The sequence below is a fragment of the Amphibacillus indicireducens genome (genome assembly GCF_039539605.1).
Lineage (GTDB): Bacteria > Bacillota > Bacilli > Bacillales > Amphibacillaceae > Amphibacillus > Amphibacillus indicireducens.
Window position 1 is genome coordinate 1 of the sequence record NZ_BAABDL010000050.1, and the last position, 53,716, is coordinate 53,716.

Annotated in this window: 68 protein-coding genes and 2 other annotated features; all 68 genes read left to right on the forward strand. The window is 38.4% G+C overall.

The window, feature by feature from the left end; genetic code table 11:
* The first annotated feature begins 213 nt into the window (after positions 1-213).
* The 68 genes from ABD814_RS04505 (at position 214) to ABD814_RS04840 (ending at position 53,459) form a co-directional block, all read left to right on the forward strand.
* Positions 214-1,056, forward strand: a complete 843-nt coding sequence (locus tag ABD814_RS04505) for a DegV family protein (RefSeq protein ID WP_344910767.1) — start codon at positions 214-216, stop codon at positions 1,054-1,056.
* 144 nt (positions 1,057-1,200) lie between these two features.
* Entirely contained in the window at positions 1,201-1,857 is a 657-nt protein-coding gene (locus ABD814_RS04510) for an MgtC/SapB family protein (protein ID WP_344910911.1), read from the forward strand.
* 79 nt (positions 1,858-1,936) lie between these two features.
* Positions 1,937-2,398, forward strand: a complete 462-nt coding sequence (locus ABD814_RS04515) for a CtsR family transcriptional regulator (RefSeq protein WP_344910769.1) — start codon at positions 1,937-1,939, stop codon at positions 2,396-2,398.
* Positions 2,399-2,426: 28 nt separating this feature from the next.
* Positions 2,427-2,975, forward strand: coding sequence for a protein-arginine kinase activator protein McsA (mcsA, locus tag ABD814_RS04520; RefSeq protein WP_344910771.1), 549 nt, complete (start codon positions 2,427-2,429; stop codon positions 2,973-2,975).
* Positions 2,975-4,042, forward strand: coding sequence for a protein-arginine kinase McsB (mcsB, locus tag ABD814_RS04525; RefSeq protein WP_344910773.1), 1,068 nt, complete (start codon positions 2,975-2,977; stop codon positions 4,040-4,042). Before mcsA ends, mcsB begins: the two co-directional genes overlap by 1 nt.
* 17 nt (positions 4,043-4,059) lie before the next feature.
* Entirely contained in the window at positions 4,060-6,495 is a 2,436-nt protein-coding gene (locus ABD814_RS04530; RefSeq protein WP_344910776.1) for an ATP-dependent Clp protease ATP-binding subunit, read from the forward strand.
* Between the two features lie 272 nt (positions 6,496-6,767).
* A complete protein-coding gene (gene radA / locus ABD814_RS04535; RefSeq protein WP_344910778.1) occupies positions 6,768-8,135 on the forward strand; it encodes a DNA repair protein RadA in 1,368 nt (455 codons plus the stop codon).
* A 75-nt stretch (positions 8,136-8,210) separates the two neighbouring features.
* Entirely contained in the window at positions 8,211-9,320 is a 1,110-nt protein-coding gene (locus ABD814_RS04540) for a PIN/TRAM domain-containing protein (protein WP_344910780.1), read from the forward strand.
* Between the two features lie 122 nt (positions 9,321-9,442).
* Complete coding sequence (gene gltX / locus ABD814_RS04545) at positions 9,443-10,906, forward strand: glutamate--tRNA ligase (RefSeq protein WP_344910783.1); 1,464 nt, start codon at positions 9,443-9,445, stop codon at positions 10,904-10,906.
* 32 nt (positions 10,907-10,938) lie between these two features.
* Positions 10,939-11,164: a binding site (T-box leader), on the forward strand.
* Positions 11,165-11,221: 57 nt separating this feature from the next.
* Positions 11,222-11,881 (forward strand): serine O-acetyltransferase, encoded by a 660-nt coding sequence (gene cysE, locus ABD814_RS04550; protein ID WP_344910786.1) that lies wholly within the window; start codon positions 11,222-11,224, stop codon positions 11,879-11,881.
* Positions 11,871-13,262 (forward strand): cysteine--tRNA ligase, encoded by a 1,392-nt coding sequence (gene cysS, locus ABD814_RS04555; protein ID WP_344910788.1) that lies wholly within the window; start codon positions 11,871-11,873, stop codon positions 13,260-13,262. The genes cysE and cysS overlap by 11 nt, the downstream gene beginning before the upstream one ends.
* A 2-nt stretch (positions 13,263-13,264) precedes the next feature.
* On the forward strand, positions 13,265-13,663 hold the full coding sequence (locus ABD814_RS04560) for a Mini-ribonuclease 3 (RefSeq protein ID WP_344910791.1): 399 nt from the start codon (positions 13,265-13,267) through the stop codon (positions 13,661-13,663).
* A gap of 4 nt (positions 13,664-13,667) precedes the next feature.
* Positions 13,668-14,411: a 23S rRNA (guanosine(2251)-2'-O)-methyltransferase RlmB gene (gene rlmB / locus ABD814_RS04565; protein ID WP_344910793.1), complete on the forward strand. Its 744-nt coding sequence runs from the start codon at positions 13,668-13,670 to the stop codon at positions 14,409-14,411.
* Between the two features lie 4 nt (positions 14,412-14,415).
* On the forward strand, positions 14,416-14,925 hold the full coding sequence (locus ABD814_RS04570) for an NYN domain-containing protein (protein WP_344910795.1): 510 nt from the start codon (positions 14,416-14,418) through the stop codon (positions 14,923-14,925).
* A 71-nt stretch (positions 14,926-14,996) separates the two neighbouring features.
* Positions 14,997-15,656, forward strand: coding sequence for an RNA polymerase sporulation sigma factor SigH (gene sigH / locus ABD814_RS04575; RefSeq protein WP_344910798.1), 660 nt, complete (start codon positions 14,997-14,999; stop codon positions 15,654-15,656).
* An 81-nt stretch (positions 15,657-15,737) separates the two neighbouring features.
* Positions 15,738-15,884, forward strand: coding sequence for a 50S ribosomal protein L33 (gene rpmG / locus ABD814_RS04580; protein WP_344910801.1), 147 nt, complete (start codon positions 15,738-15,740; stop codon positions 15,882-15,884).
* Between the two features lie 62 nt (positions 15,885-15,946).
* Positions 15,947-16,126, forward strand: a complete 180-nt coding sequence (gene secE, locus ABD814_RS04585; protein ID WP_344910803.1) for a preprotein translocase subunit SecE — start codon at positions 15,947-15,949, stop codon at positions 16,124-16,126.
* A gap of 163 nt (positions 16,127-16,289) precedes the next feature.
* Positions 16,290-16,823: a transcription termination/antitermination protein NusG gene (gene nusG, locus ABD814_RS04590; RefSeq protein ID WP_344910805.1), complete on the forward strand. Its 534-nt coding sequence runs from the start codon at positions 16,290-16,292 to the stop codon at positions 16,821-16,823.
* 211 nt (positions 16,824-17,034) lie between these two features.
* Positions 17,035-17,460 carry a 50S ribosomal protein L11 gene (gene rplK, locus ABD814_RS04595; protein WP_344910807.1) on the forward strand — a complete coding sequence of 142 codons (426 nt, stop codon included), beginning with the start codon at positions 17,035-17,037 and terminating at the stop codon, positions 17,458-17,460.
* 172 nt (positions 17,461-17,632) lie between these two features.
* Positions 17,633-18,331, forward strand: a complete 699-nt coding sequence (rplA, locus tag ABD814_RS04600; protein WP_344910809.1) for a 50S ribosomal protein L1 — start codon at positions 17,633-17,635, stop codon at positions 18,329-18,331.
* A 39-nt stretch (positions 18,332-18,370) separates the two neighbouring features.
* Positions 18,371-18,533: a sequence feature (ribosomal protein L10 leader region), on the forward strand.
* A 43-nt stretch (positions 18,534-18,576) separates the two neighbouring features.
* Positions 18,577-19,077 carry a 50S ribosomal protein L10 gene (gene rplJ / locus ABD814_RS04605; RefSeq protein ID WP_344910810.1) on the forward strand — a complete coding sequence of 167 codons (501 nt, stop codon included), beginning with the start codon at positions 18,577-18,579 and terminating at the stop codon, positions 19,075-19,077.
* A 51-nt stretch (positions 19,078-19,128) separates the two neighbouring features.
* Positions 19,129-19,494, forward strand: coding sequence for a 50S ribosomal protein L7/L12 (gene rplL, locus ABD814_RS04610; RefSeq protein WP_344910813.1), 366 nt, complete (start codon positions 19,129-19,131; stop codon positions 19,492-19,494).
* Between the two features lie 144 nt (positions 19,495-19,638).
* Positions 19,639-20,238, forward strand: a complete 600-nt coding sequence (locus tag ABD814_RS04615) for a class I SAM-dependent methyltransferase (protein ID WP_344910816.1) — start codon at positions 19,639-19,641, stop codon at positions 20,236-20,238.
* A 688-nt stretch (positions 20,239-20,926) separates the two neighbouring features.
* Complete coding sequence (rpoB, locus tag ABD814_RS04620; RefSeq protein WP_344910818.1) at positions 20,927-24,460, forward strand: DNA-directed RNA polymerase subunit beta; 3,534 nt, start codon at positions 20,927-20,929, stop codon at positions 24,458-24,460.
* Positions 24,461-24,554: 94 nt separating this feature from the next.
* Positions 24,555-28,196, forward strand: a complete 3,642-nt coding sequence (gene rpoC, locus ABD814_RS04625) for a DNA-directed RNA polymerase subunit beta' (protein WP_344910821.1) — start codon at positions 24,555-24,557, stop codon at positions 28,194-28,196.
* Between the two features lie 155 nt (positions 28,197-28,351).
* A complete protein-coding gene (locus ABD814_RS04630; RefSeq protein WP_344910824.1) occupies positions 28,352-28,603 on the forward strand; it encodes a ribosomal L7Ae/L30e/S12e/Gadd45 family protein in 252 nt (83 codons plus the stop codon).
* 105 nt (positions 28,604-28,708) lie between these two features.
* Entirely contained in the window at positions 28,709-29,122 is a 414-nt protein-coding gene (gene rpsL, locus ABD814_RS04635) for a 30S ribosomal protein S12 (RefSeq protein WP_344910826.1), read from the forward strand.
* Between the two features lie 37 nt (positions 29,123-29,159).
* Positions 29,160-29,630, forward strand: a complete 471-nt coding sequence (rpsG, locus tag ABD814_RS04640; RefSeq protein WP_344910829.1) for a 30S ribosomal protein S7 — start codon at positions 29,160-29,162, stop codon at positions 29,628-29,630.
* A gap of 97 nt (positions 29,631-29,727) precedes the next feature.
* Positions 29,728-31,806 carry an elongation factor G gene (gene fusA / locus ABD814_RS04645; protein WP_344910832.1) on the forward strand — a complete coding sequence of 693 codons (2,079 nt, stop codon included), beginning with the start codon at positions 29,728-29,730 and terminating at the stop codon, positions 31,804-31,806.
* A gap of 129 nt (positions 31,807-31,935) precedes the next feature.
* On the forward strand, positions 31,936-33,126 hold the full coding sequence (gene tuf, locus ABD814_RS04650; protein ID WP_344910835.1) for an elongation factor Tu: 1,191 nt from the start codon (positions 31,936-31,938) through the stop codon (positions 33,124-33,126).
* A gap of 357 nt (positions 33,127-33,483) precedes the next feature.
* Positions 33,484-33,792, forward strand: coding sequence for a 30S ribosomal protein S10 (gene rpsJ, locus ABD814_RS04655; protein ID WP_015008861.1), 309 nt, complete (start codon positions 33,484-33,486; stop codon positions 33,790-33,792).
* Between the two features lie 26 nt (positions 33,793-33,818).
* Positions 33,819-34,451 carry a 50S ribosomal protein L3 gene (gene rplC / locus ABD814_RS04660; protein ID WP_344910840.1) on the forward strand — a complete coding sequence of 211 codons (633 nt, stop codon included), beginning with the start codon at positions 33,819-33,821 and terminating at the stop codon, positions 34,449-34,451.
* A 25-nt stretch (positions 34,452-34,476) separates the two neighbouring features.
* A complete protein-coding gene (rplD, locus tag ABD814_RS04665; RefSeq protein WP_344910842.1) occupies positions 34,477-35,100 on the forward strand; it encodes a 50S ribosomal protein L4 in 624 nt (207 codons plus the stop codon).
* Positions 35,100-35,393, forward strand: coding sequence for a 50S ribosomal protein L23 (gene rplW / locus ABD814_RS04670; RefSeq protein WP_344910844.1), 294 nt, complete (start codon positions 35,100-35,102; stop codon positions 35,391-35,393). The genes rplD and rplW overlap by 1 nt, the downstream gene beginning before the upstream one ends.
* Before the next feature lie 22 nt (positions 35,394-35,415).
* Entirely contained in the window at positions 35,416-36,246 is an 831-nt protein-coding gene (gene rplB, locus ABD814_RS04675; protein WP_344910846.1) for a 50S ribosomal protein L2, read from the forward strand.
* A 57-nt stretch (positions 36,247-36,303) separates the two neighbouring features.
* On the forward strand, positions 36,304-36,582 hold the full coding sequence (rpsS, locus tag ABD814_RS04680; protein ID WP_344910848.1) for a 30S ribosomal protein S19: 279 nt from the start codon (positions 36,304-36,306) through the stop codon (positions 36,580-36,582).
* A gap of 20 nt (positions 36,583-36,602) precedes the next feature.
* Positions 36,603-36,944 (forward strand): 50S ribosomal protein L22, encoded by a 342-nt coding sequence (gene rplV, locus ABD814_RS04685; protein WP_344910850.1) that lies wholly within the window; start codon positions 36,603-36,605, stop codon positions 36,942-36,944.
* A gap of 3 nt (positions 36,945-36,947) precedes the next feature.
* Positions 36,948-37,589, forward strand: coding sequence for a 30S ribosomal protein S3 (rpsC, locus tag ABD814_RS04690; protein ID WP_344910852.1), 642 nt, complete (start codon positions 36,948-36,950; stop codon positions 37,587-37,589).
* 18 nt (positions 37,590-37,607) lie between these two features.
* Positions 37,608-38,042, forward strand: coding sequence for a 50S ribosomal protein L16 (gene rplP / locus ABD814_RS04695; protein WP_344910854.1), 435 nt, complete (start codon positions 37,608-37,610; stop codon positions 38,040-38,042).
* The gene (rpmC, locus tag ABD814_RS04700) at positions 38,032-38,232 is read left to right on the forward strand and encodes a 50S ribosomal protein L29 (protein WP_344910856.1); all 201 of its coding nucleotides are present in this window, start codon (positions 38,032-38,034) and stop codon (positions 38,230-38,232) included. The genes rplP and rpmC overlap by 11 nt, the downstream gene beginning before the upstream one ends.
* A gap of 25 nt (positions 38,233-38,257) precedes the next feature.
* Positions 38,258-38,521: a 30S ribosomal protein S17 gene (gene rpsQ, locus ABD814_RS04705; protein WP_344910858.1), complete on the forward strand. Its 264-nt coding sequence runs from the start codon at positions 38,258-38,260 to the stop codon at positions 38,519-38,521.
* A gap of 54 nt (positions 38,522-38,575) precedes the next feature.
* Positions 38,576-38,944, forward strand: a complete 369-nt coding sequence (rplN, locus tag ABD814_RS04710) for a 50S ribosomal protein L14 (RefSeq protein WP_344910861.1) — start codon at positions 38,576-38,578, stop codon at positions 38,942-38,944.
* 67 nt (positions 38,945-39,011) lie between these two features.
* A complete protein-coding gene (rplX, locus tag ABD814_RS04715) occupies positions 39,012-39,320 on the forward strand; it encodes a 50S ribosomal protein L24 (protein ID WP_344910863.1) in 309 nt (102 codons plus the stop codon).
* Positions 39,321-39,348: 28 nt separating this feature from the next.
* Positions 39,349-39,888 (forward strand): 50S ribosomal protein L5, encoded by a 540-nt coding sequence (gene rplE / locus ABD814_RS04720; RefSeq protein ID WP_344910865.1) that lies wholly within the window; start codon positions 39,349-39,351, stop codon positions 39,886-39,888.
* Between the two features lie 30 nt (positions 39,889-39,918).
* Positions 39,919-40,104 carry a type Z 30S ribosomal protein S14 gene (locus ABD814_RS04725; protein ID WP_344910867.1) on the forward strand — a complete coding sequence of 62 codons (186 nt, stop codon included), beginning with the start codon at positions 39,919-39,921 and terminating at the stop codon, positions 40,102-40,104.
* A 31-nt stretch (positions 40,105-40,135) separates the two neighbouring features.
* Complete coding sequence (gene rpsH, locus ABD814_RS04730) at positions 40,136-40,534, forward strand: 30S ribosomal protein S8 (RefSeq protein ID WP_344910869.1); 399 nt, start codon at positions 40,136-40,138, stop codon at positions 40,532-40,534.
* A 33-nt stretch (positions 40,535-40,567) separates the two neighbouring features.
* Positions 40,568-41,104: a 50S ribosomal protein L6 gene (rplF, locus tag ABD814_RS04735; protein WP_344910872.1), complete on the forward strand. Its 537-nt coding sequence runs from the start codon at positions 40,568-40,570 to the stop codon at positions 41,102-41,104.
* Positions 41,105-41,162: 58 nt separating this feature from the next.
* Positions 41,163-41,525 carry a 50S ribosomal protein L18 gene (rplR, locus tag ABD814_RS04740; RefSeq protein WP_344910873.1) on the forward strand — a complete coding sequence of 121 codons (363 nt, stop codon included), beginning with the start codon at positions 41,163-41,165 and terminating at the stop codon, positions 41,523-41,525.
* A gap of 21 nt (positions 41,526-41,546) precedes the next feature.
* On the forward strand, positions 41,547-42,050 hold the full coding sequence (gene rpsE / locus ABD814_RS04745) for a 30S ribosomal protein S5 (protein WP_425549053.1): 504 nt from the start codon (positions 41,547-41,549) through the stop codon (positions 42,048-42,050).
* Positions 42,051-42,063: 13 nt separating this feature from the next.
* Entirely contained in the window at positions 42,064-42,246 is a 183-nt protein-coding gene (gene rpmD / locus ABD814_RS04750; protein WP_344910875.1) for a 50S ribosomal protein L30, read from the forward strand.
* Between the two features lie 29 nt (positions 42,247-42,275).
* The gene (gene rplO / locus ABD814_RS04755) at positions 42,276-42,713 is read left to right on the forward strand and encodes a 50S ribosomal protein L15 (protein WP_344910876.1); all 438 of its coding nucleotides are present in this window, start codon (positions 42,276-42,278) and stop codon (positions 42,711-42,713) included.
* Complete coding sequence (gene secY / locus ABD814_RS04760) at positions 42,713-44,005, forward strand: preprotein translocase subunit SecY (protein ID WP_344910878.1); 1,293 nt, start codon at positions 42,713-42,715, stop codon at positions 44,003-44,005. The genes rplO and secY overlap by 1 nt, the downstream gene beginning before the upstream one ends.
* 51 nt (positions 44,006-44,056) lie before the next feature.
* On the forward strand, positions 44,057-44,707 hold the full coding sequence (locus tag ABD814_RS04765) for an adenylate kinase (protein ID WP_344910879.1): 651 nt from the start codon (positions 44,057-44,059) through the stop codon (positions 44,705-44,707).
* Between the two features lie 211 nt (positions 44,708-44,918).
* Complete coding sequence (locus ABD814_RS04770) at positions 44,919-45,188, forward strand: KOW domain-containing RNA-binding protein (RefSeq protein WP_425549054.1); 270 nt, start codon at positions 44,919-44,921, stop codon at positions 45,186-45,188.
* Positions 45,189-45,224: 36 nt separating this feature from the next.
* Positions 45,225-45,443, forward strand: a complete 219-nt coding sequence (gene infA / locus ABD814_RS04775; protein ID WP_015008885.1) for a translation initiation factor IF-1 — start codon at positions 45,225-45,227, stop codon at positions 45,441-45,443.
* A gap of 33 nt (positions 45,444-45,476) precedes the next feature.
* A complete protein-coding gene (gene rpmJ, locus ABD814_RS04780; RefSeq protein ID WP_003156543.1) occupies positions 45,477-45,590 on the forward strand; it encodes a 50S ribosomal protein L36 in 114 nt (37 codons plus the stop codon).
* 24 nt (positions 45,591-45,614) lie between these two features.
* Positions 45,615-45,977 (forward strand): 30S ribosomal protein S13, encoded by a 363-nt coding sequence (gene rpsM, locus ABD814_RS04785; RefSeq protein WP_344910882.1) that lies wholly within the window; start codon positions 45,615-45,617, stop codon positions 45,975-45,977.
* Between the two features lie 25 nt (positions 45,978-46,002).
* The gene (gene rpsK / locus ABD814_RS04790; RefSeq protein WP_344910884.1) at positions 46,003-46,392 is read left to right on the forward strand and encodes a 30S ribosomal protein S11; all 390 of its coding nucleotides are present in this window, start codon (positions 46,003-46,005) and stop codon (positions 46,390-46,392) included.
* A gap of 226 nt (positions 46,393-46,618) precedes the next feature.
* Positions 46,619-47,563 (forward strand): DNA-directed RNA polymerase subunit alpha, encoded by a 945-nt coding sequence (locus ABD814_RS04795; protein WP_344910887.1) that lies wholly within the window; start codon positions 46,619-46,621, stop codon positions 47,561-47,563.
* A gap of 42 nt (positions 47,564-47,605) precedes the next feature.
* Positions 47,606-47,959, forward strand: a complete 354-nt coding sequence (rplQ, locus tag ABD814_RS04800) for a 50S ribosomal protein L17 (protein ID WP_344910889.1) — start codon at positions 47,606-47,608, stop codon at positions 47,957-47,959.
* Positions 47,960-48,424: 465 nt separating this feature from the next.
* Positions 48,425-49,264 (forward strand): energy-coupling factor ABC transporter ATP-binding protein, encoded by an 840-nt coding sequence (locus ABD814_RS04805; RefSeq protein WP_344910891.1) that lies wholly within the window; start codon positions 48,425-48,427, stop codon positions 49,262-49,264.
* On the forward strand, positions 49,240-50,112 hold the full coding sequence (locus tag ABD814_RS04810; protein WP_344910893.1) for an energy-coupling factor ABC transporter ATP-binding protein: 873 nt from the start codon (positions 49,240-49,242) through the stop codon (positions 50,110-50,112). The genes ABD814_RS04805 and ABD814_RS04810 overlap by 25 nt, the downstream gene beginning before the upstream one ends.
* Positions 50,105-50,902 carry an energy-coupling factor transporter transmembrane component T family protein gene (locus ABD814_RS04815; protein ID WP_344910895.1) on the forward strand — a complete coding sequence of 266 codons (798 nt, stop codon included), beginning with the start codon at positions 50,105-50,107 and terminating at the stop codon, positions 50,900-50,902. Before ABD814_RS04810 ends, ABD814_RS04815 begins: the two co-directional genes overlap by 8 nt.
* A 12-nt stretch (positions 50,903-50,914) precedes the next feature.
* Entirely contained in the window at positions 50,915-51,664 is a 750-nt protein-coding gene (gene truA / locus ABD814_RS04820; RefSeq protein ID WP_344910898.1) for a tRNA pseudouridine(38-40) synthase TruA, read from the forward strand.
* Between the two features lie 192 nt (positions 51,665-51,856).
* Positions 51,857-52,294, forward strand: coding sequence for a 50S ribosomal protein L13 (gene rplM, locus ABD814_RS04825; protein ID WP_344910901.1), 438 nt, complete (start codon positions 51,857-51,859; stop codon positions 52,292-52,294).
* Positions 52,295-52,314: 20 nt separating this feature from the next.
* Positions 52,315-52,707, forward strand: a complete 393-nt coding sequence (gene rpsI / locus ABD814_RS04830) for a 30S ribosomal protein S9 (RefSeq protein WP_344910903.1) — start codon at positions 52,315-52,317, stop codon at positions 52,705-52,707.
* Between the two features lie 126 nt (positions 52,708-52,833).
* On the forward strand, positions 52,834-53,082 hold the full coding sequence (locus ABD814_RS04835; protein WP_344910906.1) for a hypothetical protein: 249 nt from the start codon (positions 52,834-52,836) through the stop codon (positions 53,080-53,082).
* Complete coding sequence (locus ABD814_RS04840; RefSeq protein ID WP_344910909.1) at positions 53,079-53,459, forward strand: retropepsin-like aspartic protease; 381 nt, start codon at positions 53,079-53,081, stop codon at positions 53,457-53,459. The genes ABD814_RS04835 and ABD814_RS04840 overlap by 4 nt, the downstream gene beginning before the upstream one ends.
* The last annotated feature ends 257 nt before the right edge of the window (positions 53,460-53,716 follow it).

Sequence of the window (53,716 nt, forward strand, 5' to 3'; positions counted from 1 at the left end):
GCCGTATACGAGAACCGTATGTACGGTGGTGTGAGAGGGACGGAGGTTAGTCACCTCCCCCTATCTCAATTTATTAAAGAGAGATAGTTGCAAGTCACAGATCATCTAACATATACTGATTATAGTGGAAACTTTAAAGTACAGCACACTAGAAATATGTGAAAGTAATTTAATGAATTTCCAATTAAATTGATGAAAAAGAGAGGCTTTATTATGAAAAAAATTGCTTGGATTACGGATAGTACGTGTGGTTTATCACAGGACTTTATTGATCAGCATAATATATTTGTCCTACCAATGATTGTGATTATTAATAATATATCTTATCGTGAGGATATTGATATTACCAAAGATGAAGTATATCAGCTACTTCAACAACATGGTGAGGGTGCAAAGACAAGTCAACCACCATTTGGCGAATTTGTTGAGTTATATAAAAGGCTAAAAGATGAATACGAAATTGGTATTGCTCTTCATGCATCAAGCCAATTAACAGGTACGTATCAAAGTTCAATGAGTGCGGCAAAGATGGAAGACTTTCAAGTAGAAGTTATTGATTCTAAAATCGGTTCTTATGCACTTGGTAAGATGATTAAAAAGGGAATTCAAATGGAGCAAGAGGGTAAGTCTTATGATGAAATCGTTCGTGTCCTAAAAACGTATCCAGATCAAACTGAAATGTATTTATTACCGAGAAGTTTGGAACAGTTGAAGCGTAGTGGTCGTGTGAGCACAACTCAAGCAGTTTTTGCAAATTTATTAAAAATTAATTTAATCCTCCAATTTGATAATGGTAAAGTGATTGTTGAAGAGAAAATAAGAAGTCAGAAAAAAGCAGTGAAACATTTGTTTCAAAAGATTGAAGAAGTCTACCGAAGTGGTCGAGTAGATGAAATTGGAATAATGCATGCTGGAGCTAAAGAATTAGCTGAACAATGGAAAGATGAACTGAAACATTTATATGAAAATTTAAAAATTAGAGTAGAACCATTAGTGCCTGTGGCTGGAATCCATACAGGACATGGTACAATGGCAATATCTTGGTTGAAGATTTAAGCTGTAATAATAAATAGATTTCCGTACTGGAGTCTATTTATTTTTCTTTCAATTGTATAGTAAAAATCGGTGCTAAAATTTAATTATAAAGGAAATGTGAGCAACATGAATGAAATTTTTAACTCTGACTTTTTTATTATGAGCATGAGACTCTTGTTAGTAATAGTATTATCCGGTTTAATTGGATTTGAAAGAGAAATCAATAAGCATTCAGCTGGCTTTAGAACACACATCCTTGTAGGGGTAAGTTCATGTCTAATGATGCTTTTGTCATTGTACGGTTTTGAAGAATATAGCGATTCATTTCCAGAGTTCATTAGATTTGATCCTGCGAGAATCCCATCATACGTAATTAGTGGGATTGGTTTTTTAGGTGCAGGAACGATTATTGTCACTGGTGTCAATGTAAAAGGATTAACGACCGCTGCATCAATTTGGGCTGTTGCTGGTTTAGGCTTAGTCGTTGGAGTAGGCATGATTGAAATTGCAATATTAACAACAGTAATTATTATTTTTAGTTTGTTTTTTCTTAACAATGTTGAAAAATTGATTAATAAAAAAGACAATCGAAATTATTTACTAATAACGGTTACAAATATTAAAGTCATCGATCGTATTTTTTCGCAATTTAATGATCATAATGTTGAAGTAAGCAATATAAATTTTGAAAAAACTAATCAAGAAGATACTGTGATTACGCTGGATTTATTGCCTGGTAAAACAACAGTTATTGATCAGCTCTACCATGATTTATTAGCTATTGAACACGTTAAACAAGTTCGAGATACAAAAACAGTATAATATTTGCATCTGAACTAGAAGCAGTATAAAATATAACTATGGTCAAATATAGTCAAAGTCAAGCAGGAGGAGAAATAAGATGCGTAATATTTCAGATGTAATAGAGGCGCATTTGAAACAAATTATTGAACGAAATAAACATAAAACTGTTGAAATCAAACGAAGTGAGATTGCTGATCAATTTGCATGTGTTCCTTCTCAAATTAATTATGTCATCAACACTAGGTTCACACCGGAAAAGGGTTATCATGTTGAGAGTAAGCGTGGTGGTGGTGGCTATATTCGGATTCAACGTATGGCGGTGAATAGTAAGAATAACTTAATTGATGAATTGATTGATTTGGTTAGACCAAGTGTAGATCAACGTGTGGCTGTTGCTGTAATTGAAAGATTGTATGAACAAGAGTATATTTCAATTAGAGAAGCCAAGCTAATGATAAATGCAATCGATCGAGAAGTTTTGGCATTTAAGTTGCCAGTTCGTGATGAGTTACGTTCCCGAGTTTTAGTTGCGATGTTGAGAGCATTAAAACATAACTAAATTTTACACTCGTAAGGAGGGTTATCATTTGAAATGTGAAGTTTGTCAACAACGAGAAGTATCCGTTCATTTAACTAATTATCTTAATGGTCAAAAAACAGAAATTCATCTCTGCCAACAGTGTGCTATAGAAAAAGGGTATCTAGATGCAGATGAAGAGTCATATACGATTCACGATTTACTTAGTGGATTCTTCAATGTTCAAGCGAATCCAACTACAAAAGCAGAACCAGATCACCGTGCGGAACATCAATTGACATGTCCGCAATGCCAAATGACTTATCAACAGTTTAATAAAATTGGTAAATTCGGTTGTTCAAAGTGTTATCAAACATTTTCATCATTTTTAAATCCTATTTTTAGAAGGGTTCATAGTGGAAATACGGGTCATACTGGGAGAATACCTAAGCGACAACATGTTCACTTGCAGCATCAGCGATTAATTCAAAATTATCGTGATCAACTACAAGAGCTTGTTAAAGAGGAGAAATTTGAAGAGGCCGCAGAACTACGTGATAAAATTAAAGATTTAGAACAAGAAGGGAAATCTTCTGCCAAAAAAGGAGATGAGCTTTAATGTCATTACAGTCTTTTATTGATCAGGCGATAAGTCCTTGGATGCAAGAGCAAGGTCCAGACCATGACATCGTATTAAGCACACGAATTCGCTTAGCAAGAAATTTTACAGATGTGCCTTTCCCATTAAAGGCAGATGATACTAAGCTTCAGATCGTTTCCAATTGGTTAAAAGAACATTTTAATCATCAGTCTTTTTTAGAATATAAAAACTTAGAATATTTTGATATGGCAAGTTTACAGCAACTAGAAAAGCAAATTTTAGTGGAAAAACATCTAATTAGCCCATTATTAGCCGAGAGGGATAAAGTAAGTGGTGTCTTACTCTCAAAAAATGAGCAAGTATCAATTATGGTTAATGAAGAGGATCATATTCGATTACAACTTTATCTCCCGGGTTTACAACTTGAACGTGGTCTGACAGAGGCATTTAAAATTGATGATTGGTTAGAAGCAAAAATTGATTATGCATTTGATCAAGAGCGGGGATATTTAACAAGTTGTCCAACAAATGTAGGTACGGGACTTCGAGCTTCGGTTATGATGCATTTACCTGCACTGACATTAACGGGTAAAGTGAGAAAGATGCTTCCAGCAATTCATCAACTCGGTTTAGTTGTAAGAGGGATTTATGGTGAGGGTAGTAAAGCCCACGGAAATGTTTATCAAATTTCTAATCAAGTCACTTTAGGTCGATCAGAGCAAGATATCATTCACGACCTCCATAGTGTTGTTAAACAATTGATTAATTATGAGCGTAAAGCAAGACAATCACTCATTGAACAGTCAGGTATTCGGTTGGAGGATCGGATTTTTAGATCATACGGTACGTTAAAATATAGTCGGGTGATTGAATCGCAAGAAGCTGCCAAATGTTTATCAGATTTACGGCTAGCGATAGACCTTGGTTATATTCAAGATTTATCAACGACAGCTATCAATGAATTAATGATTTTAACACAGCCCGGTTTTTTACAACAATATACTCAAGAGATTCTGACACCTGAAAAGCGTGATGTTAAACGGGCAAGTATTATTCGAGAACGTTTAAGTATTGAAGATAAGTAAAGGAGGAAGATGCATCAATGATGTTTGGTAGATTTACAGAGAGAGCGCAGAAGGTTTTGGCGCTTTCACAAGAAGAAGCGATACGATTAGGACATAACAATATTGGAACTGAACACATATTACTAGGATTAATTCGAGAAGGTGAAGGGATCGCTGCTAAAGCACTTCACGCATTAGATTTAGAAAAAAATAAAATTCAAGAAGAAGTAGAGGCTTTAATAGGTGTTGGACAAAAGGGACCAAAAACAGTTCACTATACACCGAGAGCTAAGAAAGTGATTGAGTTATCAATGGATGAAGCGAGAAAACTTGGTCACACTTATGTTGGAACAGAGCATATATTACTAGGTTTAATTCGAGAAGGTGAAGGGATTGCAGCTCGAGTGTTAAATAATCTAGATGTTAGTCTCAACCGAGCGAGACAGCAGGTTTTACAACTGTTGGGCAGCAATGAGCCTGTCCGTAAAGGCCAAGCAAGACATACACAAAGTAACAACCCCGCTAGTACACCGACGCTGGACTCGTTGGCACGTGATTTAACACAGATCGCTAAAGAAGGTAATGTTGATCCAGTGATTGGTCGGGAGAAGGAAATTGAACGCGTCATTCAAGTGTTGAGTCGTCGTACGAAGAACAACCCAGTTTTAATTGGTGAACCTGGTGTTGGAAAAACTGCAGTGGCAGAAGGATTAGCCCAACAAATTATTAATAATGACGTCCCTGAAACATTACGAGATAAACGTGTGATGACGCTAGATATGGGAACGGTTGTTGCCGGTACGAAATATCGAGGAGAATTTGAAGACCGATTAAAGAAAGTAATGGAAGAAATTCGTCAAGCCGGTAATGTGATTTTATTTATTGATGAACTGCACACGTTAATTGGCGCTGGTGGGGCAGAAGGCGCAATAGATGCTTCAAATATATTAAAGCCATCATTAGCTAGAGGTGAATTACAGTGTATCGGTGCAACAACAATTGATGAATATCGAAAATATATTGAAAAAGATGCAGCACTAGAGCGACGGTTCCAACCAATCAAGGTGGACGAACCAACAACAGAAGAGTCAATTGAGATCTTAAGAGGACTTCGTGATCGTTACGAAGCACATCATCGTGTCACAATTACTGATGAGGCAATTGAGGCTGCTGTTCAGTTATCAAGCCGTTATATTACCGATCGTTTCTTACCAGATAAAGCGATTGACTTAATTGATGAAGCGGGGTCAAAAGTGCGTTTGCGTTCATATACCGCACCATCAAATTTAAAAGAATTAGAGCAAAAATTATCTGAAGTTAGAAAAGAAAAAGATGCGGCTGTTCAAAGTCAAGAATTTGAAAAGGCGGCCTCATTACGTGATCAAGAACAAAAACTACGAAAAGAATTAGAAAAAACTACAGAAAAATGGGCGGAAAAACAAGGTAAAGAAGACTCTCGCGTTGTCGTTGAAGACATTGCCTCAGTTGTATCAAATTGGACGGGAGTACCTGTCGATTCGTTAACTAAAGATGAAACAGAACGGTTATTGAATCTGGAAAACATTTTGCACAATCGACTAATTGGTCAAGCTGAAGCCGTGACTGCAGTATCTAAAGCGATCAGACGCGCACGTGCTGGACTAAAAGATCCAAAGCGTCCAATTGGTTCATTTATTTTCTTAGGCCCTACGGGTGTCGGAAAAACGGAATTAGCCCGTGCATTAGCAGAGGCGATGTTCGGTGATGAGGATGCGATGATCCGGATTGATATGTCTGAGTATATGGAAAAGCATACGACATCACGTCTAGTTGGTTCACCTCCAGGGTATGTTGGACATGAAGAAGGTGGTCAATTAACTGAGAAAGTCCGGAGCAAGCCGTACTCTGTTGTTTTACTCGATGAGATTGAAAAAGCACATCCAGAAGTGTTTAATATTTTGCTGCAAGTTTTAGAAGATGGTCGTTTAACAGACTCAAAAGGAAGACTAGTCGACTTTAGAAATACGGTTTTAATTATGACATCGAACGTTGGAGCAAGTGAGCTTCAAGCGAATAAATTTGTTGGCTTCAATATTGGTGATCAACAAGCGGATCATAAGCAGATGAAAGCAAAAGTAACAGATGCATTGAAAAAAGCATTCCGTCCGGAGTTCTTAAATCGAATCGATGAAACGATTGTCTTCCATGCGCTTGAACGGAAGCATATGAAAGACATCGTCACATTAATGATTAAGCAATTACAGAGTCGATTGGCTGAACAAGGTCTAAACTTTACATTATCAGCTAAAGGGATTGAAAAGATTGCTGAAGAAGGATTTGATCCGGAATATGGGGCACGACCGCTACGTCGTTCGATTCAAAAGAATATCGAGGATCTCCTGTCTGAAGCCCTGTTAAGAGGAGAAATTAGTAAAGACGAGCAGGTCCGGATTGGACTAAGCAGCAATGGCAAGTTTATCATATTAAATAAGTGAGAAATTGATCATTATGAATGCATGATAAGGTGTGTCAGGCAAATATCTTCTCTCTATTAGTTAGAAAAGCGAAAGGTAATCTTTACCTTTTGCTTTCTTTTACATATAATAGATGAAACGACTAAAGTAACCGCTCAGGTCAAATATTGTCTCAATCCGAGTTAATCTCGTTACAAATTTGCAATGATTACACTATTTTTACACAGATAATTAACCTGTATGTAATATTTGTAAGTTCAATATAGCGTATAATGAATGAAAGGGGAATGTGCATGGCAAAAAAAAGAACGAGCTTCGTTTGTCGTGATTGTGGCTATGAAACACCAAAATGGATGGGGAAATGCCCCAGTTGTAATCAGTGGAATACATTAGAAGAAGAACTAGTCGTGAAAACCACTTCAAAGCATCGTGGTTTAGGACAAGACAGTAAACAAAGACCTGAAAAAATAACTGCGATAGAAACAAAAGAAGAAGCTAGAATGAAAACAAAGATGCCAGAACTTAATCGAGTTCTTGGTGGTGGTGTAGTTCCGGGTTCACTCGTTCTAATTGGTGGAGACCCAGGTATCGGTAAATCAACATTATTACTCCAAATTTCAGATCAGTTAGCTAATCAAGACCATTCAGTCCTTTATATTTCTGGAGAGGAATCTGTACGTCAAACGAAATTACGTGCAGACCGACTTGGTGTTACGTCTGATCAATTGTATGTCCTGTCTGAAACGAATATGAGCTTGATTTCTGCGCAGATTGAACAGCTAGAGCCGACACTTGTTGTGATTGACTCAATTCAAACGATATTTAAAGATGAGGTGACAAGTGCTCCAGGAAGTGTCTCTCAAGTACGTGAATGTACAGGAGATTTGATGCGAATTGCCAAAACAAAGCATATCCCTATCTTTATCGTTGGTCATGTGACAAAAGAAGGTGCAATTGCTGGTCCAAGAATGCTTGAGCATATGGTAGATACTGTTCTTTACTTTGAGGGTGAACGACATCATACATACCGCATTTTGCGGGGTGTCAAAAACCGTTTTGGTAGCACGAATGAAATGGGTATTTTTGAGATGAAGGAATCCGGGCTTAAAGAAGTATTAAATCCGTCAGAAATATTTTTAGAAGAACGATCACAAGGAGTGGCAGGATCAACTGTCGTAGCTTCGATGGAAGGCACACGTCCCGTCCTTGTTGAGATCCAATCTTTAATCTCACCAACAAGTTTTGGTCAGGCTCGGCGAATGGCAACAGGGATTGATCATAATCGAGTGCCATTGCTGATGGCCGTTCTAGAAAAGCGAGTCGGTTTATTAATGCAAAATCAAGATGCATATGTGAAAGTTGCTGGTGGAATCAAATTGGATGAACCAGCGATAGACTTAGCAGTCGCGATCAGTATTGCTTCTAGTTTTAAAGGAAAAGCTTGCTCTCCCTACGATGTTTTAATTGGAGAAGTCGGCTTGACTGGGGAAATCCGTCGTGTCTCTAGAATTGAACAACGGATACAGGAGGCTAATAAGCTTGGGTTTAAGCGAGCAATTATTCCGGCACGTAATTTAGATGGACTGCAAACACCCGATTCAATTGAAATTATCGGTGTTGATTCAATTCAAGAAGCATTGAAAGTGACTTTACAAGAGTAAATCTAGTATTTTTTGAAAAAAGAAGGTTAAATTTATCTAATATTGGGGATTATAATAACTAGGAGGTGAAAAAATGTGCTAAGAAGAATTGTTCAGTTATTTATTATTATTGCTGGAGGGACAATCGGCTTTCTCTACTTACCATTTTTGTTCCAAATCATTGGCTTTACGAAAGGAACGTGGATTGATCAGCCATTTGTTGCTCCATATATCGGTTTAATTCTTGGTGCAATTATTTTATATTTATTATCTTTTTGGCTTGTCGATTATATCGTTTCATTTGTTCAATATTTAGAAAAAGCTTTACTAGGTGCGCCGTTAATTAATTTGCTATTTGGTGGTATCGGTCTAACGATTGGTTTACTGATTGCATACTTAATTTATCAACCGATTTATGAACTCCAGATCTTAGTTGTTTCTCAAACGGTACCACTCTTTACGATGGGTTTATTTGGTTATCTAGGTTTCCAAGTCGGTTTTAAACGTCGTGATGAAATTTTAAATATTATGACTTTAGCAAAAAAAGATAAGGATCAAAAATTAACAACAGATGAAGAACGGCATCATCAGCATGGACCAAAACCAAAAATTCTTGATACAAGTGTGATAATCGATGGTCGCATTGCAGATATTTGTCAAACGCATTTTATTGAAGGAACAATTATTATTCCTCAATTTGTATTACAAGAGCTCCAACACATTGCGGATTCATCTGATGCATTAAAACGAAATCGTGGTCGTCGAGGTTTAGATATATTAAATCGACTACAAAAAGATGCAACGAAGAATATTGAGATGTACGAAGGTGATTTTGAAGATACTCAAGAAGTAGATAGCAAGCTGGTCAAGTTGGCAAAGCTTGTTGATGGCATTGTTGTGACAAATGACTTTAATTTAAACAAGGTTTGTGAGTTTCAAAATGTCCAAGTTCTAAATATCAATGATTTAGCAAATGCTGTTAAGCCAGTTGTTTTACCGGGTGAATTACTCAAAGTCCAAGTGATTAAGGATGGAAAAGAGCATGATCAAGGTGTTGCTTATTTAGATGATGGGACAATGATCGTTGTTGAGGAAGGTAGAAACTTTATTGGTGAAGCGATTGACGTCATTATTACGAGTGTATTACAGACATCAGCAGGAAGAATGATTTTCGCAAAACCGAAAGCACTTGAAAAAGCGCTCTAAAAAGGGTATAAATAATAGAGGAGAGAAAGTGATAACAAGCGTTATCACTTTTTCTGATGATCAGTGAAAATCGAGATAAAGAAATTCAAATAGTAATCGTGATTGAAAGGGGAAGTTAGCTCATGACAAAAAAAGTACGAGTACGGTATGCACCGAGCCCTACAGGTGACTTGCATATTGGAAATGCTAGAACTGCACTATTTAATTATCTATTTGCTAAGCACTTCGGCGGAGAATTTATTATTCGAACGGAAGATACAGATGAGAAGAGAAATGTTGAGGGTGGAGAAGAAAGTCAACTTAATTATTTAAAGTGGCTTGGTTTGGAGTGGGATGAAGCTGCTGATATCGGTGGTGACTATGGCCCATATCGACAAACTGAACGGTTAGATATCTATCAAAAATATGTTGACCAATTACTTGAACGTGACTTAGCTTATAAATGCTATATGACAGAAGAAGAGTTAGACAAAGAACGAGAAGAGCAGCGTGCAAATGGTCAAGTGCCAAAGTATTCAGGTGCACATGCGAATTTAACAGCAGAGCAAATTGCCCAATTTGAAGCAGAAGGTCGCGAGGCGAGTATTCGTTTTAGAGTGCCGAAGGATGTAACCTATACATTTAACGATATTGTTAGAGGTGACATTACCTTTGAATCAAGTGACTTTGGTGACTGGGTCATTGTGAAGAAGAATGGGATCCCAACTTATAACTTTGCTGTTGCAATTGATGATCACTTAATGGAGATTAGCCACGTATTACGTGGTGAAGAACACATTTCCAATACACCAAAACAAATGATGGTCTTTGACGCATTTAATTGGGAGATTCCTAAATATGGTCACATGACATTGATTTTAAATAAAGCACGGAAGAAGTTAAGTAAACGCGATCAAGATGTTGTCCAGTTTATTGAACAATATCATAACTTAGGCTACTTACCAGAAGCGATGTTTAACTTCATTACTTTATTAGGCTGGTCGCCAGTCGGTGAAGAAGAGATTTTCACTAAGGAAGAAATTATTAAAATATTTGATCCAAGTAGATTGTCAACATCAGCGGCAATTTTTGATTCGAAAAAATTGCAGTGGATGAATAATCAATACATTAAAACATTAACTGCTGATCAAGTGAATGAACTAACACTGCCTCATTTAATTGAAGCGGGAAGAATCTCAGCTGATGCGGACGAAGAAACGAAGGCTTGGGCGATTAACTTAATCGCTCTATACAAAGATCAACTGAGTTACGGTGCTGAGATTGTTGAATTAACCGAGCTTTTCTTCCAAACGAAGATCAGTTATAATGAAGATGCACAAGCTGTTTTAGCTGAAGAACAAGTTGCTGAAGTATTAAATGTCTTTAAAAATAAATTAACAGAGTTAGAAAATTGGGAGCCCCAAGCAATAAAAACTGCTGTTAAGGCAACTCAAAAAGAAACACAACAAAAAGGTAAAAAATTATTCATGCCGATTCGTGTTGCAACAACAGGTCAATTACATGGTCCAGAGTTACCAAATGCCATTTATCTATTAGGCAAAGAAACGGTCCTGACACGATTAGATGACGTGTTAGTTAGCTTTTAATCACGAATCAATCTGACACGCATATAAATAATCATAAAATGTAGAAGAGGATAGAAATTGGTTCAATGCTTATTTAGAGAAAATCACCTCGGCTGAAAGTGATTTTAAGCAGACTAATTTTATGCACCTCGGAGTCTTTTACTGAACAGATCAGTAAGTAAAAGCGGCAACTCACCGTTAGCTGAGTGTAAGTTGAGATTAGGCTACACATGCTTAATCTAAACAGAGTGGAACCGCGTTTACCAAGGCGTCTCTGTGTATTGAATACACAAAGACGCCTTTTTGTCGTTTTTAATTAGTTTGGAGGTGTTAGAAATGGCCTTTTTTAAACGAATAAAAGAAGATATTCAAGTTGTTTTCGATCAAGATCCAGCTGCACGTTCATATTTAGAAGTTATTTTTACCTATTCGGGTGTACATGCGCTTTGGCTTCATCGAATTGCACATTTCTTTTATCGAAAGAAGTTCTTCTTTTTTGCTCGGATCATTTCACAATTTGCTCGATTCTTTACAGGCATAGAGATCCATCCAGGTGCTCAGATTGGTCGTCGTTTTTTCATTGACCACGGGATGGGGGTTGTGATTGGAGAAACGTGTGAAATTGGTGATAACGTTACGATCTATCAAGGTGTCACATTAGGTGGGACTGGAAAGGAAAGGGGCAAACGCCACCCAACGATTAAAGATCATGCCCTTATTGCTACAGGAGCTAAAGTGTTAGGGTCAATCACGATTGGTGCGTATTCTAAAGTTGGAGCAGGCTCTGTCGTGCTTAAAGATGTTCCAGACTATTCGACAGTAGTAGGGATTCCTGGTCATGTTGTTGTCCAAAATGGCAAGCGTGTTGATCAAAAACTTGACCATAACAAACTACCAGATCCGATTGATGATTATATTGTTGAATTACAAGCAGAAGTTAAGAAGATTAAGCAAGAGTTAGATGTAATTAAGGGAGAGAAGCAAGATGACGATTAAGATGTATAATACATTGACACGAAAAAAAGAGATCTTTCAACCGATCGATCCAAAGCAGGTAAAAATGTATGTCTGTGGTCCAACGGTTTATAATTATATTCATATCGGTAACGCACGACCGGCGATTGTGTTTGATACGATTCGACGTTATTTGGAGTACCGCGGCTATGACGTAAAATACTTGTTAAATTTTACAGACATTGATGACAAGATTATCAATGAAGCAAAACAATTAAATGAAGATGTTGAAACACTAACGAATCGATTTATCACTGCGTATAAAGAGGATGTTGGTGCATTAGGTGTTCGCCCGGCTACCCATCATCCGAGAGTGACGGAAACGATCGATGAAATCATCCAGTTTATCGCTGATTTAATTGAAAAAGGTTTTGCCTATCAAGTAAATGGTGATGTTTATTATAAGACACGTGAATTTAAAAACTACGGCAAGCTATCTGCCCAGCCGCTTGATGATTTACGAGCGGGTGCACGAATCCAAGTCGACGAGCATAAAAAAGATCCACTCGATTTTGCATTGTGGAAAGCTGCTAAACAGGGAGAAATTGCCTGGTCATCACCATGGGGAGAAGGTCGTCCGGGTTGGCATATTGAATGTTCAGTGATGGCAAAAAAACACTTAGGTGCAACGATTGATATTCATGCTGGTGGTCAAGATTTGACCTTCCCACATCATGAAAATGAAATTGCACAATCAGAAGCACGTAACGGCAAAAAATTCGCTAACTACTGGCTTCATAATGGCTATATTACGATTGATGACGAAAAGATGTCGAAATCACTAGGGAATTTTGTTTTAGCTCGTGATCTGATTAAACAATATCGCCCAGAATTGATTCGCTTCTTTATGCTCAGTGTCCATTACCGTCAACCAATTAATTTTAACGACGCATTAATTAATCAATCAAAGCAAGGTTTTGACCGAATTGTAAATAGTTATCAAAACGTTCATTACCGAATGGGCAGTGCAAGTGAAGGTGACGAGCAATATCAAGCAAAACTATTACAAATTAAAGATGAGTTTATTAATGAAATGAATGATGACTTCAATACGGCAAATGCGATTAGTGTGCTCTATGAACTAGTAAAAGAGGCAAACTTAGCAATCGAAAACCCAGAAGTAACGAAAGCAAGCTTAGCCAGTTTTCTTACTCTGTTTGATCAGTTTTTCTCTATATTAGGGCTCAATCTAACGTTACAAGATGAGCTAATTGATGAAGAGATTGATCAATTATTAGTCGAGCGCGATGAGGCACGTGCAGCTAAAAACTTTGCCAGAGCAGATGAAATTCGTGAGTTGCTAAAAGAACAGTCGATTATTTTGGAAGATACCGCTCAAGGAACTCGTTGGAAAAGAGGATAAGCATGAAGGTCAATGAAGTGAAACAAATGAAAAGCTTAGCGCTCGCTTATATGGGTGACGCAATCTATGAGGTTTACGTGCGTGATTATTTAATTCGTAATCACCATGCGAAAGTAAATGACTTGCACCAAAATGCGATTAAATATGTAGCGGCAAAAGCTCAAGCTAAAGTTTTGCGCTACTGGCTTGAAACAAAAGCGTTGGATGAAGAAGAAGAAGGTGTCGTTAGGCGTGGTCGGAATGCGAAGGCAGGATCAGTTCCTAAAAACACAGATATTATGACCTACCGTTATAGTACAGCTTTTGAAGCGCTACTAGGCTTTCATTATTATACAGATAATCAAACAAGATTAAATGAATTAATCGAACAAGCAATCACTTTTGTTGAGAGAGGAAGATAAACAGATGAATGAAGAATGGCTAATCGGCAAAAATCCAATTACAGAAGCATTTAGGTCTGGCCGGGCGATTAATAAATTATTCATTGGAGACTACGTAAATCCAAATTCAATTGACGAGATTCAAAAGCTCGCTAGAAAGCAAGGCGTCCAGATTAAGCGAGTCCCAAAACAAAAGCTCGATCAATTAGCAAGTGGTAAACATCAAGGTTTAGTAGCCGCTGTAGCAGCATATGATTATGCGACAATCGATGATTTATTTGCTAGAGCAGAGGAAAAGGGAGAGCTACCTTTCTTTATGCTATTGGATGGCATTGAAGACCCACATAATTTAGGTTCTATTTTACGAACGGCTGATGCAACAGGTGTACATGGTGTAATTATTCCAAAAAATCGAGCAGTTGGTTTAACGAGTGTTGTCGCAAAGACATCGGCTGGTGCAATCGAATATGTTCCAGTTGCTCGAGTCACAAACATGGCACAAACAATCGAAGAATTAAAATCTCGACATGTCTGGGTGATCGGGACAGATATGGATGCAGATAAAGACTATCGCGAACTAGAAGGCGATCTTGCCTTAGCCTTAGTCATTGGTAATGAAGGAAAAGGAATCAGCCGTCTTGTTCGGGATAAATGTGACTGGACTGTGAACTTAGCGATGAAAGGTCAAGTCTCATCACTAAATGCATCTGTCGCATCTGGTGTCTTGATGTATGAAGTTTTCCGAAAGCGTAGCCCTTTGGGGGATTAAGCAGATGGATGTCTTATTAGTCGATGGCTATAATATTATCGGTGATTGGGACGAGCTCAAAGAATTACGCGATGTTGACCTTGATCAAGCGCGTCAATTGTTAATCGAAAAAATGGCTGATTATCAGGCGTATCAAGGAATTCGAGTAATAATTGTTTTTGATGCGTATGAAGTTAAAGGTCTAGAGACAAAGGATTCAAAATATAATATTGAGATTATTTATACGAAAGAAAAAGAAACGGCAGATCAGTGTATTGAGCGACTAGTCAAACAAATTATCAATGTTCAAACAAAAGTATATGTTGCTACGAGCGACTTTACTGAACAGCGGACAATCTTTCAACAAGGTGCCTACCGTAAGTCAGCGCGTGAATTAGCAATAGAAGTGAATCAAATAAAAAAAGAAATTTCTAATGACCTTAGAAGCTTTGAAACGCAAAAAAAAGGGCGATCTCTCCCGATAAATCAGGATATTCTGGACCAATTTGAGAAAATGAGACGTGGGAGGCATTAAAACCACTAGTTGACGGAAGTTAAGCGCTTACTGTATAATATTTCTATTAGATAGTTCAGGGGGAGTTTGGGTTGGAGAAACAGCTTCACGGTGTGAACAATCAATTCATATCTTTTGATCAGCTTGATGATAGTGAAATTATCACGCTTATTCGCCAAGGAAATAGCCAAGCTGTTGATTTCTTAATTCAAAAATATCGACCTTTCGTCAGGATAAAAGCAAGTGCATATTTTTTGATTGGGGCAGACCATGAGGATATCGTTCAAGAAGGAATGATCGGACTCTATAAAGCTGTTCGTGATTATAAAGATAAACATCAAACCTCGTTTCGTGCCTTTGCAGATCTTTGTATTAAGAGGCAGATTATCACGGCGATTAAAGCTGCTACAAGGCAAAAGCACATTCCACTTAACTCCTATGTTTCATTAGATAAGCCAATCTACGATGAAGAATCTGAGCGAACGTTATTAGATGTTTTAACAAATGTCGAGAAAATAGATGATCCTGAAGAGCTAATCATTAATCAAGAAAACCGTTGTTTAGTTGAAGGGAAGATTATTAAACTACTCAGTCGCTTTGAGTGTGATGTGCTTTATTTGTACTTAGATGGTCGAACATACCAAGAGATATCAGTTGAGTTAAATCGACATACTAAAGCAATTGACAATGCCCTTACACGTGTTAAGAAAAAACTCGAACGCTATTTAGATGTAGCGGGAGCGGAGTTATAATTGAATTGAAAGCGAACGTTGACACGGTTTAACAAGCGTGCTACATTAGAAGATGTGCTAGATTAATAATAAGGTGATTATATGAAAAAGAAGCTAGCTCTTGCATGTGAAGTATGTGGGAGTCGAAATTACCATTCTGACAAAAGTTCGGCAAGCCCTGAACGATTAGAACTGAAGAAATTTTGTAAGAGATGTAATCAACATACATTACATCGTGAGACTAAATAAGTTGAATGCATTAATAAATCATTATTTTATAGATAAAAATTTTATGTTTGGAGGAACTCCTTGTGAAAGCTGTATCATTTTTAAAAAATGTTTCGCGAGAAATGAAAAAAGTCTCTTGGCCAGGTAAGCAAGAATTATACCGCTATACTGTGACCGTCGTTGTAACAGTTGTTTTAATCGCTCTATTTTTCACGGTTGTCGATTTTGGTATCAGTCAAATTTTGAATCTCTTTTTTGATTAACAGAGTGGATTTTGTGTTATAATGAAAGAAGTATAAATCGAGTGACTTACAACCCGTGTTAACGGGTTTTTTTAAATTGAAAACTAATCACAAATTATGATTATCGTTAAGCTCATCTGTATGGATGAGAGTCATTTTGATTAACGGACAAGGAGGTTTGAAGATGGAGAAACAATGGTATGTCGTTCATACGTATTCAGGTTATGAAAACAAAGTAAAAACGAACTTAGAAAAAAGACTTGCATCGATGGGTATGGAAGATAAAATTTTCCGTATTTTAGTCCCTGAGGAAGAAGAAACAGAGATGAAGCAAGGTAAGCGTAAAGTCTCAATGAAAAAGGTTTTCCCTGGCTATGTTTTAGCTGAGATGATTATGACGGACGATTCTTGGTATGTCGTTCGAAATACTCCGGGAGTAACGGGCTTTGTTGGTTCAGCTGGATCAGGTTCAAAGCCAACCCCACTATTGCCTGAAGAAGCAGAAATGATTCTTAAGCGCATGGGTATGAAGGAAACGGAAATTGAGGTTGACTTTGAAGTTGGTGAGTCAGTTACAGTTGCAGATGGTCCGTTTAGTAATTTTACTGGTGTCATTGAGCAGATCGATACTGACCGTCAAAAGGTCAAAGTACTTGTTAACATGTTCGGTCGTGAAACACCAGTCGAACTTGATTTTACACAAGTTGAAAAGCTTTAATCTAGTTCAGGATAGAAGGAAGTTTCCTGATTTGATGGAAGATGAACAATTTTATTTATAATAAGTGAGTTCAGCTCTTGCAATATTAAGTTGAACATGCTAAAATCTTAATGTTCTTTATGCCTCGAGTTTCAAGACAATAATAGAGATGAACATGAGTGGGAGGGTTAACACCCTGTGACCACATCACGGACTTAAGGAGGTGTGTCTCGTGGCTAAAAAAGTAATTAAAGTTGTAAAACTACAAATTCCAGCAGGTAAAGCAAACCCAGCTCCACCAGTAGGACCGGCACTAGGTCAGGCAGGTATTAACATCATGGGTTTCTGTAAAGAATTTAACGCTCAAACACAGGAGCAAGCTGGACTAATTATTCCGGTAGAAATTTCGGTTTTTGAAGACCGTTCATTTACGTTTATTACCAAAACTCCACCGGCAGCTGTATTGCTTAAAAAAGCGGCGGGTATCGATAAGGCATCAGGTGAACCAAATCGTAACAAGGTAGCTACAGTTAAGCGTGCTAAAGTACAAGAAATCGCAGAATTGAAGATGCCAGATTTAAACGCAGCTGATGTAGAAGCGGCTATGCAGATGGTCGAAGGTACTGCACGCAGTATGGGAATTACGATCGAAGATTAATTTTGTTTTATGTTGGAGATGAGGGTTGCGTAGGTGGTTGAGTTGCCATTGCGCAACCTTTTTGCAGGTAAAGAACTGAGGCATAGTTAAACTCACCCGCTTAGCGATAAGTGGGCTCGCTTTATTAAGTGGGAGGTATAACCGTTAATACCACATCTTAGGAGGAAAAATAATGGCTAAAAAATCAAAAAAGCAACAAGAAGCTTTGAAGTCAGTTGACCGTACAAAAGCGTACGACGTTAAAGAAGCTCTTGAATTAGTAAAAGAAAATGCAACAGCAAAATTTGATGAAACAGTTGAGGTTGCTTTCCGTTTAGGAATAGATCCTAAAAAAGCAGATCAACAACTTCGTGGCGCAATGGTATTGCCACACGGTACAGGAAAAACTCAAACAGTTCTAGTCTTTGCTAAAGGTGATAAAGCTAAGGAAGCTGAAGCTGCAGGCGCGGACTTTGTTGGAGATGAAGATCTGATTAACAAAATCAATCAAGGTTGGTTAGGTTTTGATGTGATTGTTGCTACACCTGATATGATGGCTGAAGTAGGTAAGTTAGGCCGCGTTTTAGGACCTAAAGGCTTAATGCCAAACCCTAAAACAGGAACAGTAACATTTGAAGTTGAAAAAGCTGTTCAAGAAATTAAAGCTGGTAAAGTAGAATACCGTGTTGATAAACAATCAAACGTGCATGTGCCGATTGGTAAAGCATCATTTGAACTTGATCAACTAGAAGATAACCTTAAGGCAATTGCTGATGTTATTGTTAAAGCAAAGCCGCAATCTTCTAAAGGGATTTACTTACGCAACATTGCTGTAACATCAACGATGGGTCCTGGCGTTAAAATTGACCCAGCTGAATTTACTTCAAAATAAACCTTGACTTTATGATAACATACAGCTATAATAGCTTAGGTTAAAATAATAGTTATACCGTAGACAGTAGGGGCCGAAAGAAGCTTAATAACCTACCGAGGTGTTGGATAAAGGCGATGATTATCTCTGGATGACATTTGCCCAATCGTTCACACATTCTCCCTTGCGTCTACTATCGATGCAAGGGTTTTTAATTTTTAAATTCATTTTACGGTATGGTTGAACATTAAATGGGAGGTGGAATCATGTCAAAGGTTATGGATAAAAAGAAACAAGTTGTTTCTGAAATTGCGACTAAATTCCGCGAGAGTCAATCAACAGTTTTAGTTGATTATCGTGGTTTAGATGTGGCGGAAGTTACTGAATTACGTAAGCAACTTCGTGAAGCTGGTGTTGAGTATAAGGTTTACAAAAACTCAATGTCACGCCGTGCAGCAGCAGAAGTTGAACTTTCAGAGTTAGATGAAATTTTAGTTGGACCAACTGCAATCGCATTTAGTCAAGACGATGTTGTTGCTCCTGCAAAAATTATTAATAACTTTGCTAAAGATCATAAAGATCTAGAAATTAAAGGTGGCGTTATTGAAGGAAACATTGTAACACTTGATCAAATCAAGGAACTTGCAGACCTTCCAAACTACGAAGGTTTACTATCTATGTTACTCAGTGTTCTTCAAGCACCAGTTCGAAACTTTGCTTATGCAGCTAAAGCAATCGCAGAGCAAAAAGAAGAGCAAGAAGCTTAATCTGATTTGAAATATCTAAAAAACTTACACAATTATTAGGAGGAAAAAAGAATGTCTAAAGATCAAATTATTGAAGCGATTAAAGAAATGTCAGTTCTTGAATTAAATGATTTAGTTAAAGCAATTGAAGAAGAGTTTGGCGTAACAGCAGCAGCTCCTGTTGCAGTAGCAGGTGGAGCAGCAGGTGGAGCGGCAGAAGAAGAGAAAACTGAATTTGACGTTGTTCTTGCGGATGTAGGTTCAGCGAAGATTAAAGTTGTTAAAGCAGTACGTGAAATCACTGGTCTTGGCTTGAAAGATGCAAAAGACCTTGTTGATAAAGCACCAGGTGCAATTAAAGAAGGCGTAGCTAAAGAAGAAGCTGAAGAAATGAAAGCTAAACTTGAAGAAGCAGGCGCTTCAGTAGAATTAAAGTAAGCTTTAATTAAATAACAAAGGCTCGTCTAATATAGGCGAGCCTTTGTTTACTACTTTTAAGTGAATGAGTTGTGATCAAGATAGGATAACAATTGTCAGCCAGCAGAAGTGAAAACCACAAACAAAAAAGTAGGTGCTAATACTATGTCTGAGCAATACTTTACGCAACATCCCCAAACAAAAAGTAATCCAAAAACATGGACGTACAAACTTCGAGACCGAATGTTAACATTTAAAAGTGATGCTGGTGTTTTTTCTAAAAATACGGTTGATTTTGGTTCGAGAACTTTGATCGAGGCGTTCATACTTCCGGAAGTTGAGGGTGCAATTGTTGATATGGGTTGTGGATATGGCCCGATTGGATTATCAATTGCTATGGCATATCCAGATCGACAAGTCATCATGGGTGATATTAATGAGCGTGCCGTTCAATTGGCGAAGGAAAATGCGGAGGCAAATAAACTGACCAATGTTCAAGTTTTTTTGAGTGATCAGTTTGCGGGACTCCCGAAACATTCCTATGCAGTGGTTTTGACTAATCCGCCAATTCGGGTTGGAAAAAAGGTTGTCCACGCTATGTTTGAGCAAGCGCACCAATATCTTAGTGCCGATGGTGAGTTATGGGTCGTGATCCAAAAAAAGCAGGGAGCGCCTTCTGCTATTAAGAAAATGGAATCAATTTTTCAAGAAGTAGAAGTTGTTGTTAAGGAAAAGGGCTATTTTATTATCCGAGCAACAAAATAATCAGGGAGTATTTGACTCTAATATAAGCTTGTGGTAGTATAAGAAGATGGCAGTAGCATGTTTTGTTGTCAAGTGTTATTTTAAATAAAATGTATATTTTTGTGATTGAATGGACAAGATGGTTAGAACGGGGTAGAGGGCTTGGTTGATTTTTAAAGAGTTAGGTCAAGTGGGATCCTCTATTTATTGACGGCTACTAATCACTTATGTGTCCGCACAAAATAAAGGGAACTTGTTGAAAAATCTTTCTGTTACACATCGGTTAAATATACTTAAGAAATTAATAGGGAAAGGTTGCAACAAGTATTTCATTATCTTTAAATATGCTCAAGTGAAGTCAGTGTGTTCCGCGAGAGCACTATTGTTGTTTCATTCGTCTGTTTACTTATTCGCAGACTAAACAAGCCAAAGACTGACGAAGTTATTGTAAGTTTTTTGTTCGTTTAATACCGAACAAGTAATATGTTTAAATTATACCTTTTCCAATTCAGATGTCAATAGTCGAATCTAAACATTGACGGGATAAGGTGTAGCATAGTTAATAGCTTTCTTGGTTAAGTTTTATTCATTACTACTTAAACTGACGTAAATGATATTCGCGTCTTAAGTAGCAGGAAAGCATGATCTTCTACTGGTGAAACTAGTGGGAGGAAGAGTTTTTCTAATCTTGATTTGAGGGGTGAAGCAGTTGACAGGTCAACTAGTTCAGTATGGACGACACCGCAAGCGCAGAAGCTACGCACGTATTAATGAGGTATTAGAATTACCAAATTTGATTGAGATTCAAACAGCTTCCTATAATTGGTTCTTGGAAGAAGGAATGCGAGAAATGTTTAAAGATATTTCTCCGATCGAGGATTTCCAAGGTAATCTTTCACTTGAATTTGTCGATTATAAGCTTGAAGAGCCAAAGTATGAAGTTGATGAATCGAAAGAACGCGATGTAACTTACAATGCACCGCTACGTGTTAAGGTTCGTTTATTGAATAATGAAACTGGTGAAGTAAAAGAACAAGAAGTGTTTATGGGCGATTTCCCGCTGATGACTGATACGGGAACATTTATAATAAATGGTGCAGAGCGAGTGATTGTTTCGCAATTAGTCCGATCACCAAGCGTTTACTTCAATGAAAAGTTAGATAAGAATGGAAAAATGGGGTATACAGCAACAGTTATCCCCAACCGAGGCGCGTGGCTAGAATTTGAGACAGACGCCAAAGATGTTGTTCACGTTCGGATTGATCGAACTAGAAAACTACCAATTACGGTCTTGCTACGAGCACTGGGCTTTAGTTCAGACCAAGAGATTATTGATTTAATTGGTGACAATGAATATTTACGTAACACATTAGAGAAAGATAATACAGAATCAAGTGAAAAAGCATTGCTAGAAATATATGAGCGTTTGAGACCGGGTGAACCACCAACGATTGAAAATGCAAAAAGTCTAATGGTCTCTCGCTTTTTTGATCCGAAACGCTACGATTTAGCACATGTAGGTCGCTATAAAATTAATAAAAAACTTCATATGAAGAATCGTCTCTTTAATCAAGTTCTTGCTGAAACTTTAGTTGATCACGAAACAGGTGAAGTGTTAGCTGAAAAAGGAACAAAATTAGATCGGCGAACACTGAATAAGTTAATGCCTTATATTGACCGAGCAGAAGATCGTCTTGGTGAGCAGGTAATTGAGCCAAGTGAAGGCGTTCTTGATGATCCAATTGGAATCCACTCAATAAAAATTATTGATCCAACTGATCCAGAAGGCGAACGAACCTTAAATGTGATTGACAATGGTGTGATTGATGAAGCGGTTAAGAATATTACCCCCGCTGATATTATTGCCTCAGTAAACTATTTCTTTAATATTTTACATCGGGTTGGTCATACAGATGATATTGATCATTTAGGTAATCGTCGCTTACGTTCAGTGGGTGAATTACTGCAAAATCAATTCAGAATTGGTTTGTCACGAATGGAAAGGGTTGTTCGTGAACGGATGTCGATTCAGGATACATCGACAATTACACCACAACAATTGATTAACATTCGACCTGTAATTGCGTCGATTAAAGAATTTTTTGGTAGTTCGCAATTATCTCAGTTTATGGATCAAACGAATCCATTGGCTGAATTAACACATAAACGACGCTTGTCAGCATTGGGACCGGGCGGTTTGACTAGAGAGCGTGCGGGCTTTGAAGTTCGAGATGTTCACTACTCACACTATGGTCGAATGTGTCCAATTGAAACACCAGAAGGTCCGAACATCGGACTAATTAACTCATTATCTTCTTATGCCAAGGTCAACAAATTTGGTTTTATTGAAACACCATATCGCCGAGTTGATCATGAAACGGGTAAAGTCACGCATGAGTATGATTATTTAACGGCAGACGAAGAAGACAATTATGTAGTTGCTCAAGCGAATGCTCGCTTAAATGAAGATGGTACATTTGCAGATGAAGAAGTTATTGCGCGCTTCCGTGGCGAAAACACAACGGTAAGCCGTGATCGCATTGATTATATGGATGTATCACCAAAGCAAGTCGTTTCAACGGCAACAGCTTGTATTCCGTTCTTGGAAAACGATGACTCGAACCGTGCGTTAATGGGGGCTAACATGCAACGTCAAGCCGTTCCATTAATTCGACCACATGCGCCGATTGTAGGAACAGGGATGGAATATGTCTCTGGGAAAGACTCTGGAGCAGCAATCATTAGTCGTACTGATGGTATCGTCGAGCATGTAGAGGCAAAGACGATTCAAGTGAGACGGATTGCCGAAGTTGATGGTAAAGAAGTTAAAGGTGATTTAGAACACTATAAGTTACAGAAGTTTGTTCGTTCCAACCAAGGAACTTGTTATAACCAAATTCCAATTGTTAAAGTGGGAGATCACGTTGTTAAAGGTGATATTTTAGCAGATGGTCCTTCAATGGAGCAAGGAGAACTTGCTCTAGGTCAAAACGTACTCGTTGCTTTTATGACGTGGGAAGGCTTTAACTATGAAGATGCGATTATTATGAGCGAACGATTAGTTAAAGACGATGTTTATACGTCGATTCATATTGAAGAGTATGAATCAGATGCTCGAGATACAAAACTAGGTCCTGAAGAAATTACAAGAGACATTCCAAACGTTGGAGAGGACGCCTTGCGTAATCTCGATGACCGAGGAATTATCCGTGTCGGAGCTGAGGTTGAAGACGGTGATCTACTAGTTGGAAAAGTTACGCCAAAAGGAGTAACTGAACTTTCAGCAGAGGAACGACTCTTACACGCAATCTTCGGTGAAAAAGCTCGAGAAGTTCGTGACACGTCACTACGTGTACCACACGGCGCTGGTGGAATTGTCTTAGATGTTAAGATCTTTAATCGTGAAGATGGCGATGAACTACCACCAGGTGTGAATCAGCTCGTGCGCGTTTATATTGTTCAAAAGCGTAAGATTCACGAAGGCGACAAGATGGCAGGTCGTCACGGTAACAAAGGGGTTATTTCTAAAGTACTCCCCGAAGAAGATATGCCATACCTACCGGATGGAACACCGATTGATATTATGTTAAACCCATTAGGAGTACCATCTCGGATGAACATCGGCCAGGTGTTAGAGCTTCATTTAGGAATGGCTGCTAAAAACCTAGGTATTCATGTCGCATCACCAGTATTTGATGGTGCAAGTGAAGAAGACGTTTGGGAGACGATCGAAGAAGCAGGGATGGCACGAGATGCTAAAACAATTCTTTACGATGGTCGAACAGGCGAAGCATTTGATAATCGAATTTCAGTAGGAATTATGTACATGCTTAAACTAGCTCACATGGTAGATGATAAGTTACACGCCCGCTCAACTGGACCATACTCACTTGTTACTCAACAACCGTTAGGTGGTAAGGCGCAGTTTGGTGGACAGCGATTTGGTGAGATGGAAGTATGGGCACTGGAAGCTTACGGTGCTGCTTACACATTGCAAGAGATTTTAACAGTTAAATCGGATGACGTTGTTGGACGTGTTAAGACTTATGAGGCGATTGTTAAAGGGGAAAACGTACCTGAAGCAGGAATCCCAGAATCGTTTAAAGTACTAATTAAAGAGTTACAAAGTTTAGGAATGGACGTCAAGATGCTCTCAGCAGACGAAGAGGAAATTGAGATTAGAGATCTTGATGAAGATAAACTATCAACAGAACAATTTAATTTAGAAGTGCAAGAAAAGTAGTAGCTTCATTTACTTGTTTTAAGATCATTGGGGGTGGGAAGATCGCTTACCCCGCCTCTCCTGATCTAACACATACTAAAGGGAGGTAGACCCCTTGCTAGATGTAAATAATTTCGAATTTATGAAAATAGGTTTGGCATCGCCAGACAAAATTCGGTCATGGTCACATGGGGAAGTAAAAAAACCAGAAACGATTAACTATCGAACGTTAAAACCAGAAAAAGATGGTCTATTCTGTGAAAGAATTTTCGGGCCGCAAAAAGACTGGGAATGTTATTGTGGAAAATACAAACGGATCCGTTACAAAGGTGTTGTTTGTGATCGATGCGGTGTAGAGATCACGAAATCTAAGGTGCGTCGTGAGCGTATGGGGCATATTGAATTAGCTGCACCTGTATCTCACATTTGGTACTTTAAAGGTATCCCGAGTCGGATGGGCTTATTATTAGATATGTCACCACGAGCATTAGAGGAAGTCATCTATTTCGCAGCTTATATTGTTACGGACTCTGGTGATACACCACTTGAAAAGAAACAGTTATTATCTGAAAGAGAATTCCGTGCATATCGCGAAAAATACGGAAGAAGCTTCAATGCCGAAATGGGTGCAGAAGCGATTAAGAAGATTTTACATGATATTGATCTTGAAAAAGAATCGCAGTTATTGCGTGAAGAACTAAAGAAAGTTCAAGGTCAACGTCGTACACGAGCGATTAGACGCTTAGAAGTAATTGAAGCGTTTAGAAACTCTGGAAATGATCCGTCGTGGATTATTTTAGATGTATTACCGATTATCCCGCCAGAATTACGTCCAATGGTTCAATTAGATGGAGGACGATTTGCGACCTCTGACTTAAACGACTTATATCGACGGGTAATCAACCGTAATAATCGCCTCAAGCGTTTATTAGACTTAGGTGCACCAAGCATTATTGTACAAAACGAGAAGCGGATGCTTCAAGAAGCGGTAGATGCACTGATTGATAATGGTCGCCGGGGTCGTCCAGTAACTGGGCCAGGTAACCGTCCGTTGAAATCACTTTCGCACATGTTAAAAGGTAAGCAAGGACGCTTCCGCCAAAACTTATTAGGTAAACGAGTCGACTATTCAGGTCGTTCTGTAATTGTTGTTGGTCCTAACTTGAAGATGTACCAATGTGGTTTACCGAAAGAGATGGCTGTAGAATTATTCAAACCATTTATTATGAAAGAATTAGTTGAACGTGGTTTAGCGCATAATATTAAATCAGCTAAACGTAAAATCGAAAGATTACATGCTGAGGTTTGGGAAGTGCTAGAAGATGTAATTAAGGAGCACCCGGTCTTATTGAACCGTGCGCCAACATTACACCGTTTAGGAATTCAAGCATTTGAGCCAACATTAGTTGAAGGTCGCGCGATCCGTCTACACCCCCTTGTGTGTACAGCATATAACGCTGACTTTGACGGTGACCAAATGGCTGTTCACGTCCCACTTTCAGCTGAAGCACAAGCTGAAGCAAGAATTTTAATGTTAGCTGCCCAAAACATTTTAAACCCGAAAGATGGAAAGCCTGTTGTTACGCCATCACAAGATATGGTTTTAGGTAACTATTACTTAACGATGGAACGAAGAGGTGCAATCGGAGAAGGGAAAGTCTTCAAAGATTTCAATGAAGCGATCATTGCTTATCAGAATGGATATGTCCACTTACACACACGGATAGCCGTTCAAGCATCATCGTTAGCTAAAGCTCAATTTACTGAAGAGCAAAATAGACAACTCTTATTAACAACGGTTGGTAAATTAATTTTCAATGATATTTTGCCTCCATCATTCCCATATATGAATGAACCGACGCAAACAAACTTGGAAATTGAAACACCAGCTAAGTACTTTGTTCCTGAGGGTTCAGACATAAAAGCAGAACTGGATCAACGCGATCTTATTACGCCTTTCAAGAAAGGCATTTTAGGAGACATTATCGCAGAGGTCTTTAAGAAGTTTAAGATTAGTGAAACATCTAAGATGCTTGATAAGATGAAAGACTTAGGTTTTAAATACTCAACTAAAGCTGGGATCACTGTCGGGGTAGATGACATTGTTGTTTTACCTGATAAAGAAGTCATTTTAGACGAAGCCCAAGATAAAGTTGATAAAATTATGAAACAATTCCGTCGCGGTTTGATTACAGAAGAAGAACGCTATGAGCGCGTGATTTCAATCTGGTCAAAAGCTAAGGACGATATTCAAGAAAAATTAATGAAGACACTCAGCCATCAGAACCCAATCTATATGATGAGTGATTCTGGAGCGCGTGGTAATGCTTCTAACTTTACTCAGCTTGCGGGTATGCGTGGTTTAATGGCTAACCCGGCTGGACGAATTATTGAATTACCGATTAAGTCAAGCTTCCGTGAAGGTTTAACAGTTCTTGAATACTTTATCTCGACTCACGGTGCACGTAAAGGTCTTGCAGATACGGCACTTAAGACAGCTGACTCAGGTTACCTCACGCGTCGTCTCGTTGATGTTGCACAAGATGTGATTATTCGAGAAGATGACTGTCAGACAGATCGTGGTCTAACAGTTAGCGCAATTACAGAAGGTTCAGAGATGATTGAGCCACTATATGACCGCTTAGTTGGACGTACGGCTTTCCAGACAGTCCGTCATCCAGAAACAAATGCGATTATTGTTGAAAAGAATCATTTCATTAATGAAGATATCGCTAAAGAGATTGTTGATTCTGACATTGAAGAAGTAACAATTCGAACAGTCTTTACATGTAATACAAAACACGGTGCATGTAAAAAGTGTTACGGCCGTAACTTGGCAACTGGTCAAGAGGTTGAAGTTGGAGAAGCAGTTGGTATTATCGCTGCTCAATCGATTGGTGAGCCCGGAACACAGTTGACGATGAGAACATTCCACACAGGTGGAGTCGCAGGTAGCGATATTACTCAAGGTTTACCGCGTATCCAAGAGATTTTTGAAGCGCGTAATCCAAAGGGTCAGGCTGTTATTAGTGAAGTAAAAGGGATCGTTAAAGATATTAGTGAAGTAAAAGAACGCCAAGAAGTGATTGTTGAAGGTGAGATTGAAACACGCACTTATCAAGTTCCTTATGGATCTAGAGTAAGTGTTGGAATTGGTGATCAAGTGATTGCTGGTCAACCATTGACTGAAGGTTCAATTGATCCAAAAGAATTATTAAAATTCCAAGGTACAGACGGTGTTCAAACTTACCTCCTCAAAGAGGTTCAAAAAGTATACCGAATGCAAGGTGTTGAAATTGGTGATAAGCACGTTGAAGTAATGGTTAGACAGATGCTTAGAAAAGTAACAATTGACGATCCGGGTGATACAGAACTACTGCCTGGCTCAATGTTAGAAATCCATCAATTTAGAGAAGTAAATGAAAAAGCTTTTTCAGCAGACAAAGAACCAGCTGTTGGGCGTCCAGTTTTATTAGGAATTACGAAGGCATCATTAGAAACAGATTCCTTCTTGTCAGCTGCTTCTTTCCAAGAAACAACAAGAGTTCTAACAGATGCTGCAATTAAGGGTAAACGAGATGAACTCTTAGGTCTGAAGGAAAATGTTATCTTAGGGAAACTAGTCCCAGCAGGTACTGGAATGGCTCGTTATCGAAAAGTTGGTATGAAAACTGAGCAACCCGTTGAGAATGTCATTGAAGATGAAGTAATCAATGAAAATGCAGATGAAAACACAGAAAGTGAACCAACTGCATAAATAAGTTTTTGTAGCACTTAATAGACACTGAAGAATATAGTATCGCTCGAACAAAAAAGTGTGAAACTTAATTAAATTTAAGTTGACATTGAATATTTAGGGTGGTACTATATTCAAGGTGCTTCTGTTACTCTAGTACTTTGGAGGATATGAAAATGTCTTATGATAAAGTAACGCAAGCTAAAGATCGTTTATTAATTGGTTTAAAACAAACAGAAAAAGCGATGAAAGCTGGCCAAGTAAGCCAAATTGTAATTGCTTCGGATATTGATTCTGCAATGAGATTAAAATTAGTTAATCTCGCAAACGAGTTAATGATTCCGTATGAAATGGTCGATTCAAACAAACGACTAGGTAAGGCTTGTGGGATAGAAGTGGGAACAGCAGTAGTAGCGATAAGGCAATGAAGTTTTGGTGAATCCAATCAATGATTCATGAAAACTTTGTTTTTGGTTTAAAAATGAACCGCCTGGATGTGTGGTATTAGAAACGAGAAGGAAGGAGGAGAGTAAATGCCAACAATTAATCAACTTGTTCGAAAAGGACGTATTACGAAAACAAAAGGATCTGACTCGCCAGCTTTAGGAAAAAGCTATAACAGTTTCAAGAAAAAAATGAATGATACAGCTTCTCCACAAAAACGAGGCGTTTGTACGCGTGTTGGAACTTTAACACCTAAGAAACCGAACTCGGCGTTACGTAAGTATGCGCGTGTTCGTTTAACGAATGGAATTGAGGTTACGGCATATATCCCGGGGATTGGACACAACCTTCAAGAACACAGTGTTGTATTGATCCGTGGTGGTCGTGTGAAAGACTTACCAGGTGTGCGTTATCACATTGTTCGTGGTGCATTAGACACAGCTGGTGTTGAAGGTCGTATGCAAGGACGTTCTAAGTATGGAGCGAAACGTCCTAAAAACTAAAAAAATTTGATTGAAATTGAGGAAAGGAGGTTAGACTATGCCACGTAAAGGTCCAGTAGCTAAACGTGATGTCTTACCAGATCCGTTATATAACTCTAAGCTTGTCACTCGCCTAATCAATCAAATTATGGTTGATGGTAAACGAGGAAAAGCTCAAAAAATTCTTTATCGTGCATTTGAGCTTGTAGAAGAGCGCGGTGGTCAACCGGCTATCGAAGTATTCGAACAAGCGATGAAGAACGTTATGCCTGTTTTAGAAGTACGCGCACGTCGTGTTGGAGGTTCAAACTACCAAGTACCAATGGAAGTACGCCCTGACCGTCGTCAAGCATTAGGTCTTCGTTATATTGTTAATTACTCACGCCTTCGCGGAGAGAAGACAATGGAAGAACGCCTTGCTAATGAAATTTTAGATGCGTCTAAAAATACAGGTGCTTCAGTTAAGAAACGTGAAGATTTACACAAAATGGCGGAAGCGAACAAAGCGTTTGCTCACTACCGCTGGTAATATTATTAGATTCCCTTTTTAAAAAGGTGAGTCTTAATAATTTTTACAGCTAATATACACTATTAAACAGACTAAATAGAAGGAAGGAGAAAAAAATATGGCTAGAGAGTTCTCCTTGGAGAAAACACGTAATATCGGTATCATGGCTCACATTGATGCTGGTAAAACGACAACAACTGAGCGTATTTTATTCTATACGGGTAAAATCCATAAAGTTGGTGAGACACACGAAGGTGCTTCACAAATGGACTGGATGGAGCAGGAGCAAGAGCGTGGGATTACAATCACATCTGCTGCCACTACAGCTCAGTGGAACGGTCACCGGATTAACATCATTGATACGCCTGGTCACGTCGACTTTACAGTTGAGGTTGAACGTTCACTGCGTGTGTTAGATGGTGCTGTTACAGTGTTAGATGCCCAATCGGGTGTTGAACCACAAACAGAAACGGTATGGCGTCAAGCGACAACATACGGTGTACCACGTATTGTATTTATTAATAAGATGGATAAAACAGGTGCTGATTTTGAGTATGCTGTTGGGACATTACATGACCGCTTAGGCGCGAATGTTCATCCTGTTCAATATCCAATTGGTGCAGAAGATCAATTCGAAGGAATTATCGATCTAATTGAGATGAAAGCATACTACTATGAAGATGATTTAGGTACAGTTACTGATGCAAAAGAAATTCCTGCTGAATTAGCAGATAAAGCTGAAGAATTACGTACAAATCTTCTTGAAGCAGTAGCTGAATTAGATGAAGACCTTATGATGAGCTATTTAGAAGGTGAAGAGATCACTAACGATGAACTTCGTCAAGCGGTTCGTCAAGCAACATTAAGTGTTGAATTCTATCCGGCTTTCTGTGGTTCTGCATTCAAAAACAGAGGTGTCCAATTATTAATTGACGGGGTTGTTGACTACTTACCAGCTCCAACGGACGTGCCACCTATTGAGGGTATTGTACCGGGCACAGAAGAGGAAGTTGTGAGAAAAACAGGTGATGATGAGCCATTCTCAGCATTAGCGTTTAAAGTAATGACTGACCCATTTGTAGGGAAACTAACATTCTTCCGAGTCTATTCAGGAACATTGAAAGCAGGATCATATGTCCAAAACTCTACAAAAGGTAAACGTGAAAGAGTTGGTCGTATCCTACAAATGCACGCGAATTCACGAGAAGAAATTAGTGAAGTACACTCGGGAGATATTGCAAGTGCAGTTGGTTTGAAAGACACGTCAACAGGGGATACTCTCTGTGATGAGAAGAACCTTGTTATTCTTGAATCAATGGACTTCCCAGAGCCAGTTATCTCGGTTGCAATTGAGCCGAAATCTAAAGCAGACCAAGATAAGATGTCAATTGCTTTAGGTAAGCTTGCTGAAGAAGATCCGACATTTAAAACTGAAACAAATGCTGAAACAGGTCAAACAATTATTTCAGGTATGGGTGAATTACACCTTGACGTTATTGTAGACCGATTAAGAAGAGAATTTAAAGTGGATGCTAATGTTGGTGCGCCACAAGTTTCATATCGTGAAACATTCCGTGGATCAGCTGAAGTCGAAGGTAAATTTGTTCGTCAATCAGGTGGTCGTGGACAGTATGGACACGTATGGATCAAGTTCGAACCTAATGAAGAAGGCGCAGGATTTGAGTTTGTCAATAATATTGTTGGTGGAGTTGTTCCTCGTGAATATATCCCTTCAGTTGAAGCTGGAATTAAAGAATCAATGGAAAACGGAGTCCTTGCAGGCTATCCACTAATCGATGTTAAAGCAACTCTATATGACGGTAGTTACCATGACGTTGACTCTAACGAGACTGCGTTTAGAGTGGCTGCTTCATATGCACTAAGAGCTGCTAAGAGTAAGTGTAACCCAGTTCTACTTGAACCAATGATGAAAGTAGAAGTTGTTATCCCTGAAGAATATATGGGTGACATTATGGGCGATATCACATCACGTCGTGGACGCGTTGATGGTATGACAGCACGTGGAAATGCACAAGTTGTAAATGCATTTGTCCCACTTGCAGAAATGTTTGGTTATGCAACAGCATTACGTTCAAATACTCAAGGACGTGGAACATACACAATGTTCTTCGATCACTATGAAGAAGTGCCTAAGAGTATTTCAGAAGAAATCATTCTAAAAAATGCTGGTCAATAATTGCTTTTTAACACAATTTAGCGTATAACTTGTATTGAAAGCTTAGTTATAAGTCAGTATAATGTAGCTAAGTAAAAATACATGTAATAAAAAAATTAACTTTTATTTATTTAAAGGAGGAACTATAGAATGGGTAAAGAAAAATTTGACCGTTCGAAAGAACACGTTAACGTTGGTACATTAGGCCACGTTGACCACGGTAAAACAACATTAACTGCTGCAATTACAACAGTAATGGCAAAAAGAAATGGTGACGGAACTGCAATGGGTTACGACCAAATTGACGGTGCACCAGAAGAAAAAGAGCGTGGAATCACAATTTCTACTTCACACGTTGAGTACGAAACTGAAACACGCCACTACGCACACGTAGACTGCCCAGGACACGCGGACTACGTTAAAAACATGATCACGGGTGCAGCGCAAATGGACGGTGCGATCTTAGTTGTATCTGCAGCTGATGGTCCAATGCCACAAACTCGTGAGCACATCCTACTTTCACGTAACGTAGGGGTACCTGCTTTCGTTGTATTCTTAAACAAAGCAGACATGGTTGATGATGAAGAATTATTAGAATTAGTAGAAATGGAAGTTCGTGATCTATTATCAGAATACGATTTCCCAGGTGATGACGTACCAGTTATTACAGGTTCTGCTCTTAAAGCACTTGAGGGTGACGCAGCTTATGAAGAGAAAATCGTTGAGTTGATGGCTGCTGTTGATGAGTATATCCCAACACCAGAACGTGATACAGACAAACCATTCATGATGCCAGTTGAGGACGTATTCTCAATTACTGGACGTGGTACTGTTGCAACAGGTCGTGTTGAGCGTGGTGAAGTTAAAGTCGGTGACGAAGTTGAAGTTATCGGTTTAGCTGAAGCTCCATCGAAAACAATTGTAACAGGTGTTGAAATGTTCCGTAAGCTTCTTGACTATGCTGAAGCTGGTGACAACATTGGTGCACTATTACGTGGTGTTTCACGTGAAGACATTAACCGTGGTCAAGTTCTAGCAAAGCCAGGAACAATTACACCACACACTAACTTCAAATCAGAAGTTTACGTATTATCAAAAGAAGAAGGTGGACGTCATACGCCGTTCTTCGATAACTATCGCCCACAGTTCTACTTCCGTACAACGGACGTAACAGGAATTGTTAGACTTCCAGAAGGTGTGGAAATGGTTATGCCAGGTGATAACGTTGAAATGACAGTAGAATTAATTTCACCAATCGCGATCGAAGAGGGAACTCGTTTCTCAATTCGTGAAGGTGGCCGTACAGTAGGTTCAGGTGTTGTTTCTACTATTGATAAGTAATCAATAACCTTTAATAGAGTAACGATTCAATTCGTTACTCTATTTTTACGTTTTAAATCTACAATTCAATCAGAAGAAAACCCTTTAAATAACCTTATAAATGGTTTTTATCGGCTTTATTAGCCCGATTATCACTTAAAGTTGCTCGATATGAAAAAAAGTCAATAAAAAGCTAAAATAATTGATAAAAAACCTTGCAATCTGTGCATGATTTCTGTATACTGTCTAATGTTGGTCACAAAGGCGATGAAGCGAAAGGTTGTTGGCACACCCGGCCCCTTTGCCATGGGGTGGGAGTCGAGAAAATTTTCGTGGAGAATGTCTATTAAATTAAATGGGCGAAAAGGAGGGAACATAATGGCAAAAGAAAAAATCAGAATTCGTTTGAAAGCATATGATCACAGAATTTTAGATCAATCAGCAGAGAAGATTGTTAATACTGCAAAGCGTTCAGGAGCAGGGGTATCGGGACCAGTTCCGTTACCAACTGAAAAGTCAATCTACACAGTACTACGTGCAGTGCATAAGTATAAAGACTCTCGTGAGCAGTTTGAAATGCGTACACACAAACGTCTAATTGATATTTTAAACCCTACACCAAAAACGGTTGATGCGCTAATGCGATTAGATCTACCATCAGGTGTGGACATTGAAATTAAACTATAATATGAAATTATCAGGAGGTGTAACGGATGACGAAAGGAATCTTAGGTCGTAAAGTCGGCATGACACAAATTTTCACTGAACAAGGTGAATTAATTCCAGTAACAGTAGTTCAAGCTGAACCGAACGTAGTTTTACAGAAACGCACGATGGAAAATGACGGCTATGAAGCGATTCAAGTTGGTTTTGCTGATCAAAAAGAAGTAAATGCAAATAAACCAGCGAAAGGACATGCTGCAAAAGCGAGCACTAATCCTAAGCGCTTCATTCGTGAATTCCGTAATGTTAAGTTAGATGACTATGAAGTTGGTCAAGAACTTAGCGTAGAGGTTTTCGAAGCGGGAGATATGATTGACGTAACAGGTACTTCAAAAGGGAAAGGGTTCCAAGGTTCCATTAAGCGTCACAATCAAGCGCGCGGACCAATGTCACACGGTTCAAGGTACCATAGAGGCTCAGGTTCAATGGGAAGTACAGCTGAACCAGCACGTGTGCGTAAAGGTAAGAAATTACCAGGGCAAATGGGTGGCGAAACAACAACAATTCAAAATCTAGAGATTATGAAAGTTGATGCAGAGCGTAACTTATTACTAGTTAAAGGTAACATCCCAGGCCCAAGAAAATCATTCGTAAAAGTTACGAGTGCAGTAAAGGCTAACTAAATATTAGTTGAAGGGAGGATATGTCATGCCTAAATTAGCACTATATAACCAAAGTGGATCGCAAGTAGGCGATATTGAATTAAATGATGCGGTGTTTGGTATTGAGCCAAACCAGCACGTTTTACACGATGCTGTTGTTATGCAACAAGCTTCAAAACGTCAAGGAACACACGCAGTAAAAAACCGTTCAGCAGTACGTGGCGGTGGCCGTAAGCCATGGCGTCAAAAGGGAACAGGTCGTGCACGTCAAGGATCGATTCGTTCACCACAATGGGTAGGCGGTGGTGTTGTATTCGGACCGACTCCACGCTCGTATGCATATAAATTACCGAAAAAGGTTCGTCGCTTAGCACTTAAATCAGCACTTTCAACTAAAGTACAAGATGAAAGCTTGACTGTATTAGATGCACTAGCAATTGACGCACCAAAAACAAAAGAAGTTGTTAAAATTCTAGCAGCACTTAATATAAATGAAAAAGCATTAATCGTTACAAACGAAAAAGATGAAGTTGTTCTTAAGAGTGCAAATAATTTACCAAATGTCACTGTTCAATATGCAAGCCAAATCAATACATTGGATATCCTTGCACATGACAAACTTATTATCACTAAAGACGCAGCTGAATCAATAGGGGAGGTGCTTGCATAATGAAAGACTCTCGTGATATTATTAAGCGCCCAATCATCACTGAAAACACTGCAGAACTTATGGCAGATAAAAAGTATACTTTTGAAGTAACTAAGACTGCCAATAAGTCAGAAATTAAAACAGCAGTAGAAGAAGTTTTTGGTGTCAAAGTTGTTAAAGTAAATACTGCAAACATTAAAGGCAAGTTCAAGCGTATGGGCCGTCACAGTGGTTACCGTCCAGATCGTAAGAAAGCTATTGTGCAGTTATCAGAAGATAGTAAAGAACTCGATTTCTTTGAAAGCATTGACTAAGTTATAAAAGGAGGGAAAAGAGATGGCGATTAAGAAGTATAAAGCAACTTCTAATGGTAGACGTAATATGTCTGGTCTAACGTTCAGTGAAATTACAACTGACAAACCAGAGAAGTCGTTATTAGAACCAATTAAAAAACAAGCAGGTCGTAACAACCAAGGTAGAATCACAGTTCGTCATCAAGGTGGTGGCCATAAGCGTCAATACCGCGTGATCGATTTCAAACGTAACAAAGACGGCATACCAGGTCGCGTTGCTACTATAGAATATGATCCGAACCGTACAGCTAACATTGCTTTAATCAATTATGCTGACGGAGAAAAACGTTATATTTTAGCACCAAAAGGTCTTCAAGTAGGACAAGAAATTTTTTCAGGTGAAGATGCAGATATTAAAGTTGGTAATGCATTACCACTCAAAAATATTCCAGTCGGTACGACAATTCATAATATTGAATTAAAGCCAGGTAGAGGTGGACAATTAGCTCGCTCTGCAGGTGCTGAAGCACAAATTCTAGGTCGTGAAGAAAAATATGTTCTTGTACGCTTAGCTTCAGGTGAAGTTCGTTTAATTCTATCAACTTGCCGTGCAACAATTGGTCAAGTTGGAAATATTGAAAATGAATTGATTCGCTCAGGTAAAGCTGGACGTTCACGCTGGAAGGGTATTCGCCCAACTGTTCGTGGTTCGGTTATGAACCCAGTAGATCACCCACACGGTGGTGGGGAAGGACGCGCGCCAATCGGCCGTAAATCACCTGTATCACCATGGGGTAAACCGACACTTGGCTTGAAAACACGCAAGCGCAATAAAGCATCAAATAAATATATTGTACGTTCACGTAAAAAATAATCCGATTGTAAGGCGGGTAATTGAACCCGTCCGACAATCACGGGAGGAGGTTAATGTATGGGTCGTAGTTTAAAAAAGGGACCTTTCGTAGACGAACACTTAATGAAAAAAGTTGAGCTGTTAAACGAAGAAAACAAGAAACAAGTCGTTAAAACATGGTCACGTCGTTCTACAATTTTCCCTAATTTTGTTGGCCATACGATAGCCGTCTATGATGGCCGCAAACATGTGCCAGTTTATATTACAGAAGATATGGTAGGACACAAGTTAGGAGAATTTTCACCGACGCGTCTATTCAAAGGACACTCAGGCGATGATAAGAATACTAAACGTTAATATGAGAGGAGGCGCTCTTGATGCAAGCAAAAGCTGTTGCAAAAACTATTAGAATTGCTCCTCGCAAAGTTCGACTGGTCGTTGATTTAATTCGAGGTAAAAACGTTGGAGAAGCAATTGCTATTTTAAAACATACACAACGTGGCGCTAGCGCTGTTGTTGAAAAAGTATTAAACTCTGCGATCGCAAACGCAGAACACAATTATGACATGGATATTGAGAATCTTTACGTGTCTGAAGCTTACGTAAATGAAGGTGTGACACTGAAAAGATTCCGTCCACGCGCGCAAGGTCGTGCAAGTCAAATTAATAAAAGAACGAGCCACATTACAGTGGTCGTATCAGAAAAGAAGGAGGGATAATCTGTGGGTCAAAAAGTTAATCCAATAGGTTTTCGAGTTGGCGTCATCCGTGATTGGGAATCAAGATGGTATGCTGGCAAAGATTATGCAGATCTATTACATGAAGATATTAAGATTCGTGAATATATTGAAGAACGATTAAAAGATGCTGCAGTTTCTAAAGTAGAAATTGAGCGTGCAGCAAATCGTGTTAACATTTTAATTTCAACGGGTAAACCAGGTATGGTTATCGGTAGAGGTGGTTCAGAAGTTGAAGCACTACGTAAAGCATTAAATGAACTAACAGGTAAGAAAGTTCATATTAATATCGTTGAAATTAAGCGACCTGATATCGATGCAAAGTTAGTTGCAGAGAATATTGCTCGCCAATTAGAAAGCCGTATTTCATTCCGACGCGCTCAGAAGCAAGTTATCCAACGTGCAATGAGAGCAGGAGCTAAAGGAATCCGTACGCAAGTATCTGGCCGTCTAAATGGTGCAGATATGGCTCGTTCAGAAAGCTATAGTGAAGGAACAGTACCACTACACACACTCCGTGCAGATATCGATTATGCGCACGCAGAAGCAGATACAACATTCGGTAAATTAGGTGTTAAAGTGTGGATTTATCGTGGTGAAGTCCTTCCAACTAAAAATAATAAATAAAGGAAGGGGGCACAACTTATGTTAATGCCTAAACGTGTTAAGTATCGTAAGCAACATAGAAGACATTTAGATGGTAAAGCAAAAGGTGGAACAGAAGTAGCATTTGGTGATTATGGACTAAAAGCTGTTGAACCTGCATGGATCACAAGTCGTCAAATTGAGTCTGCACGTATTGCAATGACTCGTTATATGAAACGTGGTGGAAAGGTCTGGATCAAAATTTTCCCAGATATGCCATTCACAAAGAAACCATTAGAAGTTCGAATGGGATCTGGTAAAGGTGCTCCTGAAGGCTGGGTAGCCGTAGTAAAACCAGGTAAAGTACTCTTTGAAGTTGGGGGCGTTTCAGAAGAAATCGCACGTGAAGCACTTCGTTTAGCTGCTCACAAACTCCCGATTAAAACTAAATTTGTAAAACGTGAAGAAATTGGTGGTGAAATCAATGAAGGCTAATGAAATTAGAGAACTAACCACTGCCGAAATTGAACAAAATGTACAATCATTAAAAGAAGAGCTTTTCAACTTACGTTTTCAGCTAGCAACTGGACAATTAGAAAACACTGCACGTTTACGTGAAGTACGCAAATCTATTGCTCGGTTAAAAACGGTTGTTCGTGAAAGAGAGCTTAGTGTTAATAACTAGAATTTAGAGAGGAGGTTAGCCTCAAATGACAGAACGTAATGATCGTAAAGTATACACTGGACGCGTTTTTTCAGATAAAATGGACAAAACGATTACTGTAGTCGTGGAAACATACAAGTTCCATCCATTGTACGGAAAGCGTGTTAAATATACGAAGAAGTTTAAAACTCATGACGAGAATAACCAAGCTAAAATCGGTGATATCGTTAAGATTATGGAAGTACGTCCATTATCTAAGACAAAAAGATTTAGATTGCTTGAAATCGTCGAAGAAGCAGTTATTGTCTAAAAATTTATTGTAAAAGTTCGCTCGGGTTAGATTCCGAAGGGAGGTAACATCGGTATGATTCAGCAAGAAAGTTATTTAAAAGTAGCAGATAACTCAGGTGCACGTGAAGTTCAAACAATTAAAGTTTTGGGCGGAAGTGGACGAAAAACTGCTAACATTGGTGATGTGATCGTTTGTTCAGTGAAACAAGCAACACCTGGTGGCGTTGTCAAGAAAGGTGAAGTTGTAAGAGCTGTTATTGTACGAACAAAGACAGGCGTTCGTCGTACAGATGGATCATATATCCGTTTTGATGAAAATGCAGCGGTCATTATCCGTGAAGATAAAAGTCCTAGAGGGACACGTATCTTTGGACCAGTAGCACGTGAACTACGTGATGCTAAGTTTATGAAAATCATTTCATTAGCACCAGAGGTATTATAATTTTTAAGCGAGAAAAGCTTAAAACAATCAGATTTTAATGGAAGCCTTGTAAGGAGGTGCGTCGAGCATGCATGTAAAAAAAGGTGATAAAGTTAAAGTATTAACAGGTAAAGATAAAGGTAAAGAAGGCAAAATTCTTGCTGTTTACCCGAAAAGAGATCGAGTGCTTGTTGAAGGTGTGAATATCGTTAAGAAGCATCAAAAACCTTCTCAAGATAACCCACAAGGTGGAATCCTTGATCAAGAAGCACCAATCCATGTTTCTAATGTATTACCAATTGATCCGAAGACTGGTGAACCAACTCGCGTAGGGTATGAAGAGCGTGATGGAAAGAAAGTTCGTATCGCTAAAAAGTCCGGAGAAGCATTAGATTAATCTTAGCGATGAAAGGAGGGCTACTCAGATGAACGAGTTGAAAGTAAAATATAATGAAGAAGTCGTAAAATCATTAGTAGAGAAATTTAATTATGATTCAGTAATGCAAGCACCTAAAGTTGAAAAGATCGTGATTAATATGGGTGTTGGTGATGCTGTTCAAAATGCGAAAGTATTAGATAGCGCGGTAGAAGAACTTGGCTTGATTTCAGGTCAAAAACCTTTAATTACTAAAGCAAGAAAATCAATTGCTGGTTTCCGCTTGCGTGAAGGAATGCCAATCGGCGCGAAAGTAACCCTTCGTGGGGAACGCATGTATGACTTTTTACAAAAATTAATTCATGTGTCACTTCCACGGGTACGAGATTTTCGTGGTATTTCAAATAAAGCATTTGATGGTCGTGGCAACTACACGTTAGGTATAAAAGAACAATTGATTTTCCCGGAAGTAGACTATGATCAGGTGAGTAAAGTTCGTGGACTAGATATCGTTATTGTTACAACAGCTAACACTGACGAAGAAGCTCGTGAATTATTAACTCAACTTGGCATGCCTTTCCAAAAATAAGCGAACCCGCTAATATAAGGAGGGAAAATAGTGGCTAAAAAATCGATGATTGCAAAACAGAAACGGACAAAAAAATATAAAGTGCAAGAATACACACGCTGTGAACGCTGTGGTCGTCCACACTCTGTATTACGTAAATTTAAACTTTGCCGAATTTGCTTCCGTGAACTTGCCCACAAAGGTCAAATTCCTGGTGTTAAAAAAGCAAGCTGGTAAACCCCGAAATAGGGAAGGAGGTATTTTATAAATGGTTATGACAGATCCAATTGCAGATATGCTAACACGTATTCGTAATGCAAATAAGGCTCGCCATGAGAAGCTAGAGATTCCTGCATCTAACACGAAAAGAGAGATTGCTGAAATCTTAAAGCGCGAAGGCTTTGTTCGTGATTACGAGTTCGTTGCAGATAATAAACAAGGTGTTTTACGAGTTTTCCTTAAATATGGTGTAAATGAACAACATGTAATTACTGGTCTAAAAAGAATTAGTAAGCCAGGACTACGCGTATATGTAAAAGCTGATGAAATACCACGTGTACTTAACGGTTTAGGTATTGCGATTATATCCACATCTAAAGGTATCCTTTCAGATAAAGAAGCACGCGAACAAACAGTTGGTGGCGAGGTATTGGCATACGTTTGGTAATAGTTTTATTTTAAGATAGGAGGTGCCATGTAAATGTCACGTATTGGTCTTAAGGTTATTGAAATCCCTGAAGGCGTTGAAATCAAAAATGATAACAACTTAGTGACTGTTAAAGGGCCAAAAGGCGAATTAACACAACAACTTCATGCGGATATGAAAATTAATATAGACGGTAAGGAATTGACGGTTGAAAGACCGAACAATAGTAAATTAAGTAAATCTCTACACGGTACTACACGAAGCTTGATCGCTAATATGGTCGAAGGTGTACACAAAGGATATGAGAAATCACTTGAAATCCAAGGTGTCGGTTATCGTGCGCAAAAACAAGGTAACAAGCTTGTTGTTAACGCGGGCTATTCACACCCAGTAGAAATTGAACAACCAGAAGGTATCGAATTTGACGTTCCAACAAACACAAAGATTATTGTTAAAGGAATTGACAAAGAATTGGTCGGTGCTTTAAGCTCGAAAATTCGCGCCATTCGTAAACCGGAACCATATAAAGGTAAAGGAATTCGATATGAAGGTGAATATGTACGTCGTAAAGAAGGTAAAACAGCTAAATAAGCGAGTTAACCTCAAATGATAATGTAAGTTTAGTTTGAGACAGAAAGGAGAGACCTAGATGATCAGAAAACTTGATAAGAATGTTGTGCGTAAAAAAAGACATTTACGTGTTCGTAAAAATTTATTTGGCACAGAAGAGCGTCCGCGTTTAAACGTTTTCCGTTCAAACAAACATATTTACGCGCAATTAATTGATGACATCAATGGTAAAACTTTAGCAAGTGCATCAACTGTTGACAAAGAGTACACTGAAAAAGTGACTGCAAACACTGAGGCGGCTAAACTTGTTGGAGAATTAATTGCAAAGCGTGCGATAGATAAAGGATACAAGACAGTAGTTTTTGATCGTGGAGGATACTTATACCACGGCCGTGTTAAAACTCTAGCAGATGCTGCCCGTGAGGCAGGTCTTGAATTTTAATTATAGAAGGAGGGACACATTTTGCGTTTAGATATCGATCCGAATAAATTAGATTTAGAAGAACGAGTCGTTACGATTAATCGTGTAACTAAAGTTGCTAAAGGTGGACGTACATTCCGATTTGCAGCACTAGTTGTTGTCGGAGACAAAAACGGCCACGTTGGCTTAGGTACAGGTAAGGCACAAGAAGTACCTGAAGCGATTAGAAAAGCAGTTGATAATGCGAAGAAAAACTTAATTAAAGTACCACTTGTAGGAACAACGGTTCCACATGAAGTGACTGGCCGTTTTGGTGCAGGAAGTATTTTAATTAAACCAGCTGTAGAAGGTACTGGAGTTATTGCTGGTGGATCAGTTCGTGCGGTACTTGAATTAGCTGGAATTAGTGATATTTTATCTAAATCACTAGGCTCAAACACACCAATCAACGTAGTACGTGCAACTATCCAAGGTTTGAGCGAACTTAGACCAGCTGAAGAAGTCGCTAAACTACGTGGTAAATCAGTAGATGAATTGTTAGGATAAGGAGGGAAATCAAATGGCTAATAAGTTAGAAATTACCCTCGTGCGCAGTGTTATAGGTAGAACGGAAACTCAAAAACAAACGGTTAAAGCTTTAGGATTAAATAAAATTAATCAATCCGTTGTGTGTGAAGATACACCTTCATTAAGAGGGATCATCAATAAAGTATCACATTTAATATCGGTTAAAGAATTGTAATTATCATAGCGCAAAGAGGAGGTGCTCGCATGAAACTTCATGAATTGAAACCATCACAAACACGTAAACAACGTAATCGCGTTGGGCGCGGGATGTCTTCTGGCAATGGTAAAACATCAGGCCGAGGACATAAAGGACAAAATGCACGTACAGGTGGTGGCGTTCGTTTAGGCTTTGAAGGTGGTCAAACACCTTTATTCCAACGACTACCAAAACGTGGTTTTACGAATATTAACCGTAAAGAATTTGCTATTGTTAACTTATCAGCATTGAACAAATTTGAAGAAGGTACAGAAGTAACACCTGAGCTTTTACTTGAAACAGGCTTAGTAAGCAAAGTAAAGGCTGGCATTAAAGTTCTTGGAAATGGTATGATTGAAAAGAAACTTACTGTAAAAGCTCACAAATTCTCTGCTTCAGCAAAAGAAGCAATCGAGAACGCGGGCGGTAAAACTGAGGTGATCTAATGTTCCAGACAATCTCCAATTTTTTTCGTGTGAAGGAAATTAGAAATAAGATTATCTTCACACTACTTATGCTAATTGTTTTCCGAATAGGTACATTTATACCTGTTCCATTTACAGATCGAACGGCAATAGGGTTTATGAATGAACAAAATGTATTTGGTTTTCTAAATACGTTTGGTGGCGGTGCGTTACAAAACTTCTCCATTTTAGCAATGGGAATCATGCCATATATTACTGCGTCAATTATTATGCAGTTATTACAAATGGATATCGTTCCTAAGTTTACTGAATGGAAAGACCAAGGTGAGATGGGTCGACGTAAGCTTGCACAAGTGACACGTTATGCAACCATCTTCCTAGCATTTATTCAAGCTATTGCAATGGCAATCGGTTTTAATGCGATGACAGGTGGAGGATTGATTAGCGATCCAAGTGCAGCCAAGTTTATGATTATTGCCATCGTATTAACAGCGGGTACTGCCTTTTTGATGTGGCTCGGTGAACAAATTACAGCACATGGAGTAGGAAATGGAATTTCAATTATTATCTTTGCAGGTATTGTAGCTGCAGTTCCTAACACAATGAATCAATTGTTCGAACAATACTTTGGTGCTCACGTCGGTGATGAATTATTTATTAACGTCGTTATTGTGGCATTGATTGTATTAGTTGTGTTAGGGGTTACGGTTGGAGTTATTTTCATCCAACAAGCGGACCGCAAAATTCCTATTCAATACGCTAAACGAATGGTTAACCGTTCGATGGTCGGTGGTCAATCGACACACTTGCCATTGAAAGTAAACACTGCTGGAGTTATTCCAGTTATCTTCTCTGTGTCATTTATTATGGCACCAAGGACAATTGCTAGTTTCTTTGATGGTAACTTTGCGAACACAGTTGAGTCGATTTTCGATTATACTCAACCAATTGGAATGATCATTTATGTTGTTCTAATTATTGCATTCTCATACTTCTATACATTTGTTCAGTCAAACCCTGAGCAAATGGCAGATAACTTGAAGAAACAAGGTGGCTACATCCCAGGAATTCGCCCAGGTAAGAGAACAGAGAGATATTTAACAGTTGTATTGTATCGCTTAACTTTTGTAGGTGCACTATTCTTAGCTGCTGTTGCTGTACTACCAATCTTCATTGGTCGAGTAGCTAACTTACCACAATCGATTCAAATCGGTGGCACAAGTATACTCATTGTCGTTGGAGTCGCTCTCCAAACGATGAAGCAATTAGAAAGTCAGTTAGTGAAACGTCACTATAAAGGATTTATAAAGTAAACAGTAAAGTTCATACTTTACTGAAACATTTATGAAGCGAGGGGAATGGCAGTGAACTTAATATTAATGGGTCTTCCAGGTGCTGGTAAAGGAACACAGGCAGAAAAGATAATTGAAAAATACCAAATTCCTCATATTTCTACTGGAGATATGTTTAGATCAGCAATCAAGGAAGGGACAGAACTTGGTGCAAAAGCAAAATCATTTATGGATCAAGGCGCACTTGTTCCTGATGAAGTGACAGTTGGTATTGTTCGTGAAAGATTGGCAAAAGATGATTGTAAAAATGGCTATTTACTAGACGGTTTTCCAAGAACACTGAAACAAGCAGAAGCATTGGATCAACTTTTAGCAGAATTAAATATGCCAATCGACTATGTGATTCATATCGATGTTCCAAAGGATAAACTTCTTGATCGACTAACAGGTCGTCGAGTCTGTCCGACGTGTGGAGCAACTTATCATGTCATCTACAATCCACCAAAAGTTGCTGAGAAATGTGACGTAGATGGTACGACACTCGATCAACGAGAAGACGATCAACCAGAGACGGTTGCTAATCGAATCGAAGTCAACTTAGAACAAACACAACCATTGTTAGACTTTTATCAAGGGAAAGGGAACCTTGTTACGATAAATGGTGACCAAGATATAAATGACGTATTTGAAGATGTAGATAAAGAACTTCAAACGTTATCATAAATCAATTTAGTTCAGTAAATGATTCGATGTAAATAGACGTCAGTCATTTTACTAACGATATAGCACGTTTACCATATCGAGTAGACCGGATGCGTGATTTCGCCGGTAGATCAATTGATTTTGACGGCTAAATATGGTAAAATTAAACTTTGTTAAAGCATATTTTAAAAATATGATTTAGAAACAAAAGTCTAAATGAAGGTGAACATGTTTGAATGACATGGAGTCACGTCCAAATGTAAATCAAGCAGTAGCGATATTACAAGGACGAAAAGCAGTAAAATTTGTGATGATTCATTTTGTTAATGGTCACGATCAACTGCTTGTAGACGGAGAGAAACGGAAGTATGATCGACCGAAGGATAACATCAATCATATGATTCCAACACACTTCATTTCTCCTGAGGTTCAAAATAGCCTTCTAGCAACTGGTCGCGTTACAAACGGTAAGCTACGTAACTATATCGAAGTTTGTCAATGAAAAAAGTGACTGATTTAAAGAAGGGAGATCAACTTGATGGTGAAAGAAGAAGCAATTGAGGTAGAAGGTACTGTTATTGATACATTACCGAACGCCATGTTTAAAGTGGAATTAGAGAATGGTCACACCGTACTCGCTCATGTTTCAGGTAAGATTCGGATGCACTTTATTCGTATTTTGCCGGGAGACAAAGTAACGGTTGAACTTTCTCCATATGATTTAACAAAAGGACGTATTACGTACCGTTATAAATAACAACTTACTCCGATAATAGAGGAGGTATACAAGATGAAAGTAAGACCATCTGTTAAACCAATATGCGAAAAATGTAAAGTTATTCGTCGTAAAGGAAAAGTAATGGTAATTTGCGAGAATCCAAAGCATAAACAAAAACAAGGCTAAAAAACAAGGAGGTGCATGATCACTATGGCACGTATTGCAGGAGTAGATATTCCACGTGAAAAACGAATCGTTATTTCATTAACATATATTTATGGTATCGGAACTTCAACTGCTGAAAAAGTTCTTAAAACAGCAGATGTATCACCAGATACTCGAGTTCGTGATTTAACTGAAGATGAATTAAGCCGTATTCGTACAGCCATAAATGAGTACACAACTGAGGGAGATCTTCGTCGTGAAGTCTCTTTAAACATTAAACGCTTAGTTGAAATTGGCTCATACCGAGGCTTACGTCATCGTCGTGGCTTGCCAGTTCGCGGTCAAAATACTAAGAACAACGCACGTACACGCAAAGGTAGAGGTCGCGCGGTTTCTAATAAAAAATAACATCTAAAGGAGGTTAAACGATCTAATGGCTCAGAAAAGAAATACACGTAAAAAACGTGTGAAAAAGACGATTGAATCAGGTATTGCACACATTCATTCAACATTTAATAATACAATTGTTACAATTACTGATACCCAAGGTAACGCAGTTAGCTGGAGTAGTGCAGGATCACTTGGCTTCAAAGGTTCAAGAAAATCAACACCTTTTGCAGCACAAATGGCTTCTGAAACAGCAGCTAAAGTTGCACAAGACCACGGTATGAAATCTTTAGAAGTAACAGTTAAAGGCCCTGGTGCAGGTCGTGAAGCGGCAATTCGTTCACTTCAAGCAGTAGGACTAGAAGTTACTGCCATTGTTGATGCAACACCAGTTCCTCACAATGGTTGTCGCCCACCAAAACGTCGCCGTGTATAATTTTATCCGTATAGAATTTGTCAGCATGTCTATAATGGATTATGATCGTTTAAAGTAGTACGTTTTAGGATGTCTAGCTTTAACATTCTCAACCAGATCGGAACTGACAGACAAAAATATACGAATAGAAGGTAGCGCAGCAATAAAACTGCCTAGAAAGAAATTGAGGATAGACAGATTGAAATGGTCTACCCCAATTTCGACGTTCAAAGGAGGGTTTTTATAAATGATCGAAATTGAAAAGCCGAAAATTGAAACTGTACACGTTAATGAAGATTCTACATTTGGAAAGTTCGTCATAGAACCATTAGAGCGTGGATATGGTACGACTCTTGGAAACTCCCTGCGTCGTATTCTTCTGTCCTCGCTTCCTGGTGCAGCGATAACAACTGTACAAATTGATGGAGTACTTCATGAGTTCTCAACAATTGATGGCGTTGTAGAAGATGTAACAACTATTATTCTTAATCTTAAGAAACTCGCTTTAAACATTTATTCAGAAGATGTAAAAACGCTAGAAATTGATGTGCAAGGTGAAGGTGTTGTTACAGCCGCGGATATCACTTATGATAGTGATGTTGAAATTTTAAATCCGGATCTTCACATTGCAACATTAGGATCTAACGGGGCACTTCGTATGAAGATGACCGCTGAAGTTGGTCGTGGTTATCGTCCAGCTGAAGCGAATAATCATGACGATTTACCAATCGGTGTGATTCCTGTTGACTCGATTTTTACTCCAGTCTCACGTGCAACGTTTCAAGTTGAAAACACACGTGTTGGTCAAATAACTAATTATGATAAATTAACATTAGATGTGTGGACAGATGGTAGTATTCGTCCTGAAGAAGCTGTTGCTCTAGGAGCAAAAATCCTTACTGAACACTTGAATCTATTTGTTGGTTTAACTGATGAGGCACAAAATGCTGAAATCATGATTGAAAAAGAAGAAGACCAAAAAGAAAAAGTACTAGAGATGACAATCGAAGAGTTAGATTTATCTGTACGTTCATATAACTGTTTAAAGCGTGCGGGGATTAACACCGTACAAGAGCTTACAATAAAAACAGAAGATGATATGATGAAAGTTCGTAATTTAGGTCGCAAATCACTTGAAGAAGTGAAAAATAAGCTATCAGATTTAGACTTAAGCTTGCGAACGGAAGATTAATCTTCTAAATCGAGACAGATTCCGAAAAAGGAGGGGTAGTCGATGGCTAGAAAATTAGGAAGAACAACTGATGTACGATTAGCATTATTAAGAAATCTTGCATCAGACTTAATTGTTCATGAGCGCTTAGAAACAACTGAAGCTAAAGCGAAAGAGCTACGCTCAACAGTTGAAAAAATGATTACATTAGGTAAACGCGGAGACCTTCATGCTCGTCGTCAAGCAGCTTCATTTCTTTATAAGAAAGAAGCAAACGAAACTGAAGACGTCATTCAAAAGTTATTTAATGATCTCGCTTCACGCTATGAAGACCGCCAAGGTGGTTACACTCGCGTCTTAAAGCTTGGCCCACGCAAAGGTGATGGGGCAAAAATGGCGATTATTGAGTTAGTTTAACTTCATATGATCAATGAAGGGCAGGATAAGGTCTCTTAGCGAGATAAATCCAAGCCCTTTTTTTGTATGAATAAGCGTTTGATTCTATTCAGTAGACTGTCACTGATGAGATCTCTACCACGAGTGGATAACCTTGCAATATAAACGATTGTAGAACATAATAAATAACAGAGATGCAAAGCACTACATAGCAATAAAATTGTGTAACTTTCAGAGTTTAATCAGCTAACATGGATGAAATATGCTAAAATATAAAGCAAGCTAATTTCTAACCAGTACTTTATTCTGTAATTTTCAGATGAATTTTTAAAAAATTGAGTTAATTTAGTAATTGGCTGTTATATTAAAAAAATTGATCATTAATGATGGTCTACTGAATAAATAATACTGAAGTTTATTTAATAAAAAAATTCCTAACGAGATTATTTCCTGGGAAATATTTTGTCGTAATGTGGGGGGATATTAGTGAGTCAAAATGAAATTCAATTCCGTAATGTCTATTTCAGATATTCAGAAGAGCAACCATGGGTTCTAGAAGACGTAAGCTTTACGATCAAGTCAGACGAGTGGTTAGCAATTATCGGTCATAATGGTTCTGGGAAATCGACCATCGCTAAACTGATGAACGGGTTATTATTTCCCGAACAAGGTGAGATCATTATCCACGGCATAAAGTTGACCGCTGAAACTGTTTGGGACGTGCGCAAAAAAGTAGGGATGGTTTTTCAAAATCCAGACAATCAATTTGTCGGAACTACCGTCCGGGATGATGTCGCATTTGGATTGGAGAATCGTGGTGTTGATCGTGATCAAATGGTCCAAGCAATAAATGAAAGTCTTGAAGCCGTACGGATGTCAGACTACTATTTACATGAACCCCACCGATTATCAGGAGGACAAAAGCAACGAGTAGCAATTGCAGGAGTACTAGCTGTTAGACCGGACGTGATTATCTTAGATGAGGCGACGGCAATGCTCGACCCTAAAGGACGAAAAGAAATCATTCAAACGGTTAATGACTTGATCCAGACAAATCAGTTAAGCTTAGTGACGATCACGCATGATCTAAATGAGATTATAGCAGCAGATCGCGTCATGGTTATGAATCAAGGGAAGGTTTGGTTAGAGACAACTCCTAGAGCGCTATTTGCAAAAGAGGAAGCGTTACAGGGAATTGGTCTTGATGTACCCTTTGTCGGAAAGTTAACCAATGCATTAAATAAAGAACACGTTCCATTTAGTCAACAACCATTAAATCAAAAGGAGTTATTAGATGAGCTATGGACATATCATTTAAACAAGTAAGCTATACGTATCAACCTAATGGCCCTTTTGAATATAAAGCGCTAAAGGATCTCAACTTTACGATTAAATCTGGTTCGTATGTCGCGATTATCGGCCACACAGGTTCGGGGAAGTCAACATTAATTCAACATTTAAATGGTTTGCTTCGACCGACGAAAGGCGAAGTTAAGGTTGGTGAATACTCAATTCAAGCCAATCAAAAACTAGAAAATATTAAAGAATTACGTCGACAAGTTGGTGTCGTGTTTCAATATCCAGAACATCAATTATTTGAGGAAACAATCGAGAAAGATATTGGATTTGGTCCGGAAAACTTCGGAGTCAGTCAAGATGAAATAAACAAGCGCATTCCAGAAGTTATGAAAGCTGTAGGTTTATCGATGGAATTGCTTGATCGATCCCCATTTGATCTGAGTGGTGGACAAATGAGACGCGTAGCGATTGCTGGTATATTAGCTATGGAACCAAGTGTATTAGTCTTGGATGAACCAACCGCTGGATTAGACCCTAAAGGGCAACAGGAGATTATGGATATGTTTTATGATCTCCATCAACGTAAAAATCTAACGACGATTCTTGTTACTCATAGCATGGAAGACGCATTAAAATATGCAGACCATGTGATTATTTTAGAAGACGGTCAAATGAAAATTGAAGGCAAACCAGCTGATATTTTCGTTCAAAAGACTGAATTAGAACAAGTGCAATTAGATACACCAGAAATCATTCAGTTTATTCAAGATTTTGAAGCTAAATTTGGTAAAAAGTTAAGCTATCATAATCAGTCGATTGATCAGCTAGCGAGAGAAGTTATCGAAGCGTTTAAAGAGGTGAAACACGATGTCTAGTTCACTCATTATCGGACAGTATATCCCGAATGATTCTAAAGTTCATCGCTTAGATCCAAGAACAAAAATTATGATTATTTTTTCATTTATTGTCGTTGTCTTTTTTGCAAATAATCTTCTAAGTTATGCTTGGCTTACTTTATTTGCATTTGGGAGTGCATTAATGACGAAAGTCAAATTAAGGTATATTGCCAAAGGATTAACCCCTGTATGGTTTTTGATTATTTTTACCTTTGTGCTACATTTATTTGTAACAAAGGAAGGAGAGGTACTATTTGATATCTTTGGCTTTCCTATTTATTCAGAAGCACTGATCCAAGGTTTTTTTATTTCATTACGTTTTTTCTTGTTGATCTTAGTCACATCACTTTTAACACTGACAACGACACCGATTGAAATTACTGATGCGATTGAAACATTGCTCAATCCACTTAAAAAAATAAAATTCCCGGTTCATGAGTTAGCATTAATGATGTCGATCTCACTAAGATTTATTCCAACGCTAATGCAGGAAACCGATAAAATCTCAAAAGCGCAAGCATCTCGAGGTGTTGACTTTAGAACAGGACCGATTAAGGATCGCATTCAGGCAGTCGTACCGCTATTAGTTCCATTGTTTGTCAGTGCATTTAAACGAGCAGAGGAATTAGCAATGGCGATGGAAGCACGAGGCTATCAAGGTGGCGAAGGCCGGACAAAACTAAGAGAGCTAAAAATTCTCAGACTAGATTGGTTTGCAATTTTAATCTTTATCATTACGCTGATCGGTTTATTCGTCTTAAGGCAGTAAAGGAGATGAACAATGCGTTATCAAGCAATTGTCAGTTATGATGGTTCAAATTATGCAGGTTATCAAATCCAACCAGATCGAGTGACGATTCAAGCGGTGATTGAGCGAGCTCTGGAAAAAATGCATCAAGGTAGGCCGGTGAAGATAACTGCTTCTGGGCGTACAGATGCTGGCGTTCATGCACATAGACAAGTTTTCCACTTCGATAGTGAACTAGTCATTCCAGAATCGAATTGGAAGAAAGCATTAAATTCACTTCTGCCTGATGATATCGTTATTTTGAAAGTAAAAGAAACGACACCTTCTTTCCATGCGCGCTATGATGCGATTAAAAAAACATATCAATACGTTATTTTAAATAGCGATGATCCGAGCCCATTTGAGGCAAACTATAGTACGTATATGCCAATAAAATTAGATATATCATTGATTAACCAAGCATGTGCTGATTTAATCGGTGAACATGATTTTACCGCTTTTTGTGCAGCGAATAGTTACGTTAAAGGTGATAAAATTAGAACGATTTACGAAGCGAATTGTACGAAAGATAAAGATAAATTAATTTTATCATTTACGGGCAATGGTTTTCTTTACAATATGGTACGAATTATTGTTGGAACTTTAATCGAGATAGGACAAGGCAAACGTCCAGTTACAGATATTCAGAGGATTATTAGTAGCAAAGACCGTTCTCAAGCAGGAAAAACAGCACCTGCACAAGGTTTATACTTGAATCATGTTGAGTATGAAGCTGAAAAATAAAAAAAGACTGATTTAATCAACAAAAGTCGACTAAAGTATTGACTTTATTAGTGATTTGTTATAATATGATCTATGGCATTTTATTTCTAGACCACGATTGGCCCCGGAAAGTTAATTGTGTAGAAATTTAAAATATACCAAATGAAACAACAAAATAATATGAATTGAATGACCAATTAGGAGGTTATAAGTATGCGGACAACTTACATGGCAAATGACGCAAATGTTGAACGTAAATGGCTTGTGGTTGATGCTGAAGGTCAGACACTTGGTCGACTAGCGAGTGAAGTTGCAACAATTCTTCGCGGTAAGCATAAACCAACGTTCACACCTCATGTGGATACTGGCGATTACGTAATTATTGTAAATGCAGCGAAAATCGAATTAACAGGAAATAAACTAAATGACAAAATGTATTACCGTCACTCAGGTTACTCAGGTGGTCTGAGAGCTCGTACTGCTGGTGAAATGCGTGAAAAACATTCGGATAAAATGTTAGAGCTAACAATTAAAGGTATGCTACCAAAAGGTACACTTGGCCGAAAAATGGCTAAAAAGTTACATGTATACCCTGGTGCAGAGCATAACCACCAAGCTCAAAAACCTGAAGTTTACGAACTTCGTGGATAATTAAAAGGAGGTAATTGATCGTGGCACAAGTACAATATTATGGCACCGGACGCCGTAAAAAATCAACTGCTCGTGTACGTTTAGTCCCTGGTACTGGACGTATCATTGTAAATAATCGTGATGCGGAAGAATATTTCCCATATGAAACACTACGTACTATTATTAAACAACCATTAGTAACTACAGAAACAGAAGGTAGTTATGATGTTTTAGTAAATGTACATGGTGGAGGATTCACAGGACAAGCTGGAGCAATCCGTCACGGAGTTGCTCGTGCATTATTAGAGGTTGACCCTGAATACCGTCCATCATTAAAGAGAGCTGGATTCTTAACACGTGACGCTAGAATGAAAGAACGTTACAAATACGGTCTTAAATCAGCGCGCCGTGCACCACAATTCTCTAAGCGATAAAAATCAATCAATATTTCAAAGACTCTTTTCACTTCGGTGGAAGGGTCTTTTTTTAGTTTTTTATTTAATAATTGCCGGAGAGTGTGCTATGATGTGGATAAGAATTGAAATAAGGAGTGGTTTTAAATGAAGTGGGAAGAAGTTCGTAGACTATACCCAGACCAATATGTAAAACTTAACATCCTTAATTTTCACATGAAAAACAATAAGAAAATAGTAACAGACGTTGCTTTAATTGATATTATTAAGGATTCCAAAACGGCTACTAAAGAATTGCTCCGTACGAGGGATGATGTGATTGTATATCATACAGGTACAGAAGAAATTGTGATTGAAATGAGAAATCCAATTGGCTTGAGAGGAATTAGACTATGAAGCTTGAGTTAGTGAATCAACTGCTTGAGGTTGAAATGTTGATTTCTTACAGGGGTAAAACTAAATTAGTAGACAAGCTTATAGTTGATACCGGAGCAGCACATACCTTAATATCATCAGATGTAGTTGATGATATTGGTATTTACTTTGAAAATGGTGATCCTTTGGTAAGTTCTTTTGGTATAGGTGGTGAAGAATATTCATTTCAAAAGCAAGTTGATTCGATAAAGCTGGATTCTTATGAAATAACGGAAATGAAACTAGACTTTGGTTATCTAGGTGATTGGGATATAAATGGCCTCATAGGACTTGATATTTTAATACATGGTCAGTTTATTCTAGATTTGGGAAAATTGACTTTAATTCAAAGGAATTAATAAAAATATAATAAGCTATGACATAATTTATGAGATTAGTTAGTGAAGTATTATTAGGGTATGAATACATTACATATTGAGGTGTTTTTATTTAATAAAATTCTCAAATCTTGTTCAACTAACGGGCAGGATAGTGGAGTAGAAACAAAAAAAGATCCATTTTGAATAAAAATGGATCTTTTTCATCGTGTGCCCAGCATGGGTTCAGACTATAGGGTGAAAGTCCCGAACAGTGAAGACAGTAGTAGCTGTAGCTT

Coding starts and splice junctions, on each gene's coding strand:
- ABD814_RS04505 (WP_344910767.1), top strand. CDS start 214: ATGAAAAAAATTGCTTGGATTACGGATAGTACGTGTGGTTTATCACAG.
- ABD814_RS04510 (WP_344910911.1), top strand. CDS start 1,201: ATGAGACTCTTGTTAGTAATAGTATTATCCGGTTTAATTGGATTTGAA.
- ABD814_RS04515 (WP_344910769.1), top strand. CDS start 1,937: ATGCGTAATATTTCAGATGTAATAGAGGCGCATTTGAAACAAATTATT.
- mcsB (WP_344910773.1), top strand. CDS start 2,975: ATGTCATTACAGTCTTTTATTGATCAGGCGATAAGTCCTTGGATGCAA.
- ABD814_RS04530 (WP_344910776.1), top strand. CDS start 4,060: ATGATGTTTGGTAGATTTACAGAGAGAGCGCAGAAGGTTTTGGCGCTT.
- radA (WP_344910778.1), top strand. CDS start 6,768: ATGGCAAAAAAAAGAACGAGCTTCGTTTGTCGTGATTGTGGCTATGAA.
- gltX (WP_344910783.1), top strand. CDS start 9,443: ATGACAAAAAAAGTACGAGTACGGTATGCACCGAGCCCTACAGGTGAC.
- cysE (WP_344910786.1), top strand. CDS start 11,222: ATGGCCTTTTTTAAACGAATAAAAGAAGATATTCAAGTTGTTTTCGAT.
- cysS (WP_344910788.1), top strand. CDS start 11,871: ATGACGATTAAGATGTATAATACATTGACACGAAAAAAAGAGATCTTT.
- ABD814_RS04560 (WP_344910791.1), top strand. CDS start 13,265: ATGAAGGTCAATGAAGTGAAACAAATGAAAAGCTTAGCGCTCGCTTAT.
- rlmB (WP_344910793.1), top strand. CDS start 13,668: ATGAATGAAGAATGGCTAATCGGCAAAAATCCAATTACAGAAGCATTT.
- ABD814_RS04570 (WP_344910795.1), top strand. CDS start 14,416: ATGGATGTCTTATTAGTCGATGGCTATAATATTATCGGTGATTGGGAC.
- rpmG (WP_344910801.1), top strand. CDS start 15,738: ATGAAAAAGAAGCTAGCTCTTGCATGTGAAGTATGTGGGAGTCGAAAT.
- nusG (WP_344910805.1), top strand. CDS start 16,290: ATGGAGAAACAATGGTATGTCGTTCATACGTATTCAGGTTATGAAAAC.
- rplA (WP_344910809.1), top strand. CDS start 17,633: ATGGCTAAAAAATCAAAAAAGCAACAAGAAGCTTTGAAGTCAGTTGAC.
- rplJ (WP_344910810.1), top strand. CDS start 18,577: ATGTCAAAGGTTATGGATAAAAAGAAACAAGTTGTTTCTGAAATTGCG.
- rplL (WP_344910813.1), top strand. CDS start 19,129: ATGTCTAAAGATCAAATTATTGAAGCGATTAAAGAAATGTCAGTTCTT.
- ABD814_RS04615 (WP_344910816.1), top strand. CDS start 19,639: ATGTCTGAGCAATACTTTACGCAACATCCCCAAACAAAAAGTAATCCA.
- ABD814_RS04630 (WP_344910824.1), top strand. CDS start 28,352: ATGTCTTATGATAAAGTAACGCAAGCTAAAGATCGTTTATTAATTGGT.
- rpsL (WP_344910826.1), top strand. CDS start 28,709: ATGCCAACAATTAATCAACTTGTTCGAAAAGGACGTATTACGAAAACA.
- rpsG (WP_344910829.1), top strand. CDS start 29,160: ATGCCACGTAAAGGTCCAGTAGCTAAACGTGATGTCTTACCAGATCCG.
- fusA (WP_344910832.1), top strand. CDS start 29,728: ATGGCTAGAGAGTTCTCCTTGGAGAAAACACGTAATATCGGTATCATG.
- tuf (WP_344910835.1), top strand. CDS start 31,936: ATGGGTAAAGAAAAATTTGACCGTTCGAAAGAACACGTTAACGTTGGT.
- rpsJ (WP_015008861.1), top strand. CDS start 33,484: ATGGCAAAAGAAAAAATCAGAATTCGTTTGAAAGCATATGATCACAGA.
- rplC (WP_344910840.1), top strand. CDS start 33,819: ATGACGAAAGGAATCTTAGGTCGTAAAGTCGGCATGACACAAATTTTC.
- rplD (WP_344910842.1), top strand. CDS start 34,477: ATGCCTAAATTAGCACTATATAACCAAAGTGGATCGCAAGTAGGCGAT.
- rplW (WP_344910844.1), top strand. CDS start 35,100: ATGAAAGACTCTCGTGATATTATTAAGCGCCCAATCATCACTGAAAAC.
- rplB (WP_344910846.1), top strand. CDS start 35,416: ATGGCGATTAAGAAGTATAAAGCAACTTCTAATGGTAGACGTAATATG.
- rpsS (WP_344910848.1), top strand. CDS start 36,304: ATGGGTCGTAGTTTAAAAAAGGGACCTTTCGTAGACGAACACTTAATG.
- rplV (WP_344910850.1), top strand. CDS start 36,603: ATGCAAGCAAAAGCTGTTGCAAAAACTATTAGAATTGCTCCTCGCAAA.
- rplP (WP_344910854.1), top strand. CDS start 37,608: ATGTTAATGCCTAAACGTGTTAAGTATCGTAAGCAACATAGAAGACAT.
- rpmC (WP_344910856.1), top strand. CDS start 38,032: ATGAAGGCTAATGAAATTAGAGAACTAACCACTGCCGAAATTGAACAA.
- rpsQ (WP_344910858.1), top strand. CDS start 38,258: ATGACAGAACGTAATGATCGTAAAGTATACACTGGACGCGTTTTTTCA.
- rplN (WP_344910861.1), top strand. CDS start 38,576: ATGATTCAGCAAGAAAGTTATTTAAAAGTAGCAGATAACTCAGGTGCA.
- rplX (WP_344910863.1), top strand. CDS start 39,012: ATGCATGTAAAAAAAGGTGATAAAGTTAAAGTATTAACAGGTAAAGAT.
- rplE (WP_344910865.1), top strand. CDS start 39,349: ATGAACGAGTTGAAAGTAAAATATAATGAAGAAGTCGTAAAATCATTA.
- rpsH (WP_344910869.1), top strand. CDS start 40,136: ATGGTTATGACAGATCCAATTGCAGATATGCTAACACGTATTCGTAAT.
- rplF (WP_344910872.1), top strand. CDS start 40,568: ATGTCACGTATTGGTCTTAAGGTTATTGAAATCCCTGAAGGCGTTGAA.
- rplR (WP_344910873.1), top strand. CDS start 41,163: ATGATCAGAAAACTTGATAAGAATGTTGTGCGTAAAAAAAGACATTTA.
- rpmD (WP_344910875.1), top strand. CDS start 42,064: ATGGCTAATAAGTTAGAAATTACCCTCGTGCGCAGTGTTATAGGTAGA.
- rplO (WP_344910876.1), top strand. CDS start 42,276: ATGAAACTTCATGAATTGAAACCATCACAAACACGTAAACAACGTAAT.
- secY (WP_344910878.1), top strand. CDS start 42,713: ATGTTCCAGACAATCTCCAATTTTTTTCGTGTGAAGGAAATTAGAAAT.
- infA (WP_015008885.1), top strand. CDS start 45,225: ATGGTGAAAGAAGAAGCAATTGAGGTAGAAGGTACTGTTATTGATACA.
- rpmJ (WP_003156543.1), top strand. CDS start 45,477: ATGAAAGTAAGACCATCTGTTAAACCAATATGCGAAAAATGTAAAGTT.
- rpsM (WP_344910882.1), top strand. CDS start 45,615: ATGGCACGTATTGCAGGAGTAGATATTCCACGTGAAAAACGAATCGTT.
- rpsK (WP_344910884.1), top strand. CDS start 46,003: ATGGCTCAGAAAAGAAATACACGTAAAAAACGTGTGAAAAAGACGATT.
- ABD814_RS04795 (WP_344910887.1), top strand. CDS start 46,619: ATGATCGAAATTGAAAAGCCGAAAATTGAAACTGTACACGTTAATGAA.
- rplQ (WP_344910889.1), top strand. CDS start 47,606: ATGGCTAGAAAATTAGGAAGAACAACTGATGTACGATTAGCATTATTA.
- ABD814_RS04810 (WP_344910893.1), top strand. CDS start 49,240: ATGGACATATCATTTAAACAAGTAAGCTATACGTATCAACCTAATGGC.
- ABD814_RS04815 (WP_344910895.1), top strand. CDS start 50,105: ATGTCTAGTTCACTCATTATCGGACAGTATATCCCGAATGATTCTAAA.
- truA (WP_344910898.1), top strand. CDS start 50,915: ATGCGTTATCAAGCAATTGTCAGTTATGATGGTTCAAATTATGCAGGT.
- rplM (WP_344910901.1), top strand. CDS start 51,857: ATGCGGACAACTTACATGGCAAATGACGCAAATGTTGAACGTAAATGG.
- ABD814_RS04835 (WP_344910906.1), top strand. CDS start 52,834: ATGAAGTGGGAAGAAGTTCGTAGACTATACCCAGACCAATATGTAAAA.
- ABD814_RS04840 (WP_344910909.1), top strand. CDS start 53,079: ATGAAGCTTGAGTTAGTGAATCAACTGCTTGAGGTTGAAATGTTGATT.